Source organism: Thermoanaerobaculia bacterium (assembly GCA_018057705.1).
Classification (GTDB): Bacteria; Acidobacteriota; Thermoanaerobaculia; order Multivoradales; family JAGPDF01; genus JAGPDF01.
In genome coordinates this window covers 115,167-172,837 of record JAGPDF010000001.1, presented here as the reverse complement: position 1 = coordinate 172,837, position 57,671 = coordinate 115,167, and the positions used below count along the sequence as shown (strand labels likewise).

The following is a 57,671-nucleotide window of genomic DNA, read 5'->3' as shown; positions in this document are numbered from 1 at the left end:
ACGAGGATGTGGGCCGTTGCCGACGCCCCCTGCGCCGACTGGCAGCTCTCGAAGAACGTCCCCAGTTCGGGGTCGTCGAGACCGGCGAGTAGCGTCAGACCGCCGATCTCGTAGCGGCGAAAGGTCTGCAACAGACCGCGCGCCCAGGGGCTGTCCTCGGGAATCGCCTGTCGATCGACGAGCAACTGCCCCTCGAGAGTGAGCAGGGAGACCTCCGTAGCCTCCTCGTGACGGCACCAGGCGGCGAAGGAGTCGAGCGCGCGGCGGACCGCCCGTTGCACCTGCGGATGGCCGGCGGCGTAGACCGCGCGCTGCTGGAACGCGGCGCCGAGGTCGACGACCAGACGCTCCGTGAGCTGCGGACGGCCGGAGTCTGCCGGTGGATTCATGGCGCGCTCTCCGTCTGCCGGGCGAGCTCGCCGGCAAGCCTTCGGATCTCGGCGTCGCGCGAGCGGCGTCCGAGCTCGACCCACTCGCGCCGCGCCTCGGGCGGGTAGGCGCCGAGGGTGCGATAGAGCTCGCGGCGCTCCTCGAGAGCGGGAGGGAAGAGCTGGAAGCGTGCCCGGAAACGGTCGAGTCCGCCGAGGGCCGCCGGGTCACCGATCGCGGCAAGCGCGCGAATGGCTTTGATTCGCACGCTGCTGCGCCGGCCAAAGAGATCGCGCGCCTGAAGATAGGCGACGATCGGCTCGACCGCCTCGACGATGCCGTGCTCTCCGGCGAGCTCCATCGCCGCTTCCGCCTGGCGCGGGTCGGCGTGGGTGAGCGCGCGGCGCAGCAGTTCCCGCGGCACTTCGGGATCGAATGCGAAGAGGTTGCGAATCGCCTCGAGGCGGACACGCAGGTCGGGGTGGTCCGCGCACTTGCGCACCGCCGGCACCGAGCCGGGGTCGCCGACTCGCCGCAGCAGCAGCAGCATGTTGCGCACGACGTACCACCGGCCATCCGCGAGCAGTGCCGTGGCATCCCGCACGACCGCCGGTCCGAGCCGGGCCAGAAGGTCGAGAAGCAGATGGCGCAGGCGCCGGTTGTCGGTCTCCGCGAGGACGCCGAGCAGGTGGCGCACGGCGGTCGGGCCGAGCTGGTGGAGCAGCTCGGGCACCAGCGCGAGAGTCTCCTCCTGCATCTCCGGCAGCGCACCGACGAGCGCCTGCAACGACTCGCGTCCCGACAGCCGCTCCGCCAGACGGCGGAATGCGGTGGGGCGTGGGTCGACACCGGCGGCGCTCTGCTGGACGCGATCCACGACGACGAGTGCCTGGCGCAGCCGGCCGGCGGAGAGCAGTCGGCGATAGCTCGCCTCGAGCCGCGCGAGGATCGCCGGCAGCTCCTCGGCTCCGACTTCGAAGCGCTCGGCGAGCTCGAGGAGCGCGAGCGCCGCGGCGCGCTCCGTGGCGGCGTCGCCGAGGTCGCGGGCGACCTCGGCGGCCGCCGGCGCGAGCGCCGCCGCAGTGGAAGCCGGGCGGACCTCCTCGGGGAGCGCGAGCAGCTCCTCGAGCCCCTCCATCGAGGGTGCCTTGTCGTGCACCGCATCGAGGTCCTCGGCGGCGAAGACGAGTTTCAGCCGCGCGAGCTGCTGCGCGGAGATCCGCGGCGCGGGTGCCGTGGCGGAGGCGAGGTCACCCGTAGCGCTCGGGTTCGGACGTCCGGGCGAGACGTCGGACGCCGCCGCCCGGACTGCGGCGAGGCGCAGCTCGTTCGCCGCTTCCGGCGGCAGTGCGGCCTCGATCTCCGACAAGGTGGATTGGGCCGCCTCCGCCGTCGCCGCGCGGCGGGCGACTCCCGAAACGAGCTCGACGATCCACCGCTCACGATCGACCGGGCGCAACCGATGGTGAAGAGCGGCGATGGCGGAGGCGCGGTCGGCGTCGGGCGCCTCGCAGAAGTCCTCGATCGCCAGGCGCAACGTCGCCGCGAAGGCCTCCGGACCCCAGCCGACGAGCGCCGGATCGGTGCCTCCGCTTTCGAGCAGCAACTGCATCAGCTCGGCGGCGCTCTTGCCCGAGGTGATCCAGGCGGCGAGCGCGGCTGGCGGCAGGCCGCCGCTGGCGAGGAGTTTGCGGATCAGGCGGTTGGCGAGCGCGCCGGCCTCGGGCGCCGTCATCTCGTCGTCGGACTCGACCAGCCCGACCGCCGAAAAATCGAGATCGTGGACGCGCAGATGCGAAAGGCCCGCGGCGGTGAGCTCTGCGGCGAGCGAGCCGGCATCGCGGGCGCTCTTGGCGTCGAGCGCGAGCGCGCGCAGGAACCGGTCGAGCTCGTCGCGCGTCACTCCCGGTTCGAGGACGACACCCGCCGCGCGCCGGCGCCGCAGGAGCCTGGCCAGCTGCGCCGCGGTGGGCGAGACGAACTGCCGCTCTTGCCAGAGCAGGGAGTCGCGCGTCGCCGCGAGCTCCAGCGTCCCGGTCTCGGCGAGCACGACGCCGATGGCGAAACAGGCCTTCTCCAGTCCGTTCACCGCCGCGGGGTGGCCGGCGGGGTAAGCGGACAGGGCCCGCCAGGCGATCGCTAAATCGCGGAAGAGATTGGAGAAGAGTCCGTCCAGCCGGTCACCGGCCATCGAGCGCGATTGTACGCGCCTGCGCCGGAGTTCGCTCTGCCGGGGCGAACGGCTGGCGCGGCGCGGCTCGGCGCCAGCCCGCGCTCGCCCGCCCGACCGCCCCGCCGGGTACAATCCCGGGGTGACGAAGAGAGGCTCGAAGCGCTCGCTCGGCCGGACGATGACGCTGGTGCTGCGACGCCGGGACTGGCTGCTCGCCAAGCTGTTCGCCGGCGCGGGGCTCCTGCTGCTGGCGAGCGCTCTCTGGTACATCTGGCCCTACTGGCAGCTGTCCGGCGACTTCGCGACCATGCCCACGGTCGAGCCGTCGCGCCTCTACGCCCGGTCGTACCGGGTCTTCCCCGGCGCGCGCCTGACCCCTGAAGCGCTGAGCGAGCGGCTGACCGACCTGCACTACGTGCCGGCGGTGGAAGGGGAGCTCGAACCCGGGCGATTCCGTGCCGGCGCGCAGCAGGTCGCGGTCTACCGCAGGAGCTTTCCCTCCACCACCGCGGATCGCGGCGGGGACCTCCTGGTGGTCGACTTCGACGGCGACAAGGTGATCGGGCTGAAGCGCGCCGAGCGCCCGGTCCGCGAGGCGTGGCTCGACCCACCGCTCATCGCCAGCTACTACGGCGATGCGCTGCTCGAGCGCCGCCCGGCACCCCTGGCCGAGATCGCTCCCGAAACGGTGCGCGCCGTGCTGGCCGCCGAGGACGCCTCGTTCTTCGAACACCCCGGCATCTCCTTCACCGGAATCCTGCGCGCCGTGTGGGTGAACCTGCGCGGCAATGGCGTCGTGCAGGGCGGTTCGACGGTGACTCAGCAGCTGGTCAAGAACATCTATCTCACCTCCGAGCGCACCATGAGCCGCAAGCTCCGGGAGGCGCTGCTCGCCGTGATGCTCGAGTGGCGTTACTCGAAAGAGCAGATCCTCGAGGCCTACCTGAACCAGATCTTCTGGGGGCGCAGCGGCTCCGCCAACCTGATTGGCGTCGGCGCCGCTGCGGCGGCCTACTGCGGCAAGGAGCCGCGCGAGCTGTCGCTCGCCGAGAGCGCGCTGCTCGCGGCGATGATCCGGGCACCCGGTTCCTACCATCCGGTCGACGACGCGCCGGCGGCGCGCGCGCGCCGCGACTTCATCCTCGACCGACTCGTCGCCCTCGACTGGGCGGATCGTGCGGCCGCCGAGGCGGCGAAGCGGGAGCCGCTGCCGACGCCGGTGGCGGCGCTGTCGCGGCGGCGTGCCCCCTACTTCGTCGACGCCGCCGCGGCCGAGGCCGAGCGGAGGTTCGGCACCGGCGATCTCGCCGATGCCGGTTACGTGCTGCTCTCGACGCTCGATCTGGGCGATCAGGAGAGCGCCGAGAGCGCCGTTCGGGAGGGCCTTGAGGAGCTCGCGGAGAAGAGCGAGCGGGTGCGTCTCAAGAAGGAGCCGCTGCAGGCGGCGCTGGTGTCGCTCGAGCCGGCGACGGGCGCCATCCGCGCCTGGGTCGGCGGACGGGACTTTCGCGAGAGTCAGTTCGACCGCGCCGGATCCGCGCAGCGGCAGGCGGGGAGCGCCTTCAAGCCGCTGGTCTATGCCACTGCCTTCGAGCGCGGCGTCGCCACCCCGGCGACGCTGCTCGAGGACGCGCCACTCACGCTCGAGTCGGGTGGCAAGAGCTGGACTCCGATGAACGACGACGATCAGTTTCACGGCTGGGTGACGGCACGGACCGCGGTCGAGCAGAGCTACAACCTGCCGACGATCCGCCTGGCGATTGCCACCGGGCTGCCCGAAATTGTGGCGACCGCGAAGGGGCTCGGACTGAAGGCGAACCTCCGGCCGGTGCCGTCGATCGCCATCGGATCGTTCGAGGTCGCGCCCGTCGACCTCGTGACCGCTTACGCAACCTTCGCCAACCGCGGCGTGCTCCCGACAGCGCGGATGCTCGATGGAGTCCTCGACGCCGGCGGTTCGCCGCTCCCGGCGTCGGGAGGACCCGGAGCGGGCGCGGGCAAGGCGGTGCTCTCGCCGCAGACCGCCTTTCTGGTGACGACCCTGTTGCAGGGCGTGGTGGACTACGGCACGGCGCGGTCGATGCGTACGCTGGGCCTGGCCGACCCGGTCGCCGGCAAGACCGGAACGTCGAACAGCCGGCGCGACAACTGGTTCGTCGGCTACACGCCCGAGCGCGCCACGGTCGTCTGGGTCGGCTTCGATGACGACTCGCCGACGCCCTTCTCCGGTTCGAAGGCGGCGCTGCCGATGTGGACGAAGTTCATGATCACGGTGCGTCCGGCCGGAGGGTACGGACGCTTCGCGGCGCCTCAAGGGATCCGCGTCGTGCTCATCGACCCGGTTTCCGGCGAGCTCGCGACCGAACGCTGTCCGGAGGTGTTGTCGGAGGCGTTCCCCGCCAACCGTGTGCCGCAGATCGTCTGCCATCTGCACGGCGGACGGAACAGTCTGCCGATCGACCCGCAGGTGCGCGCCGAGGTCGAGCAGGAGCGCAAGGCGGGCGGTGTCTCTGGCTGGCTCAAGCGCGTCTTCAGCCGCCGGCCGAAGCCCTCCGACCCCCCGGACTGATGCGCCGGGGCGCGAGGGGCGCTTCGTTCAGTGGCTGGGCCCGGCGGTGGCGAACAGGCGCTGGGTCGCGGGGCGCAGCAGGATCGGAATGGTGATGGCGCCGAGCACCGTGCCGATGGGCACGAAAATGCAGGCCGCCCAGGCGACCGCGAGGCAGAAGCGATAGCTCCGGCAGCGGGCCAGGAGGAAGCCGGCGCGGGCCATCAGAACGAAGAGGGCCAACCCGGCTGCGAGCAGCACGCCGGTGAGCGTGGCGGAAGCCGGGAGGCCCAGCCGTTCGGCCAGGACGAAGGGCAGCGGTTCGCCGGGTTCGCGAACCGACGCTGCGATGAACAGGCCGAGCGCGGGAATGATCGAGGTCATGGCCGCCAGGGCTCCGACGGCGAAGTAGAACATCGAGAGGAACTGCAGGTGTTCGCGTTCTTGGGCCACGGAGTGAATCCTATCGCCATCGCCGGCGGCGTCCGGCGAACGAACGTGCCGGCGTGCTCAGTCCACGGGCTTGCGTCCGGCTGCGGCCACCGTCGTGGCGGGGACCCAGACGGCGAATCGGGACCAGGCGCTCGCGCCAGCCTCCGTTGCCCTCTCCTCCCGCCCCTTGCCATCACCCCCGGGTGTGAGCTTCTCACCGACCAGAGAGAGCGGAAAGTAGCTCAGGTAGGGCAAGCGCTTCACTGCGCTGCAGCCCGCCCGGCGCAGAAGCGCCGCGAGGCTCTTCGCAGTGTAGAAGGCGACATGCTCGGGAGTCTTGAAGAAGGGCCAGAAACGGCCGAGCAGCGGCCGCCAGAAACCGCCCATGTCCGGCGTTGCGAGGACGATCCAGCCGCCCGGCGCCAGGTGCTCCATCAGCCCCTCGAGGAGCGCTGCCGGATCGTAGACATGTTCGATCGTGTGGATCAGCACGATGGTGTCGAAGCGTTCACCGGCCTCGCCGGAACCGACTCCCGGAAGGGCGGCGAGGCCGCCGACATGGACGGCGTCGGCGCATTGGCGCGCCAACTCGGCGCCGGCCTCGGAGTACTCCGTTCCGGCACGATAGGCGAAGTAGGGCCTTGCTTCATCGAGAAAGAAGCCGTAGGCGCAGCCGATCTCGAGCAGGCGTCCGCCCCTGGACCCTGTGTCCGGTCCGCCGGTGGCACGGGTCATTCCGAGTCGTTGCATCGAGCGGAGCAGACGCCGGAAGGTGCGGCGCAGCGTCGGCTCCTGGGCGAGGTAGCTTGAATAGCCCGGGCCGGCGCCGCCTTCGAAATACGAGGCCTCACGATAGGCCGCGACCATCGCCGCCTCGTTCAGGCGTGGGGAGAGGTACCAGAGGCCGCAGGCCGGGCAGCGCACCACGCCGTAGGGTGCGAAGGCGTAGCCCGGCGTCGGCGGCGGGGGGGCGCCGCAGAGCAGGCAGCGAGGGGTTTCGAGCCCGTCGGCAGGGGGGCGGGTTGGAGCCGGGGGAGGGGCTGGATTGGACAAAGCGGGCGATCCTGAACGATTGCTTGCGGTAGAGCCGGATCGGCCCCGGGTGCGCGCGGAAGTATAGTTGAAGCGGTGCCCGACGAGCTTCGACCGCTGCTGCTCCTCGCCGCCGCCGCGCCTGGATTCTGGGCCCTCGCGGGGCGCCGTCGAGAGGGCGGGCTGGCCTGGCTGGTCGCCGTGGCCGTGGCGACGGCGATCCTGCTGCCCGCGATCCTTCTGCCGAACGGCGTTCCGGGCCCGTCGGCGCTGCTCGGGCGTCTCGCCCCCTGGAGCCCAGCGGAGTCGGCTCCGGCACCCGCGACGGCCGGCAATCCCGAGCTCGGCGACATCACCTTCCAGGTAGAGCCCTGGCTGCTCTTCCTGCGCCACGAGCTCCGCGCCGGCCGCTGGCCGTTCTGGAATCCTCACCAGTCGTCCGGCGCGCCCTACTGGAGCAACGGCTCGAGCGCGCCGCTCTTCCCTCTGCATCTGCTCTTTGCTCTGCTGCCGGTGGAGCTGGGGCTCCTTCTGCTGCCCTGGCTCCGGGTCGCAGCCGGCTCGCTCGGAGCCTGGTTTCTCGCCCGCGAGTTGGGCATCGGCCGCACCGGCGCGGCGATGTCGGCGGTGGTCTATCCGCTCTCGGGCCGGCTGGTGAGCTTCCTGCTCTTCCCGATGGCGAACGCCCTCTGCCTCGTCCCGTGGCTCTTCCTGGCGGTCGAGCGCCTCGCGGCAGGGCGCCGTCCCGGCGGGCGGACGTGGGCGCTGCTCGCGGTGCTTGCCGCCCTGCAACTGCTCGCCGGGCACCCGGAGACGGCGTTCTTCACCGCCCTGGCCTGCGGCATCTACCTTCTGGTCCGCGGTGGCGACGGCTCGCGCGTCGCCGTCTGGGCGAAAGTCGTCTCGGCCTGGACCGTCGGCCTGCTGCTCGCAGGCGTGGCGCTCGTGCCGCTCGCCTTCACCGTGCTCGAAACCGACCGCTGGCGCGAGGCGGCCGGCGGCGAAGCGATCGGCCTCTCGACGATCTTCACCCTCTGGCTCCGTTTCGTGCTGCCGAACGCCTTCGGCGAGGTGACCGACGGCACCTTTTGGGGGCCGTTTCTCTTCGTGCCGACGACGGTCTATGCCGGCGCCCTCACCCTGCCGTTGGCTGGTGCGGCGCTTTTCGGGTGGCGCGACCGGGTGGCGCCGGGGGGCACGCCACCCGGACGCCCCGTCGGACGTTCGATCCTCCAGCGGCTCGCTCCGACTGGCGATCGCCGGCTGCAGGCGCTCGGCGTGATGGTCGTTGTCTGTCTGCTCGCTGCCTACCACTTCCCGGGGGTTCGCGAGCTCCTGCTCGCCACACCGGTCGTTCAGAAGATGTTGCACCACTACCTCCTGCTGGGAGTGGAGCTCGGCCTGGCGCTTCTCGCGGGCGCCGGCCTCGAGCGCTGGCTGGCGGGGGAGGGCCGCGGGATGCTCCTCGGTGCGCTGTTGCCTTTGGCCGGCCTCCTCTTCGGCTGGGGGGCGTTCCACGACGACTGGCACGCCCGTGGCCAACTGGCGGAGGCGCTGGGTGCGACGCTCCTCGCCCTCGGCCTGCCCCTGCTCGTTCTCGCCGGACGCCGGCTGCGGGCCCAGGCGCGCCGGCGGCTCGGGCCCTTCGTCGTGGTGCTCGCGCTGGCCGATCTCGCGTGGGTTCATGCCGGCATCAACCCAGCGCTGCCGGCGAACGAGGTCTACGCCCGCACGCCGGCGATCGACTTCCTTGCTGCGCAACCGGAGCGCATGGCGGCGACCGGCTACGATTTCCGGCCGAACGCGGCGATGGTCTACGGCCTCTTCGACGTTCGCGGCGACGACTCGCTCAAGCTGTCGCGCTACGAACGAGTCTACGGGCACGAACTGGCGACGCCGCATCCGACCTTCTTCCGCCCGATCGAGCACTGGGACTCGCCATGGCTCGACCGCCTGGGCGTGCGTTGGGTCCTCGCGCCGCCCGGTTCGGCGGCGCCCGTCGTGGGATGGCTGACCGCCTATGCCGGCAGCGACGCGACGGTCTTCGATCGCGGGCGGCCGCAGCCCCTGGTGCGCCTGGAGGACGATGCGCCGCCGCCGCTGGTGGTCTCCCGCACCCCTGGGCACTGGGAGCTCGATTGGCCCGGGACAGCGGTGGCTTCGACGCGCCTGATCATCGCCGAGACCTGGGACGCCGGCTGGCGCGCTACGATCGATGGCCGCCCGCTCGCGGTCGAGGCGGTCGACGATCTCTGGCTGGGAGTTCGCCCCGGGGCCTCACCCGGGCGCCTGGTGGTGCGCTACCGGCCCAAGGGGCTTCCTTCGGGTCTAGGAGCGAGCCTCATCGGCCTCGTGCTTCTGGTCGCGGCAGCCTGGCGCCTCGGCAGAGGCGACGGCGGTGGCGAGCTGCTGCGACGACGGCGGCGTGACGGGCAGGATGAGGCGGACGCAGTTGCCGCCGAGGGGTGAGGTGGCAATGTCGATCCCGCCGCCGAACGACTCGGCGGCGGCGCGCACGGAGAGCAGGCCGAGGCTGGCGTTTTCGAGTCGCCGACCAAAGGCGGGCTCGAAGATCCGCTGGCGCAACTCCTCCGGCTGGAGGGGGCCGTCGTCGTGCACCTCGATCCGGACCTTGCCGGCCTGATCGGTGGCCACGAGTCGCACCGCCGCTGCGCGGCTGTGCGCCGCAGCGTTCAGGATGAGATGGAAGATCGCGAGACTCAGAAGGGTCTTGTTGCCCTCGAGCGTTGCCTGGGTGCCGATGTGCCGGTCGAGACCTCGGATGCGCAGTAGCGCGTGGACCATGGCGAGATCGCAGATGTCCTGCAGCACCGACTGCAGGTGAAAGGGCACTCCCGTGCCGGTTGTCAGGGGCGCGCTCGACATTTCGCGCATCCCGTCGGCGGCCTCGGCCAGGCGGCGCAGGGAGCCTTCGATCTCCTTCGCCGACGAGACTGCGAGGTCGGAGGCCCGGGTCGCAGCGAGCTCTTCGGCCTGCAGGATCGCGATCTGCAGGAGGTTCTTGAGCTCGTGCGACATGGAAGCGGCGAGAGCCGACGGCAGGTGCCGGGCCTCCTCGTGGGCGAGTGTCCACTCGAGGTCGGCAAGGCGTGCACGCTCGGCCTCGAGCTGGCGCAACACGAACCACGCTGCGACGAAGAGGAAGAGCCCGGTCAGACCGATGAAGGCGATGCCCTTGTTGAGCTCGAGGCGTTCGAGGTCGAGCACCGACGACGCGAGGCCGGCGGCGATCCGTCCCGAAAGCAGAATGTAGAGCAGGCCGCCGCAGACGTAGAACGCGGCCAGGAGGCCCGCAGCGAGGGAGGGGTGTCGCAGCTGCCGAAGGTACCGCTGGCGGGAGAGCATCCCGGGCATCCTACTCCCCGCGCCGCCGCCTCCCGCCGCGGTAGCGACTAGCTCATAAACGGTCGGCCTGGAAAGTGTCGCACTGGTCGGGATCGCCGGTCGAGAGGCCCTGGCGCAGCCAGCGGGCGCGCATCTCGGACGAGCCGTGCGTCCACGATTCCGGGCGGATGCTGCCGCTGCTGCCGCGCTGCATCGTGTCGTCGCCGATCGCGGCGGCGGCCCGCAGCCCCTCCTCGACATCACCGGGCTCGAGCAGGTTGCGGGTGCGGTTGGCGTGGTTGCCCCAGACGCCGGCGAGGCAGTCGGCCTGGAGCTCCATGCGCACCGAGAGCGCATTCGATTGGGCTTCGGAAGCCCGCTGCTGTGCCGCCGTGACCTGCTCGGCGATGCCGAGCTGCTGTTGCACGTGGTGGCCGACCTCGTGAGCAATAACGTAGGCCTGGGCGAAGTCGCCGGGCGCTGCGAAACGCCGTGCCAGGAGCTCGAAGAAGGTGAGGTCGAGGTAGACCTTCTGGTCGGCCGGGCAGTAGAACGGGCCGACTGCCGAGGAGGCCGAGCCGCAGCCGGAGTTGACGGCCTCGGAGTAGAGAACGAGAGTCGGGCGCTCGTAGCGCAGGCCCTGGGCGGTGAAGATCTCCGTCCAGGCGTCCTCGGTCGATGCCAGCACGGTGGCGGCGAACTGGCCGTGCTCGTCGCTGGGCGCGCCGGTGGGGGCCTGGGGGGCGTTCGGATCGACCGAGGCCTCGCCGCCGCCGATCACGTCGAGCAGCTGCTGCGGATCCTGACCGGTAAAAAGTGCAAAGAGCAGCACCAGGAGGGCCGCGCCGCCACCGATCGCCATGCCGCCGCGCGCCGGAGTCATGCCGCGCCGGTCTTCCATCCTGTCGCTCTGCCGTTCGCCACGCCATTTCATCGCCGTTCTCCTCCACTGCGCCGCTGCCTGACCTGCTGTTGAATGCGAATTCTACGCCCGCTTCGGGGCGCCGACCGCCCGGGGATCGGTGGAGGTGAAAGAATGGTGCCATGTCCGTCCGACCCCTTCTGTCCGAGCGCCTCCCTGCGCATGCCGGCGCCTCCGCGGAGGAGCTCCTCGACCGCTTCGTCACCTGGGCGGCCGATGCGGGGTTCACCCTCTATGCCCACCAGGAGGAGGCGCTGCTCGAGGTCTTTGCCGGCAAGCACGTGATCCTCAACACCCCGACCGGCTCCGGCAAGTCGATGGTGGCGCTCGGGATGCACTTCAAGGCCCTCGCCGAGGGCAAGGTCTCCTACTACACCAGCCCGATCAAGGCACTCGCCTCGGAGAAGTTCTTCGCCCTCTGCGACGACTTCGGCGCCGCGAACGTCGGCATGCTGACCGGCGACGCCTCGATCAATCCCCAGGCCAAGATCCTCTGCTGCACTTCGGAGGTGCTCGCCAACATGGCGCTGCGCTCCGGCGACCTGCTCGACGCCCCCTACGCCGTGCTCGACGAGTTCCACTACTACTCCGATCACGAGCGCGGCTGGGCCTGGCAGGTGCCGCTCATCACGCTCACGAAGACGCGCTTTCTCCTCATGTCGGCGACTCTGGGCGACATGTCGCCGATCGCCGAGCGCCTCGAACGCGCCACCGGCGTCGCGGTCGCCAACGTGACCTCGGTCGTGCGTCCGGTGCCGCTCGACTTCGAGTACCAGGAGACGCCGCTCCACGAGACGATCGAGACCCTGCTCGGAGCCAACCGCGCGCCGGTCTACGTGGTCAACTTCACCCAGCGCGAGTGCGCCGAGCTCGCGCAGTCGCTCACCAGCATGGGGATGACTTCGCGCGAGGAGCGCGAGGCGATCCGCGCCGAGCTGGGCGACTTCCGCTTCGACACGCCCTACGGCAAGGAGATCCGCCGCTTCCTGACTTTCGGCGTCGGGATCCACCATGCCGGCCTCCTCCCCAAGTACCGCCTGCTGGTCGAGCAGCTGTCGCAGAAGGGGATGCTCAAAGTCATCTGCGGCACCGACACGTTGGGCGTCGGAGTGAACATCCCGATCCGCACGGTGGTCTTCTCGAAACTCGCGAAATACGACGGCGAGAAGGTGCAGATCCTCTCGGTGCGCGACTTCAAGCAGATCGCCGGCCGCGCCGGGCGCAAGGGCTTCGACGACCGCGGCTGGGTGGTGGCGCAGGCGCCCGAGGAAGCGATCGAGCGGAAGCGCTCGGCGGCGAAGGGAAAGAAGGGCAAGAAGGGTCCGTCACCGTCACAGCCCCAAGGCTTCCAATCACGCGCGCCCATGAGGGGGCCCCGGGGCTCGCATGGCTCGGGCAAGGGCGAGGTCACCTGGACGAAAGAGACCTTCGAGCGGCTGATTCAGAAGCCGCCCGAGACCTTGAAGTCGCGCTTCCGCATCACCCACGGGATGGTACTCAACCTCCTGCAGCGCGACGAGGAGGCGAACGACCCGAACCGCAAGAACTTCGCCTCGCTGCGCGAGCTGATCGGCGGCAGCCACGAGGAGGATTCGGCCAAGAAGCGCCACCTGAAGCACGCTGCCGTCCTGGTGCGCTCGCTGGTGCGGGCCCGCATCCTGGTCCTGTCGCGCGACTCGCAGACGCCCTACTACTGGGTCATCGTCAATCCGGACCTGCAGTTCGACTTCTCGCTCTACCATGCGCTGTCGCTCTTCCTGGTCGAAATGGTGCCGCTCCTCGAGCCCGAGCACCCGACCTATGTCGGCGACCTCCTGACGCTCGTCGAGTCGGTGCTCGAGAACCCCGACATCGTGCTGCGCAAGCAGACCGATCGCGCCAAGCAGGCGGCGCTCGCCGAGATGAAGTCGCAGGGAGTTCAGTACGAGGAGCGCATGGAGAAGCTCGAGGGGATCTCTTACCCCAAGCCGCTCGCCGACTGGCTGTTCGGCAACTTCGACCGCTTCGCGCGCATGCACCCCTGGGTGGGCGACCGCGAGATCGCCCCCAAGTCGATCGGCCGCGAGATGTGGGAGACCTACGCCTCGTTCAACGACTACATCAAGGCCTACGGCCTGGAGCGCAGCGAAGGCGTGCTCCTGCGCTACCTCTCGCAGCTCTACCGGACGCTGCAGCAGAACGTTCCGATTCTGGCCAAGACCGAGGCCGTCGAGGACGTCCTGGGCTTCCTGCGCACGACGATCGAGCTCACCGACACCAGTCTTCTCGAGGAGTGGGAGAGCATGCTCCACCCCGAGCTCCTGCTCAGGAAGCGGGAGGAGCGCGAGAAGGCGGTCGAGGCGATCTGGGTGCGCGAGCTGGTCGAGAACCCGAAAGTGTTCGCGGCCCGCGTGCGCTCGGAGATGCACCTCTTCGTGCAGGCGCTGGCAAACCGGAACTGGGAAGAGGCGGCGATCCGCATCGTCCATTCTCCTGCCGCGGCGCTGGGCGAGGCCGCCGTGCCCGTCGCCGCCGACGAGTGGGATGCGGCGCGTCTCGAAGCGTCGCTCGCGCCCTTCTTCGAGGAGTACACCGACCTCATCACCTCGCCGGAGAGCCGGCGCCACCACTGGACCCAGATCCGTCCGATCGGCGACCGCCAGTGGGAGGTGCAGCAGACCCTCATGGATCCGCTGCTCGACAACTTCTGGGGAATCCGCGCCCGCGTCGACCTGCGCCGCGCGACCTCGGTCGAAGTTCCGCTGCTCAAGATCGAGACCATCTCGAAGTAGCGGGACCGCCGATCGGGGCCAGCGGGGATCCGCGCCTAAGGCGCGGTCTCGAAACTGAAGCTCACCGGCGCTGCGAGCTCGTTGCCGGCGAGATCCTCGACGGCATCCTTCGCCAGGGTGATGTGGAACGTCTCGTCGCGCGGCAGATCGGCGTCCCCCTCCCAGACCAGCCACCAGCGGTTGCCGTCGTAGGTCGTGTGCCCGGGCAGGAGGCCGCTCGTCTCGCCGAGGACGACGATGCCGTCGTCCTGCAATGTGTGACCGTCGAGCGGTCCCGAGAGCGCGAAAGTGATGCGCACGCGGTCGGCCGTGACGCTGGCGCCGTCGGGTGGGAAGTGCGAGGTCACCACCGGCGTGCGGCCCGGACCGGCCGGAACCCAGCCTCCCGGAGGGCCGTAGACCGGAGTCGTCGAGGCGTCGAGCGAGATCCAGAAGATCGCGTCGACGACGTCGAGCGGCGGCGGGATCGGTGGCACCGGCGGCACCGGCAGGTCATGAACGTCGAGGAAGATCGCGAGCGCCACCGCCGCGACGACGCCGGCGACGATCAGCCCTTCGTCGACATGCTCGAGGACCGTGTCGACCTCGGTGACCTCTTCCGCCTTGACCTTCACGGTGCGCGGGTCCTCGTCGAGGGTGACGGCGTTGCCGGTCTCATCGAGGCGCGCCGGGAAGCGCAGGCGATACTCGCCGGGCGGCAGGCCCATGACGCTCCAGGCCGGCTCGAGCGAGCGGAAGACCGGCGTGAAGCGCTTGCCCTCCTTGCGCTCGAGCTCGATGAAGAGGCCACGGGGTCCCGGGGTGCCGGCCTTCTGCGCGTCGTCGTCGGCGAAGACCTGCAAGGCGATGCCGCCGCTGCCGTCGCTGGCGCCGCCGGCGCCAGATATCGGGCGATGCCGCGTCTGCACCGAGAGGCAGGAGTTGAGGAGCAGCGCCGCGACGAGCAGCGCGAACGGACGGGCGACAGGAGAACGGCTCATGTCGGAGATTTTTGCATTTCCTGTGCCGGGGCCCCGCCGCGCGCTCCGCTCGCCCCCGCGCTGGGTCGCGGTGCTACTTCCGGGAGCCAGCGGTGTCCGTCGCGCCACGTGCGTCGGCAGCGAGCCCCGCGACCGCGCCGCGCCCGGCGACGGTTCCGCTCGCCCAGGCCCACTGGAAGTTGAAGCCGCCGATGCGGCCGTCGACGTCGAGGATCTCGCCGCAGAGGTGAAGGCCGGGGCAGAGCCGCGACTCCATCGTTTCGAGGCGCACCTGATCGAGCGGAATTCCACCGGCGGTCGCCTCGGCATGGACGAAGCCGCGATCGCCGGTGACCGGAATCTCGTGCTCGAGAAGGGCCCGGAGGAGCGCCTGACGCTCTTCCTTCTTGAGCCGCAGGGCGTTCGCGGCCGGGTCGAGCCCGGCGCTGCGCAACAGGGCGTCGGCGAGCCGGTCGGGAAGCTTCTCCGCCAGCCAGCGTCCGAGGCTGCGGCGGGCGAGGTTGGCGAGCTCCAGAGAGAGCTTCTCGGCCGTCGCGTCGGGCAGGAAGGCGACCACGAAGCGCGCCTGCGGGTCGGCCTGGCGCGCGGCGAGGAAGTGGCGGCTGGCGTCGAGCACCACTGGCCCGGAGAGCCCGAAGTGGGTGCAGAGGAGGTCGCCGCGAAAGGTCGAGAGTCGCTTGCCAGTGCCGGCGCGGACTTCGATGCCGGCCGGCACGGCGATCCCCTGGACGGTGCGCAGCCAGTGGCCCTCCGGCACGAGGAGCGGCACCAGCGAAGGGAAGAGGGTCGCCGTCGTGGTGTGGCCGAGAGCGCGCGCCAGGGCGTAGCCCCCGCCGTCCGAACCGCTCTTCGGTAGCGCCTGGCCGCCGGCGGCGAGAACCACTCGCCGGGCCGCCACTTCGCCCCAGTCGCCGGAGAGCACGAAGCCGCCAGGGGTGCGCGCGATGGCGGTCACGCGGCGCGGATAAAGGAGCGTGACCCCGGCCTCCCGCGCCGCGCGCAGCAGGGCTTCGAGAACGGTGCGTGCCTTGTCGGTGACCGGAAACAGCTTGCCGGTCGGTTCGCGCTTCAACTCGACGCCGATCCCGCGGAAGAAATCGATCGTCGCCGGCACCGGCAGCTCGCGCAGCACCTTGGCGATCGAGTTCCGGGAGGAGCCCGCGAAATCGGAGGCTTCGACCTCGAAATGGGTGACGTTGCAGCGCCCGCCGCCGGCGACCAGGATCTTCGCTCCCAGCGACCGCGCCCCGTCGAGAACGAGGATGCGCGCGCCCGGCGCCCGACGGGCGGCCTGGATCGCCGCCATGAGCCCCCCCGCCCCGGCGCCGACGGTCGCGAGATCGACCTCCTCAGTCATGGCCATTGCGTTGCACCGGATTCTTATACCACCGCTTGTCACCGACCCACCGCTCCGACCGACGCCACGCCGAATGTCCGGTTCCGCAGGCGCCATTGCGTTCGTATCCCCGGCACGACTTCGACCCGGGGCGGGAGCGCCCCAAGGAGAGATCCAAGTGACGCATCCAATCGCTTCGCTGGCGCACCTCGCCCGGTGCCTCGCGCTGCTGCCGATCGGCCTCCTCGTCGCCCTGCCGGCCCTCGCCGGCTCCGCGGTGGTGGGCACCGGAACGCCAGCGAGCTGCACCGAGGCGGCGCTCGACGCCGCGGTGACGGTGGCCAACGGCAGCTTCGGCATCGTCACCTTCAACTGCGGGGCGGCGCCGGTCGTGATCGTCCTCAGCCACGAGCGCGCTCTGGCCAACGGTGTGATCGTCGACGGCGGCAATCTGGTCACGCTCTCGGGGGGCAACTTCACCCGGATTTTCCAGCTCTTCCAGGGCAGTGCAGTCGAGATTCGCAACCTCCAGCTGGTCAACGGCTCGGCGGCGGGCGGAGGAGCGATCCTCTCGCTCGGCTCGTCCGAGGATCCCTCGTCGCTCACCCTGTCGAACGTGCGTCTGGCCGACAACACCTCGACCCTCTACGGCGGTGCCGTCGCGGTCGCCCAGACACACCTCGCGATCGTCAACAGCCGGATCGAGGGCAATACCGCCGGCGCCGAGGGCGGCGGCGGTATCTCGGCGAACAGCGCCACGCTGACTCTCACGAACGTCGACTTCGCGCACAACACCGCCGCCGGCGAAGGCGGCGGCCTGGTCTCCTGGTACCAGGCTGCGACCCTGACCGACGTCATCCTGCGGGGCAACCAGTCGGTCAGCGGCGCTGGTGGCGGGGCCTCGGTGCGCGCCGGCACGCTGTGGGGCTACCGCCTGCGGATCGACGGGAACCGCTCGTCGGGCGACGGCGGCGGCCTGTGGTTCTGGGAGGGGACGGTGGCGACGATCGAGGATTCGAGCCTGCGCTGGAATTTCCAGCAGTCGGGCTACGGCGCCGGTCTCTACGTGGATGCGGCCGGCAGCGTCGGGCTGGTGGACACGACGGTCGCCTGGAACCGCGGGCTCGGAACCTCCGGGGGCACGGGCGGCGGCGGCATCGCCAACTTCGGCATCCTCGAGCTCGACAACTGCACCGTCTCCGGAAACCGCACCGGCTCTCTCGGCAAGGGCGGTGGCATCGCCAACCTGGGCTTCGGCTTGTTGGGTGTCTACAACTCGACGGTCGCTGACAACGAGGCTGCGGTCGGCGGAGGCCTGTCATGGGAGACGACCGGATTCGTGGAGGCGATGAGCTCCCTGTTCGTCGGCAACACGGCCCCCGGGGTCGACGACTCCTGTGGCGGCAACGCCGCCGCGGCGGTGTTCAACTGGAGCCTCTGGGACGATGCCTCCTGTCCGGCGGGGACCGGCATCGGCAATCAGTCCGGCACCGCGGTGGCGATCGCCCCGCTGGCGAAGACCTGCACCGGGCTGGCGACGGAGCTCACCGAAACTCATGACATCGCCGCCGCGAGCGCGGCGATCGACAGCGGCGTCTGCGTCGGCGGGCTGGTGCTCGATCAGCGTGGCGTAGCGCGGCCCCAGGGCGCGGCGTGCGACATCGGGGCGGACGAGTACATCCTCACCGCCTGTTGGGCGCTCTTCCGCGATGGCTTCGAGGAGGGCACGAGCGTCCGATGGTCGAGCGTTGCCCCTTGAGTCCGGCTGGATGTCCGGTGCGCAAGACTCATTCCGTTCGTGCCGGCAGATGGGTGGACGCAGACGCACTTCCGACGCTCCTCCCGACGCAACTTCAGACTGGAGACCCCACGTGAGAACCTCCCGAGCCACCCCCTTTGCCGTGCCTCTGGTCCTGCTCGCCGCCGCATTGCCGGGTGCCCTGCATGCAACGAACGCCGTCGTCGGCGACGGTACCCCCGCGAGCTGCACCGAGCTGGCGCTCGACGCCGCCGTCGCCTCCGCCAACAGCGGTGGCGGCACGATCACCTTCGCCTGCGGCGCGGAGCCGGTCACGATCGCTTTGACCGGCGCCAAGACCATCACCGCCTTCGTAACGGTCGACAGCGATCTGCTCGTCACCCTGTCGGGCGGCAACACGACCCGCCACTTCGTGGTCGCGGCCGGCGGCTACTTGACCCTCCGCGACATCGCGCTGGTCCAGGGACAGGCCGCCGGCGGCGGGGCCATCCTCGCCGAGGCGACGAGCGAGGTCCACTTCTTCTCGACGACGATCACCGACAACGTCTCGACGACGGTCGGCGGTGCGATCGCGGCCACCGGCGCGGTGGTCCACGGCTACGGCAGCCGCATCGCCGACAACCAGGCGGCCGGGGCAGGCGGCGCGGTTCATCTGACCGGCGGCCGGCTCGACCTCAGCCTGGTGCTGCTGCACGGCAATAGCGCGGGCGGGGCCGGCGGCGCCGTGGCGATCAACGGCTGCAACCAACTCGCCGTGTTCCTGGCCTCGTTCGACGAGAACGCCGCCGTCGGCGACGGCGGCGGGTTGGACGTCTCGGGCTGCTCCGGTTTCATCGACCAGAGCCAGATCGTGATGAACACCGCGACCGGCAAGGGCGGCGGCATGCACCTCGCCGGCGGCTCGGCGGTGTCGCTCAACTACGGCACGATCGGGCGCAACAGCGCGGCGGAGGGGGGCGGCCTCTTCCAGGAGAGCGGCACCTCGTCGATTCACCGCCAGGTCACCTTCTCGGACAACCAGGCGACCGCCGTCGGCGCGCGCGGCGGCGGGGTGGCCAACCTCGGAACCCTGCAACTCGAGAACAACACGGTCTCCGGCAACAGCGCCGTAGGCTCAGGTGGCGGCGTGCATTCGGAGGGCTCGACGACGCTGCGCTTCGTGACCATCGCCTGGAATCAGGCCGATGTCGGAGGAGGTCTCGCCTCCTCGGGAGCGACCCTCCACATGCGCAACGTCATCCTGGCGGGAGATGCCGCGACGACGAGCGGCGAGGAGTGCGAGATCACCACTGCGAGCCCCGACATCGCCTCGAGCCTCTGGCAGGGCACGACCTGCGGCGCGAGCGCCGCCAACGGCAATCAGCCGGCGACCGATGCCTTGCTGCGGCCCCTCGACTTCAACTGCCCGGTCGGGATTCCCTTCGAGCTCACCCGCACCCACGACCTCGACCCCACCAGTCCGGCGATCGACGCCGGCATCCCGCTGCCGGGGGGCAACGCCGGCCAGGACCAGCGCGCTGTCCTGCGGCCGCAGGGTCTGGGCACCGACATCGGCGCCGTCGAGTCCTCGCCGTCGGGCTGTGCCTGGTTTTTCGCCGACGGCTTCGAGCGCGGCAACACCTTCGCCTGGACGACGACCGTCGACTAAGGCGCGCGATCCGCGCCCGGCCGACGGGGCTGCCGAGTCGTGGGTGGACTCAGTAGTGGAGTCTCTCGAGCGGGCGCGAAAAGTCGTGCGGCGAGCCTTCGCCACGCGTCGGCAGAGGATCTCCGGGCGGACGATGGAGCGCGACGCTGCCGAGTCGCCCGGCGAGAGCGTCGAGGGCGGCGCTCCAGGTCGGGCTCCCCCAGTACCAGAACGGCAGCAGGGCGACGTCGAACCTGCGACCCTGGAGGCCGGCCCGCGCAAGGTCCTCGCGGCTGGCGCGAGCGTCGCCGACGTGGACCAGGGTGCGGCCGCCGATCTGGACGACGTGGGCGAGATTCTCGGGCATCGACCGGGCGGGGCCATGCGGCAACCGGAGGAGCTCGACCTCGAGGCCTGCCACGCGGTAGGCCGCTCGTTCGCCGTCGACGGGAGCCACGGCCGTGACCTGGCCCGTGACCTCCGGCCAGCGCGTCCAGCCGGACTCGATCGCCGTCGCCACCTCGCGATGCACGACCCAGCGGGTCTCACGGCGAGCGAGCAGGAGCTCGCGCGCCGCCTCGACCTGGAAGTGATCCCGGTGCGCGTGCGAAACGAGCACCAGGTCCAGGCGCTCGAACGGCGCTTCACCCCGCAGGAGCTTCTCCCAGACCTCGTCCGGCACGGCACCGTACTCGAGGTAGGGCACGCGCACGCAGCCGTCGAGGAGCACGCCGCGTTCTCCGCCGGTGAGGTAGACGCCCTCGTTGGCGAGAAAGACCACGTCGACGCCGGGCGCCGCTGCGGAGGACTCGCCGCGGGTCAAGCCGGCCGCGCCCAGCGTCCCGGCTAGACCGATCGCCAGGACGATCCAGCGGCTCGCTTTCGGAGGTGTCCACTGGCTCAAGCGGCGACTCTATCGCCGGCCCTGGGTGTGCGGGTCGGCAGAACGGGCGACGCGTTCACCGGACGGCCGCCGGCGCAGGGCGACGAGCGCAGCTCCGGCAAGCGCCAGCGCGAGGCTCGCGAACCCGAACCCGTCGAGCGCCGGGACCTCGACCACCGAGCCGCCGCCTTCCTGCGTCCAGGTCCCGCGCCCCCCGGTCGACGCGTACGGGTCGAGGGGGAGCGCTCCGCAGGGGCCGACAGCGGCGAGGCCGCTGCCGACGTAGTCGAGCCCGCCGAACGGAGCCGCCAGTCCCTGGCTGAAGATCGAGTGCTGCGGATTACCGATGTTGTAGGGAGACTGGCGCAACTCGATCTGCCAGTGGCTGATCGCACCGGCCCCGTCGGTCGCCACTTCGAACGAGCAGAGGAAGGAGTCGGCGAGCTGCCGAACCGCGACCTCGTCGTCGAACGCGAAGGCGACGATCGCCGGCCGGATGTCGGTGAGCGGCAGGAAGGGCGGCAGCGGATTGTCGAGGAGCAACGACCCGGCGAGGTTGCCGCCGAGCCCATAGGGCGCAGTGGCGATCGCGTACGGATCCCCGGTGTAGCGGTAGAGCGTCGGTGTGGAGGGCAGCGGATGGTCGGTCTGCCAGGTGCCCTGACTCCCCGGGCTGGCGGACGTCGCGAGCGCCATGCCGCCGCAGGGATCGGCCGGTGCGGTGCCGGTGCCGACGAAGTCGGAGCCCTGCACCACGCCCGGCTGGCCGGAGCTTTCGATCGAGTGGTGCGGGTCGCCGGGATTGTAGGGAGTTCGGCGCAGCGCGATCTGCCACGCGGTGATGTTGCCCGTGCCGTCGGTGGCGACCTCGAAGTTGCAGAGGAACGAGGTCGCGAGCGTGCGCACCTCGACGCCGTCGTCGAAGGCGAAGGCGACGATCGCCGAGGTCACGTCGGTGAGCGGCAGGAAGGGCGGCAGCGGCCCGGCGAGGGTGAGCGAGGCGGTGAGCGCACCGCCGAGAGCGTAGGGCGGGTCTGCGGAGCTGTAGGGGTCGCCGGTGTAGGTATAGGTGGTCGGATCGGGCGGCAGGGGCTCACTCGAGCTCCAGCTGCCCTGCGCCGAGCTGCTCGCTGCCGGCGCGAGCGCCATGGCGTCGCAGGGTCCCGCGCCAGCCGGCCCGGACCCGACATAGTCGTTGCCGTTCGGAAAGCCGACAGTGCCGATCGAATCGATCGCGTGGTGGGGATCGCCGGTGTTGTAGGGAGCGCGGCGCAGCGAGAGCTGCCAGCGGGTGATCTCGCCGGCGCCGTCGGTCGCCACCTGGAAGCCGCAGAGGAACGAGTTGGCCAAGGTGCGGCTCTCGACGCCGTCGAAAAACGTGAAGCCGGCGAGCGCCGGTGTGACGTCGGTGAGCGGCAGAAACGCCGGCAACGGATTCGCAAACGTCACCGTCCCCGCGAGCGAACCGCCGACGACGTAGGGCGGCGCCGCGGCAGTGTACCCGGCGCCGATGTAGGTGTAGACCGCCGGGTCGCTCGGCAAGGGGTGATCGGAGAGCCAACCTCCCTGTGAGGAGGTTCCGGCCGCCGGTGCGAGCACGATCGGATCGCACGGACCCGCCCCGGCGGGGCCCGAGCCGACGAAGTCGGTCCCCTGGATCAGGCCGACGTCTCCTGCGCTGGCGATCGCGTGCTGCGGATCGAGCGGGTTGTACGGTGAGCGTCGCAGCACGATCCGCCACTGAGTCACCGCGCCGGCACCGTCGGTCGCGACCTCGAACTGGCAGACGAACGAATTGGCGAGATTGCGGCCCTCGACCCCGTCATGGAAGCTCATTGCGACGAGCGCCGGCTGCAGGTCGCTGAGCGCCCGGAACGGCGGCAGCGGCGCCGCCACCGTGAAGCTCCCCGTCAGCCGCTGTCCCGCCGCATAGGGCGGTTGAACAGCGGAGTAGAGGTCGCCAGTGTAAGTGTAAGTCGTCGGCTGGGCGCGCGCGGCGCTCGCGAGAGCGATCGCCGCCATAGCTGGGAGGAGGCGCAACCAGAGCCGCAGGGGAGGCCGAGCGAGTCGCTTCATACCTTCCAATACCGCCATAGCGTCCCCGCAGGGGACACCATCCTGCAGCCAGCCGCTGCGGCGCCGGCTCGTGGCCGCACCCGGCTCAACCTTTTTCTTCTCGACTCGTATCGTGAGCTAGGCTCGAAACTCAAACCGTTTCAAGAGGAGCTCCATGCGCCGATCGGTGTCGCCGGTTCTCGTCATCGCCTGTCTCGTCACCGCTCTCGGACTCGATGCGGGCCCTGCCGGAGCCAGGGAACCGGAGAAGAAGAAGCCCAAGGACCCGGTGGCGGAGATCAACCAGCCGCAGCCGGGGGCCCGCCGGATCGCTTTCGAAGCGAGCCAAGGAACGTGGACTTCGGTCGACGTGTCGCCCGACGGCGCGACGATCGTCTTCGACCTCCTGGGCGATCTTTACGACCTGCCGATCGGCGGCGGCAAGGCGCGCCGGCTCACCTCCGGCCCGGCCTGGGACTCGCAGCCGCGTTACTCGCCCGACGGCAAGACGATCGCCTTCACCAGCGACCGCGGCGGCATCGAGAACATCTGGCTCGCCGACGCCGACGGCAAAGACCCGCGGGCGCTCACCGAGGAGAAGGATGCGTATACCCGGACAGCGGACTGGACGCCGGACGGCGAGTTCCTGATCGCGCGCCGCGAGGACGGCAAGCTCGCCGGCATCCCGCCGGTCGAGCTCTACCTGTGGAGCCGCCACGGTGGCGCCGGTGTCAAGCTGACGAACTCCGACGACACGCACAACTCCTCCGGCGCGGTGGCTTCGACGGACGGCCGCTTTATCTACTTCGCACGCCGCCAGCGCCCGTTCAGCTACATTCCGAATCTGCAGGATGGGCTCTTCCAGGTGGCACGGCACGATCGCCGCACCGGTGAGGTTGCGCAGATCACCGGCGGCGTCGGCGGCGGAGTGCGTCCGGCGCTCTCGCCCGACGGTACGAAGCTCTCGTACCTGAGCCGCCGCGACGGCGACACGGTGCTGGTGTTGCGTGACCTCTCGAGCGGAACGGAGCGGATTCTGGCGCGTGGCCTCGGCAAGGACGAGATGGAGGGCTTCGCCGCCGCTGACCTCTACCCTGGCTACTCGTTCACGCCCGACGGTCTGTCGATCGTGATCTCCGATCGCGGACGGATCGCGCGCTTCTCGATCGGAGACGGCGCCCGCACCGAAATTCCGTGGATCGCCGACGTCGAGCAATGGGCGGCGCCGCGCGTCAGCTTCCAGGACGGCGTCGCCAAGGGCCCCCTCCAGGTGAAAGTGCTGCGCCGGCCGCAGCAGAGCGCCGACGGCCGCGCCATCGTCTTCGAAGCGCTCGGCCGCCTCTGGCGTCAGCCGGTCGAGGATGGCAAGGCAGTGGGCGAGCCGGCGCGGTTGGTGAGAGAAGTGGGCGAATCCTCCCGCGAGTACGCGCCGGCGATCTCGCCCGACGGCAAGACGGTCGCCTTCGTCTCGTGGAGCGACCGCGACCTGGGCGCCGTCTGGAAGGTGCCGCTCGCCGGCGGCACGCCGACGAAGCTGACCCAGGTCGCCGCGCACTACGCCAACCCGGTCTGGTCGCCGTCGGGCGCCAGGCTCCTGATCTTCAAGGGCTCGGGCCTCGAGCTCCGCGGCCGTCAGCCGGAGGAGGAGCAGAGCTTCGAGCTCCACTGGCTGCCGTCGTCCGGCGGCACGACGACCTACATCGCGAACGTCGGCCTGGGTGCGGGTCAGATCTTCCACCCCTACGCAGCTTTCCTGCGCGACGATCGGGCCCCGGAGGACGCCGAGCGCGTCCTCTACGCCGTAACGGTACCGGGCAAGAAGCCGCAAGACGAAGCGAAAACCGACCTGGTCTCGATCCGGCTCGATGGCAGCGACAAGAAGACGCACTTGCGCCTGCCGGTGACCGCCGAAGTCTCGCCCTCGCCCGACGGGCGCTGGGTCGCCTTCACCTCGCGCGACGAGGTCTACCTCGGTGCGTGGCCGCCGGTGAGGACCGCCGAGACGGTCGAGCTCGCGCTCGAGAGCTCGCCGCTGCCGGTCGTGCGGCTCACCGAAGTTGCCGGCGCGTTCCTCGGCTGGGCCGACGGTGGCCGAACGCTGACCTGGGGTCTCGGCAACACCTTCCATCGCCTGCCGATCGACCGCGCCCTGGCGTTCATCGCCGACGAGAAGAAGAGGGCGGCGCTCAAGGCGAAGGCGGACGACGGCGCCGACAAGAAGAAGGAGAAGAAGGGCGGAAGCGAGGGCCAGGGCGACGAGAAGAAGGAGAACGAGCTCAAGCTGCCGAAGTCGGACGAGATCAAAATCGCGCTCACCGTGCCGCGCGCAAAACCCTCAGGTTCGTTCGTGCTCAAGAACGCCCGCGTCGTCACCATGCGCGGTGACGAGATCCTGTCGTCGGCCGACGTCGTGGTCACCGACAACCGGATTGTCGGCGTCGGCGCGCCGGGCAAAGTTGCGGTACCGGCGGGCGCCACGACCTTCGACGCCAGCGGCAAGACGATCCTCCCGGGTTTCATCGACACTCACGCCCACCTCCACTACTCGGCGTTCGAGCTCTTCCCGGAGACCAAGTGGGAGTACCTCGCGAATCTCGCCTACGGCGTCACGACGACCTACGACCCGTCGGCGCCGACCGTCGACGTCTTCGCGCAGGCCGAGATGGTGGAGGCGGGCCGCATGGTCGGCCCGCGCACCTACTCCTCCGGCATGGTGCTCTATGGCGGCCAGGCGCAGGACATCTGGGCCAAGGTCGACAGCCTCGAGGACGCGCGGCGCCAGGTGCAGCGGATGCAGGCCTGGGGCGCCACCATGATCAAGGTCTACCAGCAGCCGCGCCGGGCGCAGCGCCGCTGGTTCGTCGAGGCGGCGCGAGAGGAGCACATGCTGCTCACCGCCGAGGGCGGCGGCGAACTGTTCTCTGACTTGTCGATGGCGATGGACGGCTTCACCGCCTTCGAGCACTCGCTGCCCGTCGAACTCGGCGACGACGCGGCGCAGTTTCTCGCCGCAACGAAGACGACATACACCCCGACGCTGCTGGTCTCTTACGGCGGGCCGTGGGGCGAGCTCTACTTCTGGCAGGAGAGGAACGCCCACGCCGACCCGAAGCTCAACCGGTTCACGCCGCATTTCGCGCTCGACGCCTGGGGGCGCCGTCACCCGTGGGTGGAGCCGTCGGAGTACCAGTTCCCGCTGGTCGCGGAGGGCGTCGCCAAGGTGGCGCACGCCGGCGGCAACATCTCGCTCGGCGCCCACGGCCAGGTGCAGGGGCTGGGGCCGCACTGGGAGATCTGGGCCATGGCGGGTGAGGGCGGTCGCGGCAAGGCGCTCACGGCGCACGAAGCCCTGCGCGCCGCGACCGAGCGCGCCGCCGAGAAGATCGGCCTGTTGCCCGACCTCGGCACGATCGAAAGCGGCAAGCTCGCCGACATGATCGTGCTCGACGCCGACCCGATCGCCGACATCCACAACACGACGAAGATCCACTGGGTGGTGAAGAACGGCGAGATCTACGAGGGCGAGACCATGAAGCGGGTCTGGCCGAGCGTCGTCGAGCCGCCGCTCCAGTACTGGCAGCAGCAGCCGTAGGCGGGGACCGGGCCGGCAGCAATCGGGCGGCGCGCAACCGCCCGGCAGCCCGCCCAGGGCTGCGCGGCTGGCTCTTCAGAACCGCAGCGGCGGCGAGGAGGCCTGCCGTGGGGCGGACTCCGCCGCCGGGGTGGTTGCCGGCGCCGCCGAGGTAGAGGCCGGGGGCGCTGGTGGCGTAGCGCGCGGCGCGAGGCTCGGGTCGGCCGAGGGCGGCGACCATGCAGGTCGAGGTGGGCGCCCCGCTGACGACGCTCGAGACGGCGTAAAGATGTAAGGATCGGGGCCGCGGGACGTGGAGAAGGCATGAAGACACGCGGAATACCCCGAGCCCTGCGCAGAACGCTCCAGGTGGGCGCGGCTCTAGTCGGAGCGACCTTGGTGACAGTCGTGCTGTGGTGCCTGATTCCGCTCCGGCCGACGGTGGCGCCGATACAGCCGCGACCGGAGACGCGCTTCTGGGAGATGGAGAAGGGCTATCGCATCGCCTACCAGAGTCTTCCGGCGAGGGCTGTCCCGGGCGCCTCGCCTGGAGCACCGATCGTGTTTCTGCATGGCGGACCGGGGGGTTACGTCCATTCTGCGATCGTGCGGACGTTGTCGCCGCTCGCCGAGCGCGGGCACGATCTCTATTTCTACGACCAGGTGGGTTCCGGTCTCTCCGACCGCCTCGCGAGGCCCCGGGATTACTCCTTTCTCAACCATGTCGCCGACCTCGACGAGATCGTCTCGCGGAGGATCTCTCCCGCCGGCGGCAGGGTCATCTTGATCGGCCACTCCTATGGCGGATTCGTCGCCGCCGAGTATCTGGCGCTGCACCCGGATCGGGTAGAGCGCCTGGTGCTTTCTTCCCCGGGGGAGATCCAGCCGACCCTTTTCGACGATGCCGGTCGATGGGTGAACGAGATTCGATACCCGGTGCCGCCTACCCTGCGCTTCGTGGCGCCGCTCGAGGTGCCCCTCGATGGTTTGCGTTTCTGGCCACCGCGCGCGCTCGCCGCGATGGCCCTCAGCATCGTGAACGTCAAGCTGATGGAGGACCGGGAGGCCGACGGCGTGCTCAACGGATTAGCCGCCGACTTCACCCGTGGCATGGTCTGCGAGCCGCTGAACGTCCAACCCGAAGAGGGCGGCGCCGGCTTCTATTCCCACGGCTGGAGCGGCTGGTACGGTGAACTCGAGGATCCACGGCCGCTGCTGCGAAAGCGAGACCAGCCGGCGCTGGTGCTTCAGGGCGCCTGCGACATGCTCTCCTATGCGGGGACCTACGAGTACGTCGATCTTCTGCCTCGGGCGCGCTACCACTTCATCGAGGGCGCCGGCCACATCCTTTGGTGGGACCGCCCTGCGGAGTACCTGGGAGCAATCGACGAATTTCTCGCCGAATCGCTTCGCTGATCGCGAGCGAATCGGGTCGCCCAAAGCAGTTGAAAGACCGCCCGCGCTCCAGCCACGATCCAACGAGGACCGCTCGCGCCCAGGGTCGGCAGCAATCGGGCGGCGCGCCGCCGTCCGATTGCCCGCCCGCTCAAGGTTGCGCGGCTAGCTCTTCAGAACCGCTTCGGCGGCGAGCAGCCCCGCCGTCGGGCGGACGCCGCCGCCGGGGTGGTTGCCGGCGCCGCCGAGGTAGAGGCCGGGGACGCTGGTGGCGTAGCGCGCGGCGGAGGGAGCCGGGCGCAGCACGAGGAGTTGGTCGAGGGCGAGCTCGCCGTGATGGATCTGGCCGCCGGTGAGGGCGAACTCGTGCTCGAGGTCGAGCGGTGTCAGCACCTCCATCGCGACGATGCGCTCGCGCACGCCGGGGGCGTGGCGCTCGAGCTCGGTGACGACGCTCTCGCCGAGGGCGTGCCTTGCCGCTTCGTTCCAGCCACCTTCGAGCGTGTAGGGGGCGTAGCTCGAGAGAATCGAGACGACGTGGTGGCCTTGCGGCGCGAGGCTCGAGTCGGCGACCGTGGGGACGCGCACGTCGAGATTGGGGCGCGGCGAGAACTGACGGTACTTGATGGCGTCGAAGGCGCGCTCGAGGTCGTCGACGTGGCCGCCGCCAATGCGGAGCGCCTCGTGGTTTCCGTTGGCGGCCGGCAGCTCGAGCGGGCCGGAGAGGGCGAGGTGCACCTTGGCCGCGCTGCCGCGGGCGCGGAAGCGGCGGAACTCCTCCTCGATCGTGATCGGCAGCGAGCCCGGCGCGACGAGGCGGAGCATCGTCTGCTTCGGGTCGGCGGAGGAGAGGACAACCGGCGCGTCGATCGTCTCGCCCGAGGCGAGGGTGACGCCGATGACCGCGCCGCTGTTCGACAACCGGATCCGCGCGACGTCGGAATTCGTCCGGAGCTCCGCTCCGGCTGCCTTCGCCGCGGCGACCAGGGCGGCGACGAGTGCCGCCGGCCCACCTGCAAGGTACTCGCCGCCGGTGCACTCCCGCAGCAGGAGGTTCGTGTTGCTACCGGCGGACCAAGGACCGCTCCAGGTGGAGGCGACGGCCGGAGCCGCCAGCGCTTCGACCAGGAATGGGGTCTCGAACTTCTCGTTCAGGAAGTCGGCGACGCACATCGGAGCGACGCGCGCCAGCTCGATCATCTCTCTTCTCTTGAGCTTGAGAGCCACGAGTCCGCGGCGCGCGAGGCCCAGCACCTCTTTCCAGCCATTCGGAGTGAGCGGCGGCGGATCTTCGCTCAGGATCTTCTCGAACACCGGTTGGATCCGGGTCAGAAAGGACCGGTAAAGGGTGTAGTTGTCGCCGTCGTGGCGCGATCGCGTTGCGATCGCGGCTGCGGTCGTGGCGGTGTCGGCAGAAAGCAGTATGCCGGGACCGCCCTGCTCGGCGATGTACGTTCCCGGCGCGGAGCGGAACTTCAGTCCGTGCTTCTCAAGGTCCAGCTTCTCGGCGGCCTTCTTCGTCGTCAGGGCTTCGTCGTGGAGGATGCCAGGGACCGAGTAGCCGGGGTGGAACTCGCGCTTCGCCGACAGGCCGCCCGGTTGGGCTCCGCGCTCCAGGATCAGAACCTTCTTGCCGGCCTTGGCGAGGCGTGCGGCGGCGGCGAGGCCGTTCGGGCCTGCACCGATCACGATGGCGTCGTAGCTTGTCGTGGTCGCCATCTCAGACCGCCCGCTTCTCGAGCATGGTGCGCGCGCAGAGCGCGCCGGGGGCGCCCATGATGCCGCCGCCGGGGTGGGTACCCGAGGCGCACATCCAGAGTTTCTCGACCGGCGTCTGGTAGCGGCTCCAGCCGGCCAGCGGGCGCAGGAACGCCAGCTGCTCGAGCGACAGCTCACCGTGGAAGATGTTGCCCTCGGTCAGGCCGTAGATCTGCTCCAGGTCCCAGGGGGTGAGCACCTGGCGATGGAGGATGTGGTTCTTCAGATTCGGCGCGTACTCGCTGAGCGTGTCGATGACCGCATCTCCGAACGCCTCGCGCTGGTTCGGCCAGTCGGCGGCCCCCTCCTTGAGGTTGTAGGGCGCATACTGTACGAAGATCGACATGGTGTGCTTGCCGGGCGGTGCCACCGTCGGGTCGGTGAGCGACGGAATGACGATGTCCATGAACGGCTTCTTGGAGAAGGCGCCGTACTTGGCGTCGTCGTAGGCGCGCTCGAGGTAGTCGATCGACGGCGCGATGGTGATGTCGCCGCGCAGGTGCGGGCCGTATCCCGGCAGGCAGGTGAAGTCGGGCAGGCCGTCGAGGGCGAGGTTCACCTTGCCCGACGAGCCGCGCATCTTGAAGCGCTTCACCTGCAGCGCGATCTCCGGATCGAGGTTCTTCTCGCCGACGAGCTTCAGGAAGGTGCGGTGCGGATCGACGCCGGAGATCACCGCCTTGGCGCGGATCTCGTCGCCGTTTTCGAGCACAACGCCCTTCGCCACGCCTTTCTCGAGCAGCAGGTGATCGACCGGCGCCTCGAGGCGGATCTCGACGCCGAGATCGCGCGCCGAGGCCGCGATCGCCTCGGCGATCGCTCCGGTGCCGCCCTTGGGCAGGCCCCAGGCGCGATACGAGCCGTCGATCTCGCCCATGTAGTGGTGGAGGAGGACGTACGCGGTGCCGGGCGAGCGCACGCCGAGGAAGGTGCCGATAATGCCGGAGACCGACATCGGCGCGATCAGGTTCTCGCTCTCGAACCACTCGGAGAGGAAGTCGACCGCGCTCATCGTCATCATCTTGGCGTTGCCGACCAGCCACTTGTCGCCCTGGCCGCGGATGCCCTTCGCCAGGCGGGCGAGCTTGAGGAGCTCTTTCGGGTTGCGCGACATCGGATCGGGCGCCACATCGTCGATCACCGGCTTCACCAGCCGGCCGAGCTCGGCCATCTCCTGGCCGAAGCGCTTGTAGACCTCGGCGTCGCGCGGCGAGAAGGCGGCGATGGCGCGGCGGTTCCGCTCCGGATCGGCGTCGCGCATCAGGTAGCGGCCGTCGGGGAACGGCGTGAAGGTCGAGTCGAGCGGCAGGATCTCGTAGCCGTAGCGCGGCAGGTCGAGGTCGCGGATGATCCACGGTCGGAGCAGCGAAACGACGTACGAGCAGCAGGTGTAGTGGAAGCCGGGGTAGATCTCTTCGGTCGTGGTGGCGCCGCCGACCTGATGGCGGCGCTCGAGGACGAGGACCTTGCGGCCGGCCTTGGCGAGGTAGGCGGCGCAGATCAGGCCGTTGTGTCCCGCGCCGACGACGATGGCGTCGTAACTGGTTGTCGCGGAGCTCACGGCTTGCGCTTCCTTTCGGGATCGTAGAACGGTGTCGGCACGACGGTGGCGGCGACCTTGCGACGCTCGAACTCGACGGTGTGCTCGAGCAGGAGCTGGGTCCCCTTGGCTTCGTAGCCGCGGTGAACCGAGGCGATGACCAGGTACTTCTTCAAGATCGGCGACCAGGTGTGCGAGGTCGCCTTGCCGATCTGGCGGCCGTCCTCGGCGAAGACCGGCAGGCCGTCGCGGCGCGCGGTCGCGGGCAGCGACGGCGGCAGATTGAAGCTCTCGTAGAGCGCCTCGAGCGCCTCCCAGCTCACCTCGAGCCCGACCAGATGCCAGGCCGGCCCGCGCTGGCGCTCGGCGAGGATGGCGTCGCGGCCGACGTAGCCGGCGCGCGCCGGATCGACCATCCAGCCGAAGCCGAGCTCGAGCGGGGTGGACTTCCTGGCTTCGAGGACGACCTTCGGCGAGCTGTAGTAGTCGACTCCGAGAAGGATGAAGCCGGCCTCGATGCGCGTGATGTCGAGCGCGTCGAGCCCCGCGGGCTCGATGCCCCAGGGTGTCCCGGCCGCCATGAGCGCGTCCCAGACCGCGAGCGCCTGGGCGCTCTCCATCCAGATCTCGTAGCCCAGATCGCCGGTGTAGCCGGTGCGGCTGATCCAGACCGGAACGCCGTCGATCGACGCTTTCGTCACGCCGAAGAACTTCAGGCCGTCCATGTCCGGTCCGGAGTCGAAGCGGGCACAGGCGCGCAGCACGTCGCGCGAGGTGGGTCCCTGCAGAGCGAGCGCCGCCAATCGCCCGCTCGAATCCTCGAGCCGGACGTTCATGCCGCGGCCGCAGTCCTCGAGCCAGTGGAGGGAGGGATCGGCGGCGGTGACGCGGTAGTGATCCTCGTCCAGCCGCGCCACGGTGCCGTCGTCGACCACCCGGCCGGCGTCGTCGCACCAGCAGGAGTAGGCGACCCGTCCGACCTTGAGACTCGCGACGTCGCGGGTCATCATGCGCGAAAGGAGGGCGCGGGCGTCGGGCCCGGTGACCTCGTACTTGAAGAGCGGCGAGACGTCGAGGAGCCCCGCGGTCTCGCGGAAAGCGAAGTACTCGCGCTCGTGGGAGGTGTCGTAGCGCGCGACCGCACAGTAGCCCGCCCAGTCCTTCCAGGCGTAGCTTCGGCAGAGAGGTGCGGTGCGCTCGTGGAAAGGCGATGGCGTCGGCATCGGTCTCTTGTCTGGGCTCGGGATTGGCTCGAAATGCGGAGGTCAGAATATCATCGCGGCCGGCGGAAATTCGATCTTCAGGGTAGGGCTTGAAACTGGTTCTGGAACATCGCCGAGCGGTCGGGCGCCGGGTCGGTGCCCAGGCAGACGGAGAGGAAGGCGGTCATGAAGCAGCGCACATCGTTCGGACAGCACACCCTCGCGGGCGAGTACTTCACCTCGGCGGAGATCTTCGCCCAGGAGCGCGAACGGATCTTCGGCCGGCACTGGCTGCTCGCCGGGCACGTCTCCGAGCTGCCGGAGGCCGGCAGCTATTTCCTCTTCGAGGTCGACCGCGAGAGCGTCATGGTGGTCCGTGATGCCACAGGCAGGATCCACGCCCACCACAACTTCTGCCGCCACCGCGGCACGCGCCTGTGCACGGAAGCCCACGGCCAGGTGAAGGGCGGTCTGCAGTGCTCGTACCACGCCTGGACCTACGGCTTCGACGGCGCGCTCAAGGCGGCTCCGGGCATGCAGGAAGTCCAGGGGTTCGAGAAATCCGAGCACGGCCTGAAGCGAGCGGCGCTCGCCGAATGGCGGGGATTCCTGTTCGTGAACCTCGCCGAAGAGCCGGTGCCGTTCGCCGAGGCGTTCGGCGCATTGACGGGGAAGTTCGCGCACTGGAGGGTCGAGGAGCTCCGTTCGGTGCACCAGACCACTTATGAGGTCGAAGCCAACTGGAAGCTCTTCTTCCACAACTACAGCGAGTGCTACCACTGCCCGAACGTGCACCCGCATTTGAACAAGCTGACGCCCTACAAGAACACCGAGAACGATCTCGACGAGGGCGCCGTGCTGGGCGGGCCGATGTGGATGTCGAATCCGGAGGGGAGCATGACGATGCACGGCGAGCGCTGCGCGGCGCCGTTCGCCGAGCTCACCGACGCCGAGCGCGGCCGGGTCTTCTATTACACGCTCTTCCCCGGCGCCTTCCTCTCGTTCCACCCCGACTACGTCCTCGTCCACCGCGCCCAGCCGCTCGCCATCGACCGCACCCGCATCCGCTGCGACTGGTACTTCCACCCCGAGGCGATCTCCGCCCCGGGCTTCGACCCGCAGCCGGCGATCGACTTCTGGGATCTGACGAATCGCCAGGACTGGCAGCTCTGCGTGGATGCCTACAAAGGCGTCAGCTCCCGAGCCTGGGAGCCCGGCCCCTACTCCGAGCTCGAAAGCCAGCTCGCCGCCTTCGACCGCCAGTACCTGCGCGCGCTCGGCGTCGACAATCCTGCGTCCCGCCTGCGGCGCGCCTGAGCGCGGTGGGGAAAAACTGGTGACAGTTACCTGATTTCCCGTGCAGGGTGTCAGCGAGTCCGCGTCTCGCAACCTGGGGAAATCAGGTAACTGTCACCCATATTTCTCGCCGAGAGGACGGCCGGCTCCTGCGCTAGAGTCCGACCTCGATTCTGAAGTGGAAGTGGGGGAGGCATGACGCTTGCGGTCGGAGATCGCCTCGGGTCGTACGAGATCCTGGGTGAGCTCGGTTCTGGGGGGATGGGGCAGGTCTATCGGGCGCGCGATGGGCGGCTCGATCGCGATGTCGCGCTCAAGGTTCTGCCGCCGCAGCTCGCGGCGAACGCTGACGCGCTGGCCCGCTTCGAGCGCGAGGCGAAGGCTGTCGCCGCGCTCTCCCATCCCAACATCCTCGCCATCTACGACGTCGGCCGGGAGCGTGACCAGGCGTTCGCGGTCATGGAGCTGCTCCTCGGGGAGACGCTCCGCGAGCATCTGAGTGGCGGCGCCACTCCGGCGCGCAAGGCCGTGGAGGTCACGGCGCAGATCGCCGCCGGGCTCGCCGCGGCGCACGAGCGCGGCATCGTCCACCGGGATCTGAAGCCCGAGAACGTCTTCCTGCTCGCCGACGGGCGGGTGAAGATCCTCGACTTCGGACTCGCCAGACAGCAAGTGAGCGCGGAGAGCCACAGTCAGCTCCTGGGCGCCACCACGATGGGTCCCGGCGCACCGGGGACCGAGCCCGGTACCGTCCTCGGCACCGTCGGCTACATGGCGCCGGAGCAGGTGAAGGGCCAGACCGCCGATGCGCGCTCGGATCTCTTCGCGCTCGGCGTGATCCTCTACGAGCTGCTCGCGGGACGGCGGGCGTTCGCGCGCGATTCGGCGGTCGAGACGATGTCGGCGATTCTCAGGGAGGAGCCGCCGGAGCTCGACCTCCTCGCGGCGAAGATCCCGCCGGCGCTCGATCGCGTCCTCCGCCGCTGCCTCGAGAAGGCTCCCGGCGAGCGGTTCCAGTCGGCGCGCGACCTGGCGTTCGCCCTGCGTGATGCGGTGGGCGGCAGTTCGTCCGGCACGTCGTCCGGAACCTCGTCGACCGCCACGGCGAAAGCCCTGAGCCCCGGCGCAGACCGCTCTGTTCGCTGGCCGCTCGTCGGCACCGCGCTCGTGGCGGCGCTCGCGGGCCTGGGACTCGGCTTTCTGGTCTTCCGCGGCGCGACGGTATCCGGTGCCGCGAGTGGCGCAAGCGCCGCGAACGCGCTCCCTGTGCCGACCTTCCGCCAGCTCACCCGCCTGCCCGGCGGCGAAGGCGCGCCGTCGCTCTCGCCCGACGGCGGCTCGCTCGTCTACGAGAAGCGGGTCGACGGACAGGAGGATCTGTTTCTGCAACGCGTCGACGGGCAGACCGCGATCCTTCTCACCGGCGACTGTCCTGCGAGCGATCGCGACCCGGCGTTCTCGCCCGACGGCCTGCGGATCGCCTATCGCTCCGAATGTCAGGGCGGGGGTCTCTTCGTCATGGGAGCGACCGGCGAGAACGCGCGGCGGATCGCCGACTTCGGGCATCACCCCGCGTGGTCGCCGGACGGCCGCGAAGTCGTGGTCGCGACGTCGCGGACGGAGCGCCCGTGGAATCGCCCGAACACGGCCGAGCTCTGGGCGATCGAGGTCGAATCGGGCGCGAAGCGACTCGTCAGCCGGGGCGACGCGATGCATCCTGCGTGGTCACCATCGGGAAAGCGGATCGCGTTCTGGGGCCTCCCCGGGGATTCGTTCCAGCGCGATCTCTGGACGGTCGCGGCCGACGGCAGCCAGGCGGAGACGGGGCAGGGCGTCCGACTCACCGACGACGCGGCGATCGACTGGAACCCCCTCTGGTCGGCCGACGGCAAGTACCTCTACTTCGCGAGCTCGCGCGGCGGCACCTTCAACATCTGGCGGATCGCGCTGGACGAGGCGAGCGGCCGGCGGCTCGGCGATCCCGAGCCGGTCACCGCCCCGACGAGCTGGGCCGGCTGGCTCTCGCGGTCGCGCGACGGCCGGCGCATGGTGTTCGTCGATCGCAACATCCGGACGAACGTCTTCCGCGCTCCGATCGACTCGGCGCGCGGCGTCCTCATCGGCCCGCCGGTCGCGATCCCCGCCGGCGCGATGGAAGTCAACGACGTCGACCTCGATCCGCACGCCGAGCGCGCCGTGCTCTCTTCGACCGATCCTCCGCAGCAGCTGTTCGTGACCCGCTTCGCCGACGGTTCGTTCCGCCAGGTCACCGACGGCCCGTTCCGCAGCCGGCAGGGCACCTGGGCTCCCGACGGTCTGCACCTCATCTTTCAGTCCAGCCGCTTCGCGGGCGGGATGGGGCTCATTCGGGCCGATGGCGGCGGCCTGCGCGGGATCGAGCATGGCGCTGGCGCGACGGCCGAACCGGTCCTTTCGTCGGATGGGCGGAAGGTCGCCTACGGCGGCGCCGGAGGCTCGTACCTCGTCGAGCTCGGTCCGTCGTTCGAGCCCGAAAGCTCCCGCGCGCTCGTGCCGCCCGTCGCGGGAGACAACTTCTATCCCGCCTCGTTCTCGCCCGATGACCGTTGGCTCGCCGGCCAGCTCCGCAGCGGCGGCAAGGCCAACGCGATCGCGCTCTACTCCGTCGCCGACGGTCGCTGGCGGTCCTGGGAGGGGCCGGCGACGATGGCCCGGACCGATGGCAAGGTGCGTCTGCTCGGCAACGACGGCCGCCTGGTCCTCGACACGCCGGGGGCGATTCTCGCGATCGATGCGCCCGGAGCGACGCCGCGCGAGTTGGTGCGCGCGGCGCCGAGTCACCGGTTGCGCGGACTGGGACTGTCCCGCGATCGCAAGTGGATGGTCTGGATCGACGAAACCGACGAGTCGGACATCTGGCTGATGTCGTTCGATGGGGCGACGCCCTCCGGCGAAGCCGATGGCGCCCATCCCGCCAATTGAGTCGATGCCGCCGGCGTGACGGGCGCTGCGGCGGCTCGATGACCGGCACCCGCTGAGGCGGGTTACCTCCTGCCGAACGTCTCGCCGAAGAAGTCGCCGGCGTTCCAGGTCGGTCGGGCGTCGGCGTCGGCGATGGCCCGGACGAGATCCGCCTGGGCGGCGGTGAAGCGGGCCGCGGAATCCCAGTCGGCGCCGAGCTCGATCTCGTCGCTCGGCTGGTGGTAGTGCCGCGCCAGAAACTCGCCGCTGGCCTTCGCCTGGGCATCGCCCCCGCCGACCGTGCCGGAGCCCGCCGTCAGGTAGATCGAAGGCACCCCCTGGCGTACGAAGGAGTACTGATCGGAGCGGACGAAGATCACCTCTTCCGGCATCGGATCGGGGATCAGGGTAAAGCCGTGCGCGGCGACCGCCGCCTCGGCGAGCGCTCCGAGTGAGCTGTGCTCGCCACCGAAGGCGACGAGATCCGCGGCCGGCGCCAGGAGGAGCGGCATGTCGACATTGACGTCGGCGACCAGCGCGCCCGCCGGGACCGTGGGGTGGTGGGCGAAGAAGTCCGAGCCGAGGAGGCCGCGCTCCTCTCCCGTCACCAGGAGGAAGAGGATCGAGCGCCGGGGGCGAAGGGCGGCGGTGGCGGCGACACGCGCGGTCTCGAGCAGGATGGAGCTGCCCAGCGCGTTGTCGTAGAAGCCGTTGTAGATGGTGTCGCCTTCGACCGCTCGGCCGACACCGACGTGGTCGAGATGCGCCGAGACGACGACGTACTCGCCGCGGAGCGCCGGGTCGGAGCCGGGCAGGATCGCGGCGACGTTCGGACTCTCGGAGCGCGACAGCCGGCTCTCGAAGGTGACGTCGAGCTTCACCGGCAGCGAACGGGAGCGGTAGTCGAGACGTTCCGCCGAGTCGAGCAGGCTGTCGAGCGAGTCGGCGGTGCCGTCGAGGAGCTTCATGGCTCCCTCCCGCGACAGGAGCGCCGAGAAGGCGATGCCCGGGAAGGCGTCCTTTATGGCGCCGTCCTCGGCGACCCACGCGGTCCGCGGACGGTCGGCGTAGGACTGGACGCGCCGCCATGGAATGCGCGCCTCCTCGCTGCGGTCGCGCACGATGAGAATTCCGATCGCCCCCCGGCGTTCCGCGAGCTCCGCCTTGAGACGGGTCGACGAGTAGTGCGCCCGCTGGTCGGTGGGGAAGCTCGCCGGAGCGCCCTTGACCAGCAGCACGATCTTGCCGCGCACGTCGACGCCTTCGTAGTCGCGCCGGTCGAGCTCGGGGGCATCGATGCCGTAGCCGACGAAGGCGACGTCGGCCGAGACCCTGCCCTTCTCCTGGGTCATGCCGCCGAAGATCAGGTAGTCCGCGAGCCCCGCAAGCTCGGCGCGGCGCCCGCCCCGGCGTGCGACGACAGTGGATTTCTGGACCTGCGCCTCGGCGAATCGCACCGGTTGGAAGAAGCTCTCGCCGTTGCCGGGTTCGAGCCCGTAGGAGGCGAACCGGGTCGCGGCGTAGCGGGCCGCGATCGCATACTCGGGGCTGCCGGAGTCGCGCCCGCGGAGGCTGTCGTCGGCGAGAAACTCGGCGTGCGATCGCAATGCTGCGACGTCGACGCCGGCCGGCGCGCCGGCCAGGACGAGCGCTGGCGCGAAGAGGGTGAGAAGGAATGCAGGGGTCGGACTCCGTCGTCGCATGATGCGATTCTCCCTGGCAGGCGGAAAGGTGCGGCAAGCTACCACGGCGAGCGCCTCGGATGAACATACGGCCCGGCGTGCCGGCGGTTCTCGCACCTGGCGGCTCGCACCCTGTGTTAGCTTGACCGGGATGTCGCCGCTACTCTCGCGTCAGCCGATCGGCCTCGATGAGCAGGGATTGTCGTATTCGGTGCTCGCGGCGCAGAGCCGGATCCTGCAACTGCTGGGCGACGGCGTCCCCGGGCGCGAGGTGGCGGCGGAGATCTGCCGCATCGCAGCGGAGCGGTTCGCCGGTGTCGGTTGCGCGATCCTCACGCTGGACGAGGCCGCGGCGCGCCTCGTCGTACTTGCCGACGCCGCGCTGCCGGCGAGCTTCGCCGCGGCGCTCTCCGGACTCACCATCACTGCCGGGAGATCCGTTTTCCGGGCGCTCGCCTCCGGTGCCCCGGATTTCTGTGCTGCGATGAGTGAAGAGCCCGCCTTCGCGCCGATTCACGCCGCGGCGCGCGACGCCGGGCTCGAATCCTGCTGGTCGGCGGCGATCCGCGCTGTCGGTGGCGACGACTCTGGCGCCTTCATCGCCGTCGTCTGTCTCTTTCATCCGGAGAGGAAGCGCCCTGGGCCGCGTGGCGTCAAGGTGCTCGAGCTCCTCGCTTCGCTCGCCGGTCTCGCGGTCGAGCGCGCGGCGCGGGCGCGGGATGCCATGCGCTCCGCCGCCACCGATTCGGCGCACGAGCGCTGGGTGGATCCGCTCACGCAGCTCCCGGGCCGGCAGCTCTTCGAGCGCATGCTCCGCGACCTCATAGGGGCCTCGGATCCCGACAGCACCCGCTTCGCTCTCTTGCTGATCGACGTCGACCGCTTCCTCGACATCAACGAGCGCTACGGCTCGCGCCTCGGCGACATCCTGCTCGCGGGCCTCGCCCGCCGCCTGCAGAAGGCGCTGCGCCGCGGCGATCTCGCGGCGCGGCTCGAAGGCGACTGCTTCGCTCTCCTCGTGCGCATGGGCGACGACGCCGACGAGGCGTCGCGGCTCGCCGGGCGGTTCCGGGAAGAGGGTCGGAGGAGCTTCGAATTCGACGGCCAGGCGATTTCCCTGACGGTCTCCGTCGGCGTCGGTGTCTTCCCCTGGGACGGCTCGCAGGGCGCGATGCTGCTCGCCAACGCCGAGGTCGCGATGCGCGCGGCGCGCGCTGCCGGCGGGGACGGCTTCCGCATCTACTCGGCGAATCTGCGCGTCGACACCTCGCGGATCTCCAGTGCATCTGCGACCGCGGCCGGGCCCGAGAGTGCGCCCAGGCTCGACGAGCTGGAGCTTCTCTGGGAGCCGTACTTCGAGGTCAGCTCGCGGCGCTGGACCGGACTGACGGCGCGCCTGGCCTGGAAGCGCCCGGGCGGAGCGCGCGCCGGTGCCGCCGACCTCTGGCGAGCGGCCTCGCGTGCCGGCATGGTGCCGGGGATCCTGCGCTGGTACGTGCGCAATGCCTTGGGCGACTTCGCGCGCGCCACGCGCGACCTGCCGGCGCCGACGCGGCTCTCCCTTCCGGTCGCGGCGGCGGCACTCGCCACTGAGGGCTTCGTCGGCACGGTGGCCGAGTTGCTGGCAGGGGAGCGGCTGCCGCCGGAGTCGGTCGCACTCGAGATCCCGGTGCAGGTGCTGGAGCGCGATGCCGGCGCCCTGGCGAGCCGCCTCGCCGCGCTCGCCGGCGAACGGCTGCGCCTCGAGCTTTCGGGAGTCGGCGCGGGGAATCTGCCACTCGAGGCGCTCACGGAGGTCGCCTGGAGCGGCTGGAAGCTCGATCCTTACCTGCTGCACAAAGCGAGAACCTCTCCGGCGTCCGGCGCGCTCGCCTCCGGGCTGATCGCCCTGGCGCGGCAGATGAAGGCGGTCTCGATCGCCGAGCAGGTCGACGAGGCGCTCGACCTCACCTGGCTCGGCCTGCATCGCTGCGATCTCGCCCAGGGCGCGGCCTTTCGCCGCCCGGTCGCGGCGGACCAGCTGGGCGCGCTCGTGGCGGAGTTGCGGAAAAACGTCTAGCTGTTGCTGAGGATGATGCCGACGAGGATGAGGGCGGCGAGGACGGCGAAGCCGATCTTCACCCAGCTCCAGGGTGCCGTGCCGGTCGCCTTGCCGGTGGCGCCGTTCACGACGTACCGGAAGCTCTTGCCCTGGTAGACGTAGGCGGCGATCCAGACCGGCACGAGGCCGCTCTTGTAGTGCCATTGCGAGTACTGCGTCGACACCCGGAGGTTGCGGCACTCGTCGCCGGGAACCTCGGCGCGGCAGGCCTCGCGCAAGGTCGCGTCCATGCGCTGCCGGGCGAGCGTCTGTGCTTCCGCAAGACCGACTGCGTACTCTTCGGCGAGGAAGCCCGAGAGATAGCTCGGGTCGTAGGCGACGAACTCCGCGGTCGGGAACGGCTCGATCTCACGCGCCGTGGCGGCATCGAGGCCCTGCGAAGCCGGAAGTGGCAGGTCGTCGAAGCGATGATCCAGGGTGCCCGAAGCGTGCCGCCATTCGACCCGGGCGTTCTTGCCGCTGCCCCGCCGGTAGCCCGCCTCGGCAGTCCAGTCGGAACGGCTGTCGGCGTCGAAGGTCCAGAATGGGATGTAGATCCCCTGGATGCCGCTCACCGTGGCGCGCTCCTTGAGATTCCCCGGGCGGAACCAAAGCGATCCGAGCCAGCTGCGGAAGCGCTGCAAGGCGTCGTTTTTCGCCACGGTGAAGGGGAGGACCCCTTCGGGACGCACCAGGTTGGCGTCGACGGGCGCTTCGACGACCGCCGGCGAGCCGCAGAAGCCGCAGGCCCTGGCGGCGACGCCGGGCTCGAAGGTCTCGAGGGCGCCGCACTTCGTGCAGCGCACCGCCTTCCTTTCGGCGCCCCAGCCCAGATCGCCGCCCCGCGCCAGGCCGTCGGCCAACTGGCGTTCGCCGACGAACCGTGCCGCTGAAGCCACTGGCGCGCCGGAGGCCGGGTCGGTCGCACCTCGCGCCGCAGCGGCGCCGGCGTGCGCTGCGCCCGCCGGCGCGACCTCCTGCTGATAGCCGCAGTAATCGCAGCGCAGACGCTTCGAGCCCGGATGCCAGACGACATCGGCGCCGCACTGCGGACAGGGGAACTTGCGCGCCCGCGCGCCGATGGCCTGGGCGCCGGAGGCGCCTTTCCTGGGATCGTCCGGCACGATCGGCTGGATCCCGCCGCCGTCAGCTCTTGGGAGCGGCGGGCGGTGGCGGCGGCGGTGCCGCAGCTCCGGCGGCGAAGCCAGGATAGCTCGCGAGCGGCGCCCAACCGGCGGCGCCGGGGCTCCAGGCGAGGGTCGAGAGCAGGACCTGGCCGGCAGCGACCATTCCCTGCAGGGCTTCGTCCGTGTAGGGACCGTAGGTCTTGCCGTCGACGGTGAGCGACCAGCGTGCGGTGGCGACCGGCGGCGGCGGAGCGCTCGCGCCCTGCGCGCCTTGCGGCGGCGGGGCGGCGGGAGCGCCGGCCCCCTGGACCCCCTGTCCCATCGCCTGGCTCATCATCTGCCCCATGGCGACGCCGGCGCCGAGGCCGACGCCGGCACCGGCGAGGCCGCCGGGATTCGCCGCCGCGGCGCCGATCGCCTCGGCCGCCTGCATCTGGGTGTACTGATGCATCCTGTCGCCGAGGACGCCCAGCTTCGAGCGCTGGTCGATCGCCTTCTCGACCTCCTCGGGCAGCGAGATGTTCTCGATGAAGAAGCGCGAGAGCTCGAGACCGAAGCCGGCGAACTCGGGGGAGAGGACGCCGCGGCCGGCGACCGAGAGCTCGTCGTAGTGCGCCGCGAGGTCGAGCGCTGCGATCTTCGCCTCGGCGATGGCGTCCGAGAGCCGCGACAGGATGGTCGAACGGAGCTGCCCGGTGACTTCGTCGGTCGTGGTCAGGCCGCGCGTCCCGACGATGTTCTGGAAGAAGACCCGGGCGTCGGCGATGCGCATGGCATAGGTGCCGAAGGCCCGCAACCGGATCATGCCGAACTCGGCGTCCCGCATCATCACCGGGTTGGTCGTGCCCCACTTCAAATCGGTGAAGAGGCGGGTGTTGAAGAAGTAGACCTCGGCCTTGAACGGGCTCTGGAAACCGTACTTCCAGCCGCGCAGGGTGGTCAGGATCGGCACGTTCTGGGTCTGGATCTCGTAGCGCCCGGGCGTAAAGAGGTCGGCCGCCTTGCCCTCGTTGACGAACAGGGCGACCTGGTTCTCGCGCACGATGAGCTGGGCGCCCATCTTGATCTCCTGGTTGTAGACCGGGAAGCGCCAGACCAGGGAATCGGTCGTGTCGTCGAGCCACTCGATGATCTCGATGAACTGCGACCCGAGCTGCTTCTTGATGTTGTCCATCAGACCCATCGCGATACCTCCTGAGAGCGCGAGAATTCTAGCTGAGTTGGCGTCCGCCGGGAGGCGATTGGCCCCGTGTATGGCATATCGTTCCGGGCGCGGCGCCGGGAAGACCGGCGAGGAGGAGAGAACCATGATCTGCCCGAGCTGCCATGCCGAGTTCCGGGAGGGCTTCACGACCTGCTCGGACTGCGAGATTCCGCTCGTCGACGACCTCGAAAGCGCGCCGAGCGCCGGACCGGAGGAATCCGGGGAGGGGCCCGCCGAGTTCGTGGGCTTCGGCGGCGGGGGGGCCGAAGACCTCGTTCCGCTGGCGGAGCTCGGCAGCCCGGAGATGCTCGGAACGCTTCTCGAACAGCTCGAGGAGGCCCAGGTTCCCTATGTCGTCCAGGCCGGCACGGCGCTGGCGCTGGCCTACGGCCGGGAGCTGGAGAGCGCCGACTTTCCGGACCCCTGGCTGGCGCGGGTGATGGTCCTCGGCAGTTTCAAGCCGCAGGCCCGCGGGATGCTCGATGCGATCGTCGCGGAGGCCAAGGAGAAGGCCCTGGCGGCCCGCGCCGGGAGTCTCCCGAGCCCCCCAGACGCGGCGCTCTGACCTCTCGCCCGCCCCGGGCCTCCGCCCCATCCCCTCCGGCACCCCGGCTCGAAGGGGGGGTGGCGGCCGGGCCGGAACCCACCCACCTGACTGGACCCCCCTCGTCGCGATAGGATGTCCCGTCCGCTGGCGGTTGAGGCTGGCGGGGTACACGGTGCGCGCTTTCCGGGGCGTGCCGCAGGAGGCACCATGGCCAAGAGATCCAGCCAGTCCTTCGTCAAGCGACAGAAGGAGATGGCGCGCAAGGAGCGGGCGCAGCTCAAGAATCAGAAGCGACTCGAGCGCAAGCTCAACAAGGGCGAGGGTGGCGAGGAGGAGATCCTCGTGCCGCTCGACGGTCCGATCCTGCACGAGACGTTTGCGGACGAACCCGAAGCCGAAGCCGAAGTCGAAGAGACCGCCGCCAAGTCCTGAGCACGCAGGCCCCCCCTTCCCGGCTCCGGGAAGGGGCGCCGCGGGCTCCGTCCGGAGCCTGCGGCAGGAACTCTCCCGCCATCTGGGCAGCTTGAGTTTGCTTTGACCCTCGCCGGGCGAGGTCCTCGCTGGGCGGACTCGCGCTCTGCGCATCCAGTCCTGTAGCCTCGCTCCCATGCTGGCGATCACGCGCGCCGTCCCGGTTTCTCTCGCCCGCTGCGAGCTCACCCATCTCGAGCGCGTGCCGATCGACGTGGCGCGCGCCGCCCGCCAGCACGAACACTACGAGGCGGCGCTCGCGGCGCTGGGGGTGGAGGTCGTCCGCCTGCCCGCCACCGACGAGCTTCCCGACTCGGTGTTCGTGGAGGACGCGGCGGTCGTCGTCGATGAGGTGGCGGTGCTCGCGCGCCCGGGAGCTCCGTCGCGGCGGGCGGAGGTGCCGAGTGTCGCGGCGGCGCTCGCGCCCTATCGCGATCTTCTGGCCATCGCGGCACCGGGCACGCTCGACGGCGGCGACGTCCTGCGTATCGGCCGGCAGCTCTTCGTCGGTCTCTCGGCGCGCACCAACGCGGCGGGCGTCGCCCAGCTCGCGGCTCACCTCGCGCCGCACGGCTACCGGGTGGAGGGGATCGAGCTCAGCGGCTGCCTGCACCTGAAGAGCGCCGTCACGGCCATCGATGCCGCAACGATCGTTCTCAACCCTGACTGGATCGACGCTCGCCGGCTCGGCGCCCGGCGGACGATCGAGGTCGCTCCGGGCGAGCCGATGGCCGCGAACGTCCTGGCGATCGGCAGTACCGTCCTGGTCAACGCCTCCGCGCCCCGCACCGCCGAGCGCATCGCCGCGGCGGGCTTCGACGTCGTCCTCGTCGACCAGTCCGAGCTCGCCAAGGCCGAGTCCGGTCTCACCTGCTGCAGCCTGATTCTCGCCTGAGCCGTCGGCGGCGGGGTGGTCCGTGGCGAGCGAGTAGAATCGGCTCCATGGAGCCCGGCACGATGCCCGCCCTGAAGTTCGCCCTGAGGTCCGATGCAACCGAGGATTGGGTTGCCCTCCCAGGGGCGGATCTGATCCGGAAGGGCCTGGTCGACCTGTCCCGGGGACAGGTGTCCAACGAGTCCCTGCTCGTGGAGATCAGTGCCTCGAGACTCCGTGCGCTCGGATTCGAGGTCGCCCCCTCGCGACGGGACCTTCCGGAGCACGAGCTCTTTCTGCGGCTCTCCGCAGGGGATCCAGAGCGCGCGCACTCGCGCTACAACGCGCTCTTGCGACGCCTGGCGAGCTTTCACCATTCGGCGCGATGCGGCCGCTAGTCGATCGCGAACGGCTCTCCAGCCTGCTTCGCGAGCTGGGGCGCCATGCCGAGACCCCGACCCAGCTCTTTCTCGTGGGCGGAAGCTCGGCCTTGCTGCACGGCTGGCGTGCGACGACGGTCGACGTCGACATGCGTCTCGAGCCGGACTCCGGGGCCGTAGCGCGGGCGATTCCGGAGATCAAGGAGCGGCTCGAGCTGAGCGTCGAGTTCGCATCCCCGCTCGACTTCCTGCCGCCATTGCCGGGCTGGCGCGACCGCAGCAGGTTCCTGCAACAGGAGGGCAAGCTTGCGATTTTCGAGTTCGATTTCTACTCCCAGGCGCTGGCGAAGATCGAGCGCGGTTTCGAGACCGATCGGGCCGATGTGCACGCGATGATCGCGGAAGGCCTGGTGGAACCCGCGACTCTGCGTGGTCTCTTCAACGCCATCGTCGAGGAGTGCTACCGCTTTCCGGCAATTCACGCGAAGTCCTTCGCCGAGGATTTGGACCGGGCGCTCGAAGACGCGGAGCGTCGCGGCCGATGAGGATCCGTATCCTGATCACCGGTGGCACTTTCGACAAGGAGTACGACGAGCTCACCGGCGCGCTCTTCTTCAGCGACACCCATCTGCCGGAGATGCTCCGTCTCGGCCGCTCGAAGCTCGAGGTCACGGTGGAGACGGTCTGCATGATGGACAGCCTCGAGATGGACGCCGTCCATCGCGCCCAGGTCCTCGAGGCTTGCAGAGACTCGCCCGAAGGTCGCATCCTGGTCACCCACGGCACCGACACCATGGTCGAGACCGCGGCCGTCCTCGCCCACGGCCTCGCCGTCGCCGAGAAGACCGTCGTCCTCACCGGAGCGATGGTCCCGTTCGCCTTCGGCAGCTCCGACGGTCTGTTCAACCTCGGCAGCGCCCTCTCCTTCGTTCAGGTCCTTCCTCCCGGCGTCTACGTCGCCATGAATGGCCGCTGCTTCCCCTGGCACAACGTGCGCAAGAACAAGGCCGAAGGCGTCTTCGAGGAGATCCGGTGAGCGCGGAACGCAATCGCAGGGAACGGCAGGAGCCGGCAGCCGCCGCAGGGCGGGCCCCCGCGCCGGCAGGGAAGGCGGCCGAGCGCTATCCAGCGCGGTTTGCGCGGCGGTTGCAGGAGCTCCATCCGGAGCTCACGTTCACGCGCGCCAAGCGGGTGATCGAGGGCGGGCAGGTGTCGGTCGACGGCAAGCAGCTCTTCGATCCGGGGGCCTATGTGGCGCCGGAGGCGGAGCTGGTCTGGGATCCCCACCGGAAGATCGAGCGTCAGGTCGAGGGGCCGAAGGTGGAGCTCCTGCATTCCGACTCCGACGTCGTCGTGGCGGTGAAACCGGCGGGTCTGCTCACCCAACCGACCAACGACCGCGAGAAGGACACGCTTCTTTCGCGCGTCTCGCAGGCGATGGCGCGCAAAGCCGGCGGGCGCACCTACGTCGCGGTGGTGCACCGGCTCGACAAGGACAGCTCCGGGCTGGTCGCGTTCGCCACCAGCAAGCGCGGCCTTCAGGCGCTCCAGAAACAACTCGAAGACCACAGCATGGGGCGCACCTACGAGGCGCTGGTCGAGGGGAATGTCGTGGGCGAAAACGGCACCTTTCGCGAAGATCTGGTGGGCGATGGCACGCATCGCCGGCGATGGGTGGCGCGCCCGAACGAGCGCGGCAAGCCGGCGGTGACCCACTGGGAAGTGGTGCAGCGCTACGGCGTCGCGACCCATGTCCGGGTGCGGCTCGAGACCGGGCGCACCCACCAGATTCGCATCCACTTCGCGGCGGCGGGGCACCCGGTCGTGGGCGAGCGCGTCTACCGCAAGCGCACCCTCGGCGAGCCGCCGGTGAAGACGCAACGCCAGGCGCTGCATGCCGCAGAGCTCGTCTTCGCCCATCCCGCGACCGGACTCCGCATGCGCTTCGAGGCGCCCTTGCCCGACGACTTCCGCGCCCTCGTCGCCGAGCTGCGCAAGCGGCGGTCGAAGCCGTGAGCCCTTCGGTCGACGAGCTGTTGACTGCCAGTCTCGTCCGCGGCGAGCGCGTCGCCCGGGCGGTCGTCGTGACCGCCGGTGGCGAAGAGCGCGCGCTCCTCATCTGGCCGGCCGGCCACACCTTCGGCGACTTGGGCTGGCCGCGCCTCAACCAGCGGGTGGCGCTCTACGCCGAGCAGCTGTTCGAGAAGGGCCCCCGCGAGATGACCAAGGCGTTCGATCTCCCCGACGGCACCCGCGTCGACGTCCGCTTCGAGTTCCCGCACCTGGCCTGAAGCGCCGACGGCTCCAGGGCCGCCGATTCCGCCCCGTGGGAAGCCGGCCCGCCTACTTGAGGTGAGTTTCGAAGAGCTCGAAGATCCGTTTGTATTCGTCCACCCAGCTCGTCGGCTCCTTAAAGGCGTGCGGTTCCAACGGGTAGATGGCGGTCTCGAAGAGGTCGGTCTTGCCGAGCTCGATCAGGCGCTGGACGAGGCGGACGGTGTCCTGGAAGGCGACGTTGTCGTCCACCATGCCGTGGCAGATGAGCAGTGGTTTCGCGAGGCCGGCGGCGAACTCGATCGGTGAGCTCCGGCGGTAGGCCTCGGGGTCGACTTCGGGAGTGTTGAGAATCGCCGAGGTGTAACCCTGGTTGTAGTGCGCCCAGTCGGTCACCGGCCGCAGCGCCGCCCCGGCCGCGAAGAGCTCCGGCCGTTTGAAGAGCGCCATCATGGTCAGGAAGCCACCGTAACTGCCGCCGTAGGTGCCGACCCGCCCGGCGTCCACGCCCCTCTGTTCGACCAGCCAGGCGACGCCGTCGGCGAGATCCTCGAGCTCCGGTTCGCCCATCTGGCGGTAGATTGCGGTGCGGAAGTCGCGTCCGTAGCCCGACGAGGCGCGGTAGTCGAGGTCGAGCACGACGTAGCCGGCGCGCGCGAGCAGGGTGTGAAACATGAACTCCCGGGAGTAGTCCGACCAGCCCTCGTGGGCGTTCTGCAGGTAGCCCGCGCCATGGATGAAGACGACCGCGGGCGACCGGGTGTCGGGAGCTCGTCCGGGCGGCGTGTAGACGCGCGCCTGGAGATTGCCGGCGAAATGCGTCGAGGGGATGCGGACGATCTCGGGAGCGCTCCAGGCGACGGCGGAGAAGGCCGGCGTGGTCGTCGAGGTCAGCTTCTTCGCAGCGGCGCCGGCGCGCGCCGCCTGGACGAAGAGCTCCGGCGGTCGCGTCGCCCAGGAGCTGGTGAGCAGGAGCTGTTTTTCGTCCGGCGAAGGCAGCGCATAGGTCATGCCGTTGGCAGAGGTCAGGCGTTCGAGCCCCGGGGTATCGACGCGCACGCGGTAGGCCTCGTAGATGCCGGCGCCTTCGCGGTTCGCGGAGACGAAGAAGCTGCGTCCGTCGCGCGCGAGCCGCGGCCGGTCGACTTCGAACGGACCCTGGGTGAGAGCACGCCTCGCAGCGCCTGCGGCCTGCACGTAGAGATGCGAGAAGCCCGAATCCTCGGACAGGTACCAGAGCTCGCGGCCGTCCTTCATCCAGCCGAACTCGGTGAAGCGCCAGCCGAGCCAGGCAGGGTCGCTCTCGTGGTGGAGAGGCGTGAGGGGCGGCGAGGACGCTGCGCCGGGAGAGACGACCGCCAGCCAACGGTCCTTGTTGTCCTCGGAGAAGAACTGGAGTGCGACGCGGCTCCCGTCCTCGCTCCAGACGACTTCGGCGAGCTGAACCGGCCGGGGCGCAGGCGCAACCGAAGGCGTCGGCGCCGGGGCAGGCGCTGGCTCCGGTCGGGCCGATGCCGCTGCCTGGGCGGCGCTGGCCGCCTGACGCAGCTCGGCCAGCGGATCGTCGGCGAGGCCTGGCAGGACGGAGAGGTCGAGCTCGACCTGCGTCTGACGGGTGAGGTCGAGCAGCAGCAGGGTCGGCGATTCGGGTGAGCCGGTCCCGACCTTGGGGCGGATCTTCTTCACATCGACGTAGCCGGATTCGGTGACGAAGACCGGCATCGAGTCTTCCTTGCCCCCCCCTCGGCTCGACGAATCGCCCGTCGGCTCCGGTCGCTCCGGGCCGAGGGCAACGAGCAGGTGGCCTCCCGAGGGGGAGAGGTCGGCGCGCAGGATCGCGCGCTTCTCGCCGAGATAGAACGGCGGCGGTGCGCGTGTCGGATCCGCGGTACGCCGGGCGCGAGTCTCGGCCACCAGCTCCTCCTTACGGGCCTTGCGCTCGGCGAGAACCTCGAACAGGCGCAACTGCTGTCCGGCAAGGAAGCCCGCGGCGTCGGATGGCACGGCCGGCGTGGGCGGTGCGTCCGGGTCTTTCGTGGTGCGCAGGTCGGCGAGGGTCGAGTCGAGGCCGCTTTCGAGGTCGATGGCGTGAAAGGCGTCGCCGCGCCGGAAGGCGACGGCCCTGCCCGTCGCGAGGACGAGCGGAGCGCTTTCGATCTCGGCGGTGCGGGTGAGCTGGCGGGGGGTCTTGCGGCCGGCCTCCTTGACGAAGAGATCGCCTTCTCGGATGAAGGCCGCGAGCTTGCGGTCGCGCGACCAGACACCGTCGGGAGCATCGACTTTGCCGAGCTCCGCAGGGGCGATGTGCTCGCTCCGGCCGCTCGCGATGTCGACGCGATGGAGATCCACAATCTCGCTGCCGGGGCGTCGCTGGCGATAGAAGATGGACTTGCCGTCGTCCGCCCAGTAGGGCTCCTCCGGCGGCGTCCCGATCCAGTCGCGCGCCATGATGGCCGCGATGTCGAGCGCGGGCCCAGAGGCTCCCCCCGCGGCTTCCCCCGCCGCTCCCGGCGCGGCTCCCGACGAGACCGCGGTGGCGGCGGCGAGGGCGTTGGTGGCGGCTGCCGGTGCGGCTGGGTGGAGCGCCGGCAGCGCGAGGGCGAAGCAGGTGGAAAGCGCTGGCAAGTGGCGACGTAGGAACATTCAGGTGGACTCCTCGGGTCGGCGGCAGCGAATCGTATGCCAGTCCGTGTTTTCCATTACGATTCGGCGCGTGGAAAGATCTATCCCTCCGGGGCCGAGCGAACCCGTGGATCTCGCCCTGCGCGACGATCTCACCGGTGCCTGGAACCGGCGCTATCTGCGCCGTCTGCTGGACGAGGACTGGGTGGAGCTCGTTGCGACCCAGGGGACGGTCACCCTCCTCGTGCTGGACCTCGATTTCTTCAAGGAGATCAATGACGCCCACGGCCACCTGGCCGGCGACGACGTCCTGCATCGCGCCTCCGACCGGCTGCGCGAGAGCTTTCGGGCCGAAGACCGCCTGATCCGCTACGGCGGTGACGAGTTCGTCGTCGTGCTCTTCGGCGCCGGCGCCGAAGAGGCCCGCGTCCTGGCAGAGCGTGCACGCTCCGCCCTCTCCACGGTCGAGATCACCTCGCCGGAGAGCGGTGAGCAGCTCGTTCTGCCTTTGTCGTTCAGCATGGGTGTCGCGAGCTTTCCGGTCGACGGCGCCACCGGCGAAGAGGTCCTGGCGGTGGCGGACCGCCGGCTCTACGAAGAAAAGCGCTCCCGGCGGGCACCGGCGGCGGCTGCCGACCGCGGGCGCCGCAGGCTGCTCCTCGCCTCCGGCCTGGCGGTCGCCGTGCTCGCCATCGCCGGCTGGGTGGAGTGGCGCCGCCTCCGCGCGTCGCCGCCGCCGCCGCCGGACGTGCTCGCTCCGGTATCCTCGGATACGGTCCCGCTGGCGGAGATCGTCGTCCGCGACGAGGAGGAGCTGGTTCGTCTGCGCGACGAGGTGCGGCGCCTGCAGGCCGAGCTCGCAGGGGCCCGTCCGGCCGACGACCGCGGGCTCTACGAGGCGCGCATCCGGGAGCTCGAAGCCCGACTGACCGAGGCCGGCGACCCTCGCCCGGTCGCCGGCTCCGCGGGGCTCGACCCGGGAGCAGCCGCCGGGACGGTCGGGCCGGGGGAGAACGGCACCGGGATGGAGATCGGCGAGCGCAGAGTACGCGAGGGGCTCGAGCTCCTGCCGCCGCCGGAAGCGGCGTCGGCGCCCGGCGGCGGAAGCCGGCCGGCCGGGGGCACTGGAGCGACGGGAGCGACCGGATCGAGTGGAGCCAGCGGCGGCCCCGCAGGCACCGGCGGCGTTCGCGGCCTGCCGCAGATCGAACCGCCGCAGCTCCTGCGGGCGATCCGGCCCGACTATCCGCGGGTCGCGCGCGCCCGTCGCCGGATGGCGACGGTGGAGCTCAAGGTGCAGGTGGATGCGACAGGCCGGGTGCTTTCGGTCGAACCGGTCGGACCTCCGGCCGGCTTCGGCTTCGACGAATCGGCGCGCGAGGCCGCGCTGTCGGCCCAGTTCCGTCCCGGGCGGCGCGACGGCGTGGCGGTCGAAATGGAGACGCGCCTGGCGATCCGCTTCCTGCTCGAGGGCCCGCCGCGCTGAGCGGCGTCGCAGCAGCGAACTGGCGGGGAGTCTGGCCTAGAGCACCGCTCCCAGCTCGCCCGGCAGAATCGTCCGGCACTTCGGACAAGCGAGGAGCCGGCCGCTGCGCGGCAACGACGACATGAAGTTCACGCGCGTGCGGAGCAGGCGAATCACGAAGAGCTGATCGATCTCGTCCTTGCAGGCCGGGCACCGCAGCGAATGCTCGAGACCATAGACCGCTGCGGGCGGACTCTGCCAGCCGGCGGGCGGGGCAGCAGGCGTCGCGTCGCCGGCGTCCGGCCACTCAGCGCCCCCCTTGGGTTCGTCGCTCATGCGCGAGGCGATCCTATGTCCCCGCGGAGCCGGCCGCAATCCGGGTCGGGGCGCCATCGGTCCCGGTGTCGAAGGCGAGGCATCGGTGCCCTGCCGTCAGCCGTTCCAGTCCCAGAAGAGGTCCTTGTTGGTGAGCGCCTCTTCGTCCTCGGCGGTTGGCGGCGGGGCGATCGAGCCCCCGCGCTCGACGCGGTCGACGACGATGCGCTGCTCCTCGAGGTCGACGGTCTCGCGCTCCCAGCTCTCCTCGGTGCCGAAATGCGGCCAGTTCCTGGGGAAGATCGGGTCGTGCCAGCGGCGCGCCAGCCAAGCGGCGTAGTGCGCCATGCGCAGGCCGCGCAGCGGCTCGATGAGCCGGAGCTCGGCGCGGTCGAACCGCCGGAACTGCTCGTAGCTCTCCAGGAACTCCTCGCGCAACGTCGTGGTCGCGGTGTCGCGGCCGCCCAGGGCGAGCCAGAGATCCTGCACCGCCGGCCCGATCATGCAGTCGTCGAAGTCGAGCAGACGGAGCTCGCCGTCGCGGTCGAGGACGTTGCCCAGGTGCAGGTCGCCGTGCAGGCGGAGCACCGCCACGCCGGCGGACATGCGGTCGTAGGCGTCGGCGATCGCGCGCCCGGCAGCGAAGTAGCGCGCGGCGAGCCGGCGCGGCACGATCGCGGCGCGTTCGAGCCAATCGAGGTCGCGGCGCACATAGGCCTCGCTCGTGAGAGGGAGCCGGTCGGCCTCGGGGCGCCGGGCGCCGACAACGTGCAACCGCCCGACCAGCATGCCGAGACGCGAGGCGCCCCGGCTGTCGAGCTCGGCCGGAGCGCGTCCGCCCTTGCGGTCGAACAGGGTGTAGAAGATCCCCCCTGCGGTCGTCGCCAGCGTCGAGCCGTCGGGGAACGGGCGCGCCGGACAGACCGGAATCTCCTCGGCATCGAGCTCGGCGAGGAACCGGTGTTCTTCGAGGATCGCTCCCGCCGTCCAGCGCTGCGGGCGGTAGAACTTCGCCACCACGCGCGAGCGGTCGGCGAGCTCCACCTCGTAGACCCGGTTCTCGAACGAGTTCAGCGGATAGCAGAGCGGCCGCACCGCCACCCCCGCCGCCTCGACGGCGTCGAGTACGCGTTCGGGGGTGAGAGAGAGAAAGAGATCGGACTCGTCGCCGGGCTGGGTCACCGGCCCATTCTGTCAGCTGGGGTCAGGTGGCGCGCAGAACGAGGAAGGTGACGTCATCCGACGGGGCCGGTGCGGCGTCGGGGCCGGCGTCGGCCCCCGACCAGTTGGCGGCGGCCTGCTCGAGAGCCGCGACGATGCCGCCGGCGCCCGCTCCTTCGCCGGAGGTACCCCGCGATGCCGCGACGGCGAAATGCGCTCGCGCGCGCTCGTAACCGAGCGGCTCGCCGGTCGGATTGGGCAGCTCGGGAAAGCCGTCGCTCATCAGCAGGACGACGTCCCCGGGAGCGATCTCGAGCCGGCGCTCAGAGTACGGAAAGTCGTTGCGGGCCCCGAGCGGCATGCCGGCAAGCGCGATCTCATCGACCTCGCCGGTCGCGGCGCGAAAGTGCAGCGCCGGCGGCATGCCAGCGGAGGAGATCGTGAGCGCGCGGCCCGCAAGCCTCGCGACCGCGAGCGCCATTGCCATGCGTGACAGTCCCATGCCGTGGACCATGCCCGTGGCGCGACGCAGGAACCCGGCCGGGGAGGCGTCGTCGCCGGCCGCCAGGAAGAGGCTCTTGACCACGGTGACCATCGTCCCCGCGGCCGCGCCGTGGCCGGTCGCGTCGCCGATCGCCAGCAGCAGGTCGCCGTTCGCGCCGGTACGGAAGTCGTAGTAGTCGCCGCCCACTTCGGTCGCGGTCGACATCGCGACCGCGAGCTCGATGCCCTGGTACTGCGGAAGCTGGCGCGGCAGCAACGACAACTGGAAGAGCCGGGCCTCTTCGAGCTCCTGACTCTTGCGCCCGTTCTCGGCTTCGAGCAGGCGCCGTTCGATCTCGCGCTCCTTCCCCAGGCGCTCCTGCTCGATCAGGCGCGCCTGATGCTCCGCGAGCTGCTCAGCCATGTGATTGAAGCTCCCGGCGAGCCGTCCGAACTCGTCGCGCGAACGCACCGGCACGCGCGTCTGAAGATCGCCGCCGGCGATCCTCGCCGCTCCCGCCTCCAGTTGCTGCACGCTCTTCACCATCCCGCTGGTGAGTGGAATCATGCCGATGGTCGCGATGCCGACCAGGAAGAACCCGGCCACGAAGTTCCACGCCGTCGCCCGGCGCAGCTCCTTCATCGCCTGCGAGATCGGCCGCGCAATGCCGAAGCGCAGACCCGAGACCGGGTCGCGGCGGGCGACCACGACCCAGTCGTCGGCCGTCCCTTTCTCGGCCGCTGCGACGCTCGCCTCGCCGCGCAACGCGCCCACCGAGGGGAGCTTGCGCAGGATTTCGCCGTCGGCACCGGTCGCGACGTAGAGCTTGTTCTCGCTGTCGATCGCGAACGGGACCTCGCCCTGCTCGCGATGCGTCTGCCCGAGCACCGAGCGCAGAATCTCCTTGGCCTTGAGCCGCCCCTGGATCTCGCCGACGACCTGGCCGTCGTCGGTCACCGGGCAGGAGACGCCGTCCGCGAGCGGCATGGGTGCGGCGTTCGGCGAGGCAACAGGCGCCGGTGCCGCCACCGGGGCGACCGGAGCCACCTGAGCCGCACCTGCGACTTCTGCGACCGGAGCCGGTGCCGGGACCGGCGCGGTCGGCGGCAGCGGGGGGGCCGGCGGCACGCCAGGGTTCTCGCGGCGGGACGCGAAACTGCGCCCGATCTCGGCGCGCACCTGCTCGAGCTCCTCCTGGATTCGTTTGCGGTCGGCCTCCGGCAGGCCCGCCGGAAGATGGAGCAGGGACGCCGTGACGCTCTTCTCGGCCAGGCGGAGCTGCTCGTCGCCGCGCCGCCGCGCCTCTTCAGCCTGGCGGAGCCGCTCCTCGTCGAGTTGCCGCACCTCCTGCGGCGAAAGTGGCTGGACAGCGACCTGCGTCTTGCGGGGCTCAGCGGCGCCGCGCGCGGCGCCAGCGGCGGCGCCCCTGGGTACGAAGCGGAAGTCCTCGATGAACGGCAACGCCTGGGCGAGGCCGGCGAAGACCTGGGCGTCGAGCTTGCCGTCGGAGGTGCCGTTCTCCGAGCGCAACCAGTAGGCGGCGGGCAGACGCGCCAGCGCTTTCACGCTGCGGTCGATCTCCGTCGAGACTCCCTCGACCCGCTGTTCGAGGTCGCGCGCCATGAGTTTCGCCTCCGCCTCGGCGGCCTGGCGCAGGGCGCGGCTCGAGGTGGTGAAGGAGTACAGCGCCAGGACCGTCAGCGGGACGGCCGACAGCAGGAGGAAGACCAGGGCGAGGCGGAATCGGAATCTCACGTCGAGAGTTATACGCCGGACGGCGGGAGAGGTTCTAGGCTGGAGCGACCAGCGCCCAGGCGGCAGCGCCGCCGGAGGCGAGGGAGGTGATCAGGCTCACGCCGGGGGAGGCGAGCGCGGTGCCTCCGGTCCAAGGCGCCAGGCCGAGCTCCGGATCGACCTCGGCGAAGCCGGCGGTCGGTCCGGGCGGCTCACCGCCGGCGGCGAGGAGCCCCGCGGCGAGGAAGCCGCCGCCATACTCTCCTGTCAAGCCTTTCGGGGCGACGACTGGCGGCAGCGCCTGCGCCCCCCAGGCGGCCCGCAGGGTGAGCGCCTCGAGCCGGTCGCCGGCACGCGAGCCGGAGGCCCCGGAGACAATGAGCTCGATCGTGGCCGGGGCGACGCCGCTGCGGTCGAGGAAGCGGCGCAGCGACCGGCCGAGCGCGACCTCGCCGTGACCCCAGTCGTGCGACCGGGCGGTCGGATCGAAGGCGGCGCCGTGGGCGAGCAGGCGGCAGAGCGGCCGGGCGCCGCGCTCTTCGGCCAGGGCCGCGCTCTCGAGGACCACGACCACGGCGCCCTCGGCGGCGGTGAGACCATTCCTGTGCCGATCGAACGGCCTGGCGCGCTCCGGACCGAAGCGGTCGGCGCGCGCCAAGGCGTGAAAGCGATCGAGCAGGGCGTGCAGGATCGGGATGCTCTCTTCGACGATGCCGACCAGGACGCGCCCGGTCTTGCCGTCGCGAATCCACCGCGCCGCCTCGCCGAGGGCGAGGAGGTCGCTCGCCTCGCGCTGGGTCAGCGTCTGGTTCGGTCCGCGTGCGCGGATCACCATCGCCATCTGCGCTGCGCTGGCGCTCGCCACCGACTCGGTGAAGAGCGCCGGTGAAGCCTGCTCCGGCCCCTGGCCGAGGATCTGCCGCAGGAGTTGCTCGGTTACCCAGGCGGGGCCGAAGGAGGTCCCGGTGACGATTCCGGTCGCCCCGTGGTCGGCACCTTCCGGAATTCCAGCGTCGCGCAGAGCGAGCTGCATCGCCGCCACCGCCATCCGCGCCGGCGGGCTCATGCGACGGGAGAGTGCCGCCGGAACGAGCTGGCCGAGCTCCGAGAGGTCGGCCAGCGCGGCAAGACGCGCTCCGCCGGACCGGTGGAAGCCCGCACTCCGGTCGACCTCGCGGAGGCGCGGCACGCCTGCCCGGAGCCCTTCGAGCAGTGCCTGGCGGCCGGCGCCGAATGGGCCGAGGACCCCCAATCCGGTGACCACGACCTCGGCGCTCACAGCACTCGTACCTGCCCGGCGCCGAGGATGATGGCGGCGTTGGTGCCGCCAAAAGCGAGGTTCGTGGACAGGGCGAAACGGGCGCCGGGCACGGGCCGCGGTCGGCCGGTCACCAGGTCGAGGCCCATCGCCGGATCGACCTCGCCTTCGCCCGGGGTCGGATGGACCGCGCCGTGCAGGAAGCACAGCATGGTCGCGACCGCCTCGATCGCTCCGGCGGCCCCGAGGTAGTGCCCGACGGCACCCTTCGAGGAGGTGAGCGGCATCCGGGTCAGCCGAGCGCCGAAGACTGCACGCAGCATGTTGGCCTCGGCGGCGTCGTTGTGCGGCGTGCCGGTGCCGTGGACGTTGACGAAGTCGATATCGGCGGGCGCGAGGCCGGCATCCGCCAGGGCTGCCTCGACGGCGCGCGCGATGCCGGCGCCCTGCGGATCGGGCGCGGTCATGTGATGCGCGTCGCAGGAGGCGCCGGCGCCCAGGAGCCAGCCCAGGATCCGCGCGCCGCGGGCCCGAGCGCCGGCGGCCGTCTCGAGCACCAGGACGGCGGCCCCTTCGCCGATCGACATCCCCTCGCGCTCGGAGCGGAAGGGCCGGCATGCCTTCGGATCGACGGCCCGCAGGGAGTTGAAGCCGGCATAGGTGAGCCGGCAAAGCGAGTCGCTGCCGCCGGCGATGGCGATGTCGATCTCGCCGGCGCGCAGCGCGGCGAGGGCGTTGCCCATCGCGAGCGTGGCCGAAGCGCAGGCCGAGGCGACGGTCTGAACCGGGCCGTGGACGCCGTAGGCGCGGCCGACGGTCTCGCCCGGAGAGCAGGTCTGCTGCGCGGTGAGCCGGCCGATGCCGGAGGCGCGCTGCGGCTGGCCCATGAGATCGGCGAAGTAGCTCTCCGACTCGAACATGCCGCCGGTCGAGCTGCCGAAGTAGATACCGCAGGAGAGCTCGTCGAGCTGCGGCGGGAGCCCCGCCTGGGCGAGCGCTTCGCGCGCCGCGTCGAGCGCAAATCGGTCGGCGATCGAGCTCCGACGCTCCCCGGCCTGCGGCGGAACGCCGGCGACTTCGGAGGCCAGTTGGGTGCGGAAGCGTTCGTGCTCGAAGCGCGAGAACGGGCCGATCGCCGAGATCCCCGAGGCCAGGCCCTTCCAGAGAGCGGCGGTGCCCGAGCCGTAACCGCTCATCGCGCCGAGGCCAGTGATTGCGACCGCTCCGGGCGGAGGAGCTCCGGGGTCGCCCTCGGGCCTCATGATGCGGGGGCTCTCGAACGGGCGCTGCGCCGGACGCTCTGCTGGCTCGGCTGGCTCGAATCGCTCGGGTCGCCCTGAGGAAGGCGCTCGGCCAGCCAGACCGCCAGGGTGCGGACGGAGTGGAAGACGTCGTGGTCCACCTTGCCCTCCGGGATCGCGATCGCGAACTCGCGCTCGATCGCGACCACGAGCTCGAGCGCGTCGATCGAGTCGAGGCCCAGGCCCTCGCCGAAGAGCAGCTGGTCGTCGCCGATCGATTCCGGGTCGAGCCCCTCGAGTCGGAGTGTCCCGACGATGAGCCGCTTGAGGCGGGGCGCCAGCTCCTCGGCGGCCACCATGACCCTGGCTTGTGGGCTCACGCGGCGTCTTCGGTCGGATACCCGGCGGTGGCGTCGCGGCGGAAGAGGCGCGTCGAGGGCGAGAAGCGCTTCTGGAGTGCGACCAAAAAGAAGAAGATCTCGTTCATCGCGCTCGTCCAGAGGCCCGGATTCCAGTTGCCGGCGAGCACCGTTACGACAGCCCGAAAGAGGATCGTCGGCGGCTCAGGCGAGAAAAAGAGATCGCGGAACTCCGGCGAGTAGAAACCGACGACGAAGCGGCGGAAGGCCCGGAAACGTTTCGCCTGGCGGCGCGAGAAGGCTGCGAAGTGGCGTGCCGAGAAGTCGTTCCGGGCGAGCGCCCGGTCAAGCACCGTCGCGGCCTCGATCCCCGACTCCATGGCGATCGAGACGCCGCTCGAGAAGACCGGGTCGAGGAAGGAGCCCGCGTCGCCGGCGAGGATCCAGCGGTCGCCCGCG

Annotated in this window: 41 protein-coding genes (2 of these 41 cut by a window edge); 18 read left to right on the top strand and 23 right to left on the bottom strand. The window is 70.4% G+C overall.

The features are described 5' to 3' along the window. Both KBI44_00685 and KBI44_00680 read right to left on the bottom strand, forming a co-directional pair. Positions 1–389, bottom strand: the 5' end (the start) of a protein-coding gene (locus KBI44_00685) for an HD domain-containing protein (protein ID MBP9142971.1). The gene continues 724 nt to the left of window position 1, outside the view; the window shows 389 of its 1,113 coding nt (coding positions 1–389); the start codon lies at positions 387–389; its stop codon lies beyond the left edge, outside the window. Next, positions 386–2,560, bottom strand: a complete 2,175-nt coding sequence (locus tag KBI44_00680; protein ID MBP9142970.1) for a HEAT repeat domain-containing protein — start codon at positions 2,558–2,560, stop codon at positions 386–388. Before KBI44_00680 ends, KBI44_00685 begins: the two co-directional genes overlap by 4 nt. A gap of 121 nt (positions 2,561–2,681) precedes the next feature. Here KBI44_00680 and KBI44_00675 point away from each other — a divergent pair, with 121 nt between their 5' ends. Next, positions 2,682–5,111 carry a PBP1A family penicillin-binding protein gene (locus KBI44_00675; protein ID MBP9142969.1) on the top strand — a complete coding sequence of 810 codons (2,430 nt, stop codon included), beginning with the start codon at positions 2,682–2,684 and terminating at the stop codon, positions 5,109–5,111. Between the two features lie 27 nt (positions 5,112–5,138). On the opposite strand, the gene KBI44_00670 is transcribed toward KBI44_00675, so the two are convergent. Next, positions 5,139–5,543, bottom strand: coding sequence for a hypothetical protein (locus KBI44_00670; protein ID MBP9142968.1), 405 nt, complete (start codon positions 5,541–5,543; stop codon positions 5,139–5,141). Between the two features lie 57 nt (positions 5,544–5,600). Next, positions 5,601–6,575 carry a class I SAM-dependent methyltransferase gene (locus tag KBI44_00665; protein MBP9142967.1) on the bottom strand — a complete coding sequence of 325 codons (975 nt, stop codon included), beginning with the start codon at positions 6,573–6,575 and terminating at the stop codon, positions 5,601–5,603. Positions 6,576–6,650: 75 nt separating this feature from the next. Between KBI44_00665 and KBI44_00660 the strand changes: the two genes are divergently transcribed. Further along, entirely contained in the window at positions 6,651–9,023 is a 2,373-nt protein-coding gene (locus KBI44_00660; protein MBP9142966.1) for a YfhO family protein, read from the top strand. A gap of 949 nt (positions 9,024–9,972) precedes the next feature. Here the strand turns inward: KBI44_00660 and KBI44_00655 are convergent. After that, a complete protein-coding gene (locus tag KBI44_00655) occupies positions 9,973–10,833 on the bottom strand; it encodes a neutral zinc metallopeptidase (protein ID MBP9142965.1) in 861 nt (286 codons plus the stop codon). A 110-nt stretch (positions 10,834–10,943) separates the two neighbouring features. Between KBI44_00655 and KBI44_00650 the strand changes: the two genes are divergently transcribed. Next, positions 10,944–13,592 carry a DUF3516 domain-containing protein gene (locus tag KBI44_00650; GenBank protein ID MBP9142964.1) on the top strand — a complete coding sequence of 883 codons (2,649 nt, stop codon included), beginning with the start codon at positions 10,944–10,946 and terminating at the stop codon, positions 13,590–13,592. Between the two features lie 35 nt (positions 13,593–13,627). Here KBI44_00650 and KBI44_00645 read toward each other — a convergent pair whose 3' ends face one another. Continuing rightward, the gene (locus KBI44_00645) at positions 13,628–14,572 is read right to left on the bottom strand and encodes an Ig-like domain-containing protein (protein MBP9142963.1); all 945 of its coding nucleotides are present in this window, start codon (positions 14,570–14,572) and stop codon (positions 13,628–13,630) included. 73 nt (positions 14,573–14,645) lie between these two features. Next, the gene (locus KBI44_00640; protein MBP9142962.1) at positions 14,646–15,929 is read right to left on the bottom strand and encodes an aminoacetone oxidase family FAD-binding enzyme; all 1,284 of its coding nucleotides are present in this window, start codon (positions 15,927–15,929) and stop codon (positions 14,646–14,648) included. 157 nt (positions 15,930–16,086) lie between these two features. Between KBI44_00640 and KBI44_00635 the strand changes: the two genes are divergently transcribed. Next, positions 16,087–17,667 (top strand): hypothetical protein, encoded by a 1,581-nt coding sequence (locus KBI44_00635; protein ID MBP9142961.1) that lies wholly within the window; start codon positions 16,087–16,089, stop codon positions 17,665–17,667. Positions 17,668–17,779: 112 nt separating this feature from the next. After that, positions 17,780–19,315 carry a hypothetical protein gene (locus tag KBI44_00630; protein MBP9142960.1) on the top strand — a complete coding sequence of 512 codons (1,536 nt, stop codon included), beginning with the start codon at positions 17,780–17,782 and terminating at the stop codon, positions 19,313–19,315. A gap of 49 nt (positions 19,316–19,364) precedes the next feature. Here KBI44_00630 and KBI44_00625 read toward each other — a convergent pair whose 3' ends face one another. Both KBI44_00625 and KBI44_00620 read right to left on the bottom strand, forming a co-directional pair. Then, positions 19,365–20,198 carry an MBL fold metallo-hydrolase gene (locus KBI44_00625; protein MBP9142959.1) on the bottom strand — a complete coding sequence of 278 codons (834 nt, stop codon included), beginning with the start codon at positions 20,196–20,198 and terminating at the stop codon, positions 19,365–19,367. Between the two features lie 9 nt (positions 20,199–20,207). Next, positions 20,208–22,253: a hypothetical protein gene (locus tag KBI44_00620; protein MBP9142958.1), complete on the bottom strand. Its 2,046-nt coding sequence runs from the start codon at positions 22,251–22,253 to the stop codon at positions 20,208–20,210. Positions 22,254–22,407: 154 nt separating this feature from the next. Here KBI44_00620 and KBI44_00615 point away from each other — a divergent pair, with 154 nt between their 5' ends. Continuing rightward, entirely contained in the window at positions 22,408–25,824 is a 3,417-nt protein-coding gene (locus tag KBI44_00615; protein ID MBP9142957.1) for a PD40 domain-containing protein, read from the top strand. Between the two features lie 378 nt (positions 25,825–26,202). After that, positions 26,203–27,219, top strand: a complete 1,017-nt coding sequence (locus tag KBI44_00610) for an alpha/beta hydrolase (protein ID MBP9142956.1) — start codon at positions 26,203–26,205, stop codon at positions 27,217–27,219. Positions 27,220–27,363: 144 nt separating this feature from the next. Here the strand turns inward: KBI44_00610 and KBI44_00605 are convergent, their stop codons facing one another. From KBI44_00605 to KBI44_00595, 3 genes are read right to left on the bottom strand one after another with little or no spacing between them, the layout of a single operon-like run. Further along, a complete protein-coding gene (locus tag KBI44_00605) occupies positions 27,364–28,917 on the bottom strand; it encodes an NAD(P)/FAD-dependent oxidoreductase (GenBank protein MBP9142955.1) in 1,554 nt (517 codons plus the stop codon). Position 28,918: 1 nt separating this feature from the next. Continuing rightward, a complete protein-coding gene (locus KBI44_00600) occupies positions 28,919–30,517 on the bottom strand; it encodes an NAD(P)/FAD-dependent oxidoreductase (GenBank protein MBP9142954.1) in 1,599 nt (532 codons plus the stop codon). Then, positions 30,514–31,719: an aminomethyltransferase family protein gene (locus KBI44_00595; protein MBP9142953.1), complete on the bottom strand. Its 1,206-nt coding sequence runs from the start codon at positions 31,717–31,719 to the stop codon at positions 30,514–30,516. Before KBI44_00595 ends, KBI44_00600 begins: the two co-directional genes overlap by 4 nt. Positions 31,720–31,884: 165 nt before the next feature. Between KBI44_00595 and KBI44_00590 the strand changes: the two genes are divergently transcribed. Both KBI44_00590 and KBI44_00585 read left to right on the top strand, forming a co-directional pair. Further along, positions 31,885–33,015 carry an aromatic ring-hydroxylating dioxygenase subunit alpha gene (locus KBI44_00590; GenBank protein MBP9142952.1) on the top strand — a complete coding sequence of 377 codons (1,131 nt, stop codon included), beginning with the start codon at positions 31,885–31,887 and terminating at the stop codon, positions 33,013–33,015. Positions 33,016–33,189: 174 nt separating this feature from the next. After that, positions 33,190–35,955: a serine/threonine-protein kinase gene (locus KBI44_00585; protein MBP9142951.1), complete on the top strand. Its 2,766-nt coding sequence runs from the start codon at positions 33,190–33,192 to the stop codon at positions 35,953–35,955. 62 nt (positions 35,956–36,017) lie between these two features. Here KBI44_00585 and KBI44_00580 read toward each other — a convergent pair whose 3' ends face one another. Further along, positions 36,018–37,637 carry a M28 family peptidase gene (locus KBI44_00580; protein MBP9142950.1) on the bottom strand — a complete coding sequence of 540 codons (1,620 nt, stop codon included), beginning with the start codon at positions 37,635–37,637 and terminating at the stop codon, positions 36,018–36,020. A gap of 130 nt (positions 37,638–37,767) precedes the next feature. On the opposite strand from KBI44_00580, the gene KBI44_00575 reads away from it, so the two are divergent. Further along, positions 37,768–39,675: a diguanylate cyclase gene (locus KBI44_00575; GenBank protein MBP9142949.1), complete on the top strand. Its 1,908-nt coding sequence runs from the start codon at positions 37,768–37,770 to the stop codon at positions 39,673–39,675. Here KBI44_00575 and KBI44_00570 read toward each other — a convergent pair. Then, a complete protein-coding gene (locus KBI44_00570) occupies positions 39,672–40,820 on the bottom strand; it encodes a zinc ribbon domain-containing protein (GenBank protein MBP9142948.1) in 1,149 nt (382 codons plus the stop codon). The genes KBI44_00575 and KBI44_00570 overlap by 4 nt on opposite strands. 22 nt (positions 40,821–40,842) lie before the next feature. Then, complete coding sequence (locus KBI44_00565) at positions 40,843–42,006, bottom strand: SPFH domain-containing protein (protein MBP9142947.1); 1,164 nt, start codon at positions 42,004–42,006, stop codon at positions 40,843–40,845. Between the two features lie 124 nt (positions 42,007–42,130). Here KBI44_00565 and KBI44_00560 point away from each other — a divergent pair, with 124 nt between their 5' ends. From KBI44_00560 to KBI44_00530, 7 genes are all read left to right on the top strand, one after another. Then, the gene (locus KBI44_00560; protein MBP9142946.1) at positions 42,131–42,592 is read left to right on the top strand and encodes a hypothetical protein; all 462 of its coding nucleotides are present in this window, start codon (positions 42,131–42,133) and stop codon (positions 42,590–42,592) included. A 189-nt stretch (positions 42,593–42,781) separates the two neighbouring features. Next, the gene (locus KBI44_00555; protein MBP9142945.1) at positions 42,782–43,006 is read left to right on the top strand and encodes a hypothetical protein; all 225 of its coding nucleotides are present in this window, start codon (positions 42,782–42,784) and stop codon (positions 43,004–43,006) included. 175 nt (positions 43,007–43,181) lie between these two features. Next, entirely contained in the window at positions 43,182–43,940 is a 759-nt protein-coding gene (locus KBI44_00550; GenBank protein ID MBP9142944.1) for a dimethylargininase, read from the top strand. A gap of 364 nt (positions 43,941–44,304) precedes the next feature. Beyond that, positions 44,305–44,844, top strand: coding sequence for a hypothetical protein (locus tag KBI44_00545; GenBank protein MBP9142943.1), 540 nt, complete (start codon positions 44,305–44,307; stop codon positions 44,842–44,844). After that, on the top strand, positions 44,841–45,335 hold the full coding sequence (locus KBI44_00540) for an asparaginase (protein ID MBP9142942.1): 495 nt from the start codon (positions 44,841–44,843) through the stop codon (positions 45,333–45,335). Before KBI44_00545 ends, KBI44_00540 begins: the two co-directional genes overlap by 4 nt. Continuing rightward, positions 45,332–46,315, top strand: coding sequence for an RluA family pseudouridine synthase (locus tag KBI44_00535; GenBank protein MBP9142941.1), 984 nt, complete (start codon positions 45,332–45,334; stop codon positions 46,313–46,315). Before KBI44_00540 ends, KBI44_00535 begins: the two co-directional genes overlap by 4 nt. Continuing rightward, entirely contained in the window at positions 46,312–46,590 is a 279-nt protein-coding gene (locus KBI44_00530) for a hypothetical protein (protein ID MBP9142940.1), read from the top strand. Before KBI44_00535 ends, KBI44_00530 begins: the two co-directional genes overlap by 4 nt. Positions 46,591–46,642: 52 nt before the next feature. Here the strand turns inward: KBI44_00530 and KBI44_00525 are convergent, their stop codons facing one another. Beyond that, on the bottom strand, positions 46,643–49,216 hold the full coding sequence (locus KBI44_00525; protein ID MBP9142939.1) for a S9 family peptidase: 2,574 nt from the start codon (positions 49,214–49,216) through the stop codon (positions 46,643–46,645). Positions 49,217–49,322: 106 nt separating this feature from the next. On the opposite strand from KBI44_00525, the gene KBI44_00520 reads away from it, so the two are divergent. Beyond that, positions 49,323–50,681 (top strand): TonB family protein, encoded by a 1,359-nt coding sequence (locus KBI44_00520; protein ID MBP9142938.1) that lies wholly within the window; start codon positions 49,323–49,325, stop codon positions 50,679–50,681. 36 nt (positions 50,682–50,717) lie between these two features. Here the strand turns inward: KBI44_00520 and KBI44_00515 are convergent, their stop codons facing one another. The 7 genes from KBI44_00515 to KBI44_00485 all read right to left on the bottom strand — a co-directional run. Continuing rightward, a complete protein-coding gene (locus tag KBI44_00515; protein MBP9142937.1) occupies positions 50,718–50,996 on the bottom strand; it encodes a hypothetical protein in 279 nt (92 codons plus the stop codon). 96 nt (positions 50,997–51,092) lie between these two features. Further along, on the bottom strand, positions 51,093–52,157 hold the full coding sequence (locus KBI44_00510; protein MBP9142936.1) for a serine/threonine protein kinase: 1,065 nt from the start codon (positions 52,155–52,157) through the stop codon (positions 51,093–51,095). A gap of 22 nt (positions 52,158–52,179) precedes the next feature. Continuing rightward, positions 52,180–54,375: a SpoIIE family protein phosphatase gene (locus KBI44_00505; protein ID MBP9142935.1), complete on the bottom strand. Its 2,196-nt coding sequence runs from the start codon at positions 54,373–54,375 to the stop codon at positions 52,180–52,182. Between the two features lie 34 nt (positions 54,376–54,409). Beyond that, positions 54,410–55,633 carry a beta-ketoacyl synthase chain length factor gene (locus KBI44_00500; protein MBP9142934.1) on the bottom strand — a complete coding sequence of 408 codons (1,224 nt, stop codon included), beginning with the start codon at positions 55,631–55,633 and terminating at the stop codon, positions 54,410–54,412. Next, positions 55,630–56,874, bottom strand: coding sequence for a beta-ketoacyl-[acyl-carrier-protein] synthase family protein (locus tag KBI44_00495; GenBank protein ID MBP9142933.1), 1,245 nt, complete (start codon positions 56,872–56,874; stop codon positions 55,630–55,632). The genes KBI44_00500 and KBI44_00495 overlap by 4 nt, the downstream gene beginning before the upstream one ends. Then, the gene (locus tag KBI44_00490; GenBank protein ID MBP9142932.1) at positions 56,871–57,212 is read right to left on the bottom strand and encodes an acyl carrier protein; all 342 of its coding nucleotides are present in this window, start codon (positions 57,210–57,212) and stop codon (positions 56,871–56,873) included. The genes KBI44_00495 and KBI44_00490 overlap by 4 nt, the downstream gene beginning before the upstream one ends. 17 nt (positions 57,213–57,229) lie before the next feature. Beyond that, positions 57,230–57,671 carry the 3' end of a tryptophan 7-halogenase gene (locus KBI44_00485; GenBank protein ID MBP9142931.1) on the bottom strand. It continues 866 nt past the right edge of the window, so 442 of the gene's 1,308 nt are visible here — the last part of the coding sequence; its start codon lies off the right edge, out of view; the stop codon is at positions 57,230–57,232.

Excerpts from the sequence above, each read along its gene's own strand:
- KBI44_00680 (MBP9142970.1), bottom strand. The coding sequence starts at position 2,560 with ATGGCCGGTGACCGGCTGGACGGACTCTTCTCCAATCTCTTCCGCGAT.
- KBI44_00650 (MBP9142964.1), top strand. The coding sequence starts at position 10,944 with ATGTCCGTCCGACCCCTTCTGTCCGAGCGCCTCCCTGCGCATGCCGGC.
- KBI44_00540 (MBP9142942.1), top strand. The coding sequence starts at position 44,841 with ATGAGGATCCGTATCCTGATCACCGGTGGCACTTTCGACAAGGAGTAC.
- KBI44_00495 (MBP9142933.1), bottom strand. The coding sequence starts at position 56,874 with ATGAGGCCCGAGGGCGACCCCGGAGCTCCTCCGCCCGGAGCGGTCGCA.
- KBI44_00575 (MBP9142949.1), top strand. The coding sequence starts at position 37,768 with ATGTCGCCGCTACTCTCGCGTCAGCCGATCGGCCTCGATGAGCAGGGA.
- KBI44_00655 (MBP9142965.1), bottom strand. The coding sequence starts at position 10,833 with ATGAAATGGCGTGGCGAACGGCAGAGCGACAGGATGGAAGACCGGCGC.
- KBI44_00490 (MBP9142932.1), bottom strand. The coding sequence starts at position 57,212 with ATGGTGGCCGCCGAGGAGCTGGCGCCCCGCCTCAAGCGGCTCATCGTC.
- KBI44_00640 (MBP9142962.1), bottom strand. The coding sequence starts at position 15,929 with ATGACTGAGGAGGTCGATCTCGCGACCGTCGGCGCCGGGGCGGGGGGG.
- KBI44_00525 (MBP9142939.1), bottom strand. The coding sequence starts at position 49,216 with ATGTTCCTACGTCGCCACTTGCCAGCGCTTTCCACCTGCTTCGCCCTC.
- KBI44_00565 (MBP9142947.1), bottom strand. The coding sequence starts at position 42,006 with ATGGGTCTGATGGACAACATCAAGAAGCAGCTCGGGTCGCAGTTCATC.
- KBI44_00585 (MBP9142951.1), top strand. The coding sequence starts at position 33,190 with ATGACGCTTGCGGTCGGAGATCGCCTCGGGTCGTACGAGATCCTGGGT.
- KBI44_00605 (MBP9142955.1), bottom strand. The coding sequence starts at position 28,917 with ATGGCGACCACGACAAGCTACGACGCCATCGTGATCGGTGCAGGCCCG.
- KBI44_00595 (MBP9142953.1), bottom strand. The coding sequence starts at position 31,719 with ATGCCGACGCCATCGCCTTTCCACGAGCGCACCGCACCTCTCTGCCGA.
- KBI44_00550 (MBP9142944.1), top strand. The coding sequence starts at position 43,182 with ATGCTGGCGATCACGCGCGCCGTCCCGGTTTCTCTCGCCCGCTGCGAG.
- KBI44_00590 (MBP9142952.1), top strand. The coding sequence starts at position 31,885 with ATGAAGCAGCGCACATCGTTCGGACAGCACACCCTCGCGGGCGAGTAC.
- KBI44_00620 (MBP9142958.1), bottom strand. The coding sequence starts at position 22,253 with ATGAAGCGACTCGCTCGGCCTCCCCTGCGGCTCTGGTTGCGCCTCCTC.
- KBI44_00545 (MBP9142943.1), top strand. The coding sequence starts at position 44,305 with ATGCGGCCGCTAGTCGATCGCGAACGGCTCTCCAGCCTGCTTCGCGAG.
- KBI44_00515 (MBP9142937.1), bottom strand. The coding sequence starts at position 50,996 with ATGAGCGACGAACCCAAGGGGGGCGCTGAGTGGCCGGACGCCGGCGAC.
- KBI44_00645 (MBP9142963.1), bottom strand. The coding sequence starts at position 14,572 with ATGAGCCGTTCTCCTGTCGCCCGTCCGTTCGCGCTGCTCGTCGCGGCG.
- KBI44_00560 (MBP9142946.1), top strand. The coding sequence starts at position 42,131 with ATGATCTGCCCGAGCTGCCATGCCGAGTTCCGGGAGGGCTTCACGACC.
- KBI44_00615 (MBP9142957.1), top strand. The coding sequence starts at position 22,408 with ATGCGCCGATCGGTGTCGCCGGTTCTCGTCATCGCCTGTCTCGTCACC.
- KBI44_00580 (MBP9142950.1), bottom strand. The coding sequence starts at position 37,637 with ATGCGACGACGGAGTCCGACCCCTGCATTCCTTCTCACCCTCTTCGCG.
- KBI44_00555 (MBP9142945.1), top strand. The coding sequence starts at position 42,782 with ATGGCCAAGAGATCCAGCCAGTCCTTCGTCAAGCGACAGAAGGAGATG.